Origin of the sequence: Pseudofrankia sp. EUN1h (assembly GCF_001854645.1) — a bacterium.
GTDB classification, from domain to species: Bacteria; Actinomycetota; Actinomycetes; order Frankiales; family Frankiaceae; genus Pseudofrankia; species Pseudofrankia saprophytica.
The window spans coordinates 115,343-159,425 of the sequence record NZ_MBLN01000073.1 but is presented as its reverse complement, the minus strand read 5'-3'; the positions used below and the strand labels follow the sequence as shown (position 1 = coordinate 159,425).

32 protein-coding genes, 2 pseudogenes and 1 riboswitch (1 of these 35 only partly in view) are annotated in these 44,083 nt (G+C 73.9%); of the genes and pseudogenes, 11 read left to right on the top strand and 23 right to left on the bottom strand.

What is annotated here, in order from left to right; all coding sequences use genetic code 11:
* A pseudogene (locus BCD49_RS45335) lies at window positions 1–167 on the bottom strand (serine/threonine protein phosphatase); the annotation flags it as partial.
* A 189-nt stretch (window positions 168–356) separates the two neighbouring features.
* Window positions 357–1,031 (bottom strand): TetR/AcrR family transcriptional regulator, encoded by a 675-nt coding sequence (locus BCD49_RS28945; RefSeq protein WP_007512660.1) that lies wholly within the window; start codon window positions 1,029–1,031, stop codon window positions 357–359.
* A 256-nt stretch (window positions 1,032–1,287) separates the two neighbouring features.
* On the opposite strand from BCD49_RS28945, the gene BCD49_RS28940 reads away from it, so the two are divergent.
* Entirely contained in the window at window positions 1,288–2,478 is a 1,191-nt protein-coding gene (locus BCD49_RS28940) for a cytochrome P450 (RefSeq protein ID WP_071042115.1), read from the top strand.
* Window positions 2,479–2,599: 121 nt separating this feature from the next.
* Here the strand turns inward: BCD49_RS28940 and BCD49_RS28935 are convergent, their stop codons facing one another.
* From BCD49_RS28935 to BCD49_RS28925, 3 genes are all read right to left on the bottom strand, one after another.
* On the bottom strand, window positions 2,600–3,187 hold the full coding sequence (locus BCD49_RS28935; RefSeq protein WP_007512657.1) for a ClpP family protease: 588 nt from the start codon (window positions 3,185–3,187) through the stop codon (window positions 2,600–2,602).
* The gene (locus BCD49_RS28930; protein WP_007512656.1) at window positions 3,184–3,837 is read right to left on the bottom strand and encodes a ClpP family protease; all 654 of its coding nucleotides are present in this window, start codon (window positions 3,835–3,837) and stop codon (window positions 3,184–3,186) included. The genes BCD49_RS28935 and BCD49_RS28930 overlap by 4 nt, the downstream gene beginning before the upstream one ends.
* Before the next feature lie 111 nt (window positions 3,838–3,948).
* Window positions 3,949–6,504 (bottom strand): WD40 repeat domain-containing serine/threonine protein kinase, encoded by a 2,556-nt coding sequence (locus tag BCD49_RS28925; protein WP_232793978.1) that lies wholly within the window; start codon window positions 6,502–6,504, stop codon window positions 3,949–3,951.
* On the opposite strand from BCD49_RS28925, the gene BCD49_RS28920 reads away from it, so the two are divergent.
* Together BCD49_RS28920 and BCD49_RS28915 are read left to right on the top strand one after the other, a co-directional pair.
* Window positions 6,494–6,865 carry a PPOX class F420-dependent oxidoreductase gene (locus BCD49_RS28920; RefSeq protein ID WP_232793979.1) on the top strand — a complete coding sequence of 124 codons (372 nt, stop codon included), beginning with the start codon at window positions 6,494–6,496 and terminating at the stop codon, window positions 6,863–6,865. The two genes, BCD49_RS28925 and BCD49_RS28920, sit on opposite strands and share 11 nt — an antisense overlap.
* A 159-nt stretch (window positions 6,866–7,024) precedes the next feature.
* The gene (locus BCD49_RS28915) at window positions 7,025–8,272 is read left to right on the top strand and encodes an NAD(P)/FAD-dependent oxidoreductase (RefSeq protein WP_007512653.1); all 1,248 of its coding nucleotides are present in this window, start codon (window positions 7,025–7,027) and stop codon (window positions 8,270–8,272) included.
* 45 nt (window positions 8,273–8,317) lie between these two features.
* Here the strand turns inward: BCD49_RS28915 and sigJ are convergent, their stop codons facing one another.
* From sigJ to BCD49_RS28900, 3 genes are all read right to left on the bottom strand, one after another.
* On the bottom strand, window positions 8,318–9,259 hold the full coding sequence (sigJ, locus tag BCD49_RS28910; protein WP_007512652.1) for an RNA polymerase sigma factor SigJ: 942 nt from the start codon (window positions 9,257–9,259) through the stop codon (window positions 8,318–8,320).
* 194 nt (window positions 9,260–9,453) lie between these two features.
* Entirely contained in the window at window positions 9,454–10,290 is an 837-nt protein-coding gene (locus tag BCD49_RS45330) for a serine/threonine protein kinase (RefSeq protein ID WP_232793980.1), read from the bottom strand.
* A 464-nt stretch (window positions 10,291–10,754) separates the two neighbouring features.
* Entirely contained in the window at window positions 10,755–11,456 is a 702-nt protein-coding gene (locus tag BCD49_RS28900) for an SDR family oxidoreductase (RefSeq protein WP_007512650.1), read from the bottom strand.
* A 244-nt stretch (window positions 11,457–11,700) separates the two neighbouring features.
* Here BCD49_RS28900 and BCD49_RS28895 point away from each other — a divergent pair, with 244 nt between their 5' ends.
* A complete protein-coding gene (locus BCD49_RS28895) occupies window positions 11,701–12,255 on the top strand; it encodes a TetR/AcrR family transcriptional regulator (RefSeq protein WP_007512649.1) in 555 nt (184 codons plus the stop codon).
* Window positions 12,256–12,327: 72 nt separating this feature from the next.
* On the opposite strand, the pseudogene BCD49_RS28890 reads toward BCD49_RS28895, so the two are convergent.
* Window positions 12,328–13,277: pseudogene (locus BCD49_RS28890) on the bottom strand (TIGR03557 family F420-dependent LLM class oxidoreductase).
* Between the two features lie 162 nt (window positions 13,278–13,439).
* Here BCD49_RS28890 and BCD49_RS28885 point away from each other — a divergent pair.
* Window positions 13,440–14,060 carry a hemerythrin domain-containing protein gene (locus BCD49_RS28885; RefSeq protein WP_007512647.1) on the top strand — a complete coding sequence of 207 codons (621 nt, stop codon included), beginning with the start codon at window positions 13,440–13,442 and terminating at the stop codon, window positions 14,058–14,060.
* Window positions 14,061–14,191: 131 nt separating this feature from the next.
* Here the strand turns inward: BCD49_RS28885 and BCD49_RS28880 are convergent, their stop codons facing one another.
* The 5 genes from BCD49_RS28880 to BCD49_RS28860 form a co-directional block, all read right to left on the bottom strand.
* The gene (locus BCD49_RS28880) at window positions 14,192–15,166 is read right to left on the bottom strand and encodes an SIS domain-containing protein (RefSeq protein WP_071042114.1); all 975 of its coding nucleotides are present in this window, start codon (window positions 15,164–15,166) and stop codon (window positions 14,192–14,194) included.
* Window positions 15,163–16,278, bottom strand: coding sequence for a phosphotransferase (locus BCD49_RS28875; RefSeq protein ID WP_007512643.1), 1,116 nt, complete (start codon window positions 16,276–16,278; stop codon window positions 15,163–15,165). The genes BCD49_RS28880 and BCD49_RS28875 overlap by 4 nt, the downstream gene beginning before the upstream one ends.
* Complete coding sequence (locus tag BCD49_RS28870; RefSeq protein WP_007512641.1) at window positions 16,271–17,572, bottom strand: nucleotide disphospho-sugar-binding domain-containing protein; 1,302 nt, start codon at window positions 17,570–17,572, stop codon at window positions 16,271–16,273. Before BCD49_RS28870 ends, BCD49_RS28875 begins: the two co-directional genes overlap by 8 nt.
* 302 nt (window positions 17,573–17,874) lie before the next feature.
* On the bottom strand, window positions 17,875–18,717 hold the full coding sequence (locus tag BCD49_RS28865; protein ID WP_035924541.1) for an Fpg/Nei family DNA glycosylase: 843 nt from the start codon (window positions 18,715–18,717) through the stop codon (window positions 17,875–17,877).
* Between the two features lie 84 nt (window positions 18,718–18,801).
* Window positions 18,802–20,181, bottom strand: coding sequence for a bifunctional DedA family/phosphatase PAP2 family protein (locus BCD49_RS28860; RefSeq protein ID WP_007512637.1), 1,380 nt, complete (start codon window positions 20,179–20,181; stop codon window positions 18,802–18,804).
* A 194-nt stretch (window positions 20,182–20,375) separates the two neighbouring features.
* On the opposite strand from BCD49_RS28860, the gene BCD49_RS28855 reads away from it, so the two are divergent.
* Together BCD49_RS28855 and BCD49_RS28850 are read left to right on the top strand one after the other, a co-directional pair.
* On the top strand, window positions 20,376–21,911 hold the full coding sequence (locus BCD49_RS28855) for an MFS transporter (protein ID WP_007512635.1): 1,536 nt from the start codon (window positions 20,376–20,378) through the stop codon (window positions 21,909–21,911).
* Between the two features lie 102 nt (window positions 21,912–22,013).
* Window positions 22,014–22,727, top strand: a complete 714-nt coding sequence (locus tag BCD49_RS28850; protein WP_007512632.1) for an HAD family hydrolase — start codon at window positions 22,014–22,016, stop codon at window positions 22,725–22,727.
* 6 nt (window positions 22,728–22,733) lie between these two features.
* Here BCD49_RS28850 and BCD49_RS28845 read toward each other — a convergent pair whose 3' ends face one another.
* Window positions 22,734–23,099 carry a roadblock/LC7 domain-containing protein gene (locus tag BCD49_RS28845; RefSeq protein ID WP_007512631.1) on the bottom strand — a complete coding sequence of 122 codons (366 nt, stop codon included), beginning with the start codon at window positions 23,097–23,099 and terminating at the stop codon, window positions 22,734–22,736.
* 243 nt (window positions 23,100–23,342) lie between these two features.
* A complete protein-coding gene (locus BCD49_RS28840) occupies window positions 23,343–23,708 on the bottom strand; it encodes a hypothetical protein (RefSeq protein ID WP_007512629.1) in 366 nt (121 codons plus the stop codon).
* Between the two features lie 190 nt (window positions 23,709–23,898).
* Here BCD49_RS28840 and BCD49_RS28835 point away from each other — a divergent pair, with 190 nt between their 5' ends.
* The 3 genes from BCD49_RS28835 (at window position 23,899) to BCD49_RS46215 (ending at window position 26,595) form a co-directional block, all read left to right on the top strand.
* A complete protein-coding gene (locus BCD49_RS28835; RefSeq protein ID WP_007512627.1) occupies window positions 23,899–24,786 on the top strand; it encodes a hypothetical protein in 888 nt (295 codons plus the stop codon).
* Window positions 24,787–25,048: 262 nt separating this feature from the next.
* The gene (locus tag BCD49_RS28830; RefSeq protein WP_007512625.1) at window positions 25,049–25,732 is read left to right on the top strand and encodes a hemerythrin domain-containing protein; all 684 of its coding nucleotides are present in this window, start codon (window positions 25,049–25,051) and stop codon (window positions 25,730–25,732) included.
* 287 nt (window positions 25,733–26,019) lie between these two features.
* Window positions 26,020–26,595 (top strand): helix-turn-helix domain-containing protein, encoded by a 576-nt coding sequence (locus BCD49_RS46215; protein ID WP_007512623.1) that lies wholly within the window; start codon window positions 26,020–26,022, stop codon window positions 26,593–26,595.
* A 16-nt stretch (window positions 26,596–26,611) separates the two neighbouring features.
* On the opposite strand, the gene BCD49_RS28820 is transcribed toward BCD49_RS46215, so the two are convergent.
* From BCD49_RS28820 to BCD49_RS28790, 7 genes are all read right to left on the bottom strand, one after another.
* The gene (locus BCD49_RS28820; protein WP_071042113.1) at window positions 26,612–30,523 is read right to left on the bottom strand and encodes a hypothetical protein; all 3,912 of its coding nucleotides are present in this window, start codon (window positions 30,521–30,523) and stop codon (window positions 26,612–26,614) included.
* Window positions 30,516–31,511 carry a DUF3293 domain-containing protein gene (locus BCD49_RS28815; protein WP_007512619.1) on the bottom strand — a complete coding sequence of 332 codons (996 nt, stop codon included), beginning with the start codon at window positions 31,509–31,511 and terminating at the stop codon, window positions 30,516–30,518. The genes BCD49_RS28820 and BCD49_RS28815 overlap by 8 nt, the downstream gene beginning before the upstream one ends.
* A gap of 56 nt (window positions 31,512–31,567) precedes the next feature.
* Window positions 31,568–31,679: riboswitch (SAM riboswitch) on the bottom strand.
* 279 nt (window positions 31,680–31,958) lie between these two features.
* Window positions 31,959–34,673 carry a PASTA domain-containing protein gene (locus tag BCD49_RS28810; RefSeq protein ID WP_083401757.1) on the bottom strand — a complete coding sequence of 905 codons (2,715 nt, stop codon included), beginning with the start codon at window positions 34,671–34,673 and terminating at the stop codon, window positions 31,959–31,961.
* Window positions 34,674–35,079: 406 nt separating this feature from the next.
* Window positions 35,080–35,475, bottom strand: a complete 396-nt coding sequence (locus tag BCD49_RS28805; protein ID WP_007512613.1) for a VOC family protein — start codon at window positions 35,473–35,475, stop codon at window positions 35,080–35,082.
* A gap of 40 nt (window positions 35,476–35,515) precedes the next feature.
* A complete protein-coding gene (locus BCD49_RS44350; RefSeq protein WP_157845197.1) occupies window positions 35,516–38,233 on the bottom strand; it encodes a transglutaminase-like domain-containing protein in 2,718 nt (905 codons plus the stop codon).
* A 164-nt stretch (window positions 38,234–38,397) separates the two neighbouring features.
* Window positions 38,398–40,086, bottom strand: a complete 1,689-nt coding sequence (locus BCD49_RS28795) for a DUF58 domain-containing protein (protein ID WP_007520401.1) — start codon at window positions 40,084–40,086, stop codon at window positions 38,398–38,400.
* 3 nt (window positions 40,087–40,089) lie between these two features.
* A complete protein-coding gene (locus BCD49_RS28790; RefSeq protein ID WP_007520403.1) occupies window positions 40,090–41,055 on the bottom strand; it encodes an AAA family ATPase in 966 nt (321 codons plus the stop codon).
* A gap of 539 nt (window positions 41,056–41,594) precedes the next feature.
* Here BCD49_RS28790 and BCD49_RS28785 point away from each other — a divergent pair.
* On the top strand, window positions 41,595–44,083 hold the 5' portion of the coding sequence (locus BCD49_RS28785; protein ID WP_071042111.1) for a hypothetical protein. Its footprint extends 670 nt past the window's final position; the window shows 2,489 of its 3,159 coding nt (coding positions 1–2,489); it begins with the start codon at window positions 41,595–41,597; the stop codon falls past the right edge of the window.

Below are 44,083 nucleotides of genomic sequence, written 5' to 3'. Positions count from 1 at the left end.
TCGGCGATGCTGCTGGCCCGTAGCAGCTGGACCGGGGCCGACGTCTCGTCGAGGAGCTCCTCGACGAGGAAGGCGTCACCGTCGTCATCCTCGACGAGCAGGACCGGCCAACTGGTCTCGTCTGGCTCGGCCGCGGCCTGTACCGGCAGCTCTGCCACGCTCTGCATGGCGGTTCGGGGATCCTTTCGGTCTCGGTGTTCCATCCGGATCTGTCCGGATACCGGAACGATCGGAGCTTTCGACCCAGTATTCCTACCGGCCCGGGCTGGTAGGCCAGCATGGCACGCGGCGGAGCTGGTGTGTTCGTGCCTTCGCAGAAGGGTACGTCCCTCGGCCGGTCCACCGGGCACGGACGATCACGAGTCGGTGTCGGGCCGCCGTGGGCTGTGTCCTTCTCGTACCGCGGTGGTTATGAGGCCGATGACCCAGGTGGCGGCGCGGGTCGCCTCGTCGGGATCAAGATTCCAGGTCGTGATCATACGTTCGAACGTCGACACGCTCCAGTAGGCGTCCAGTGCCGCGGCGGCCATCTCGCGCTCGCTGTCGGTCCAGTCGGCCGCCGCCTGGGTCAGCGCGGCCCGGAGCGCGTCGCGGCGGCGCTGGTCGAGCGCGGCGAACGTCGGGTCGTCGAGGGTCGGCCGGTCGATGGGAAACGTCGCCAGGTAGGTGAAGGTCTGCGCGATGGTCTGACCGAAGTTGTCGAGGCGGAGGTGCTCCAGCTCGACCCCGGCCTCCGTCTCGAGCCGGCGTAGGACGGTGTCGCGAAGGTTCCGCTCGGTCGCGAAATGCCGGTAGACCGTGCTTTCGTTCACGCCGGCCCGCTGGGCCACGGCTCGGATCGTGAGGCTTCGCCAGTCCCAGTTCGGCAGGTCGTGGACGATGTCGGTGGCCGCGGTGACGATCCGTTCCCGGGTCGCCGCGGCCTGCCTGGACCGTTGCGAGTTCTCGTAGGAGTGGGGCCGCGGCGAGTGGCCGCCGACGTCTCCAGGCCCGCCGGAGGCCTGACCGCCGCCGGAGCCGCCGACCACCACCGGATCTCCCGTCTGCGCACGTCGTGTGGCTCGAACCTAGTCGCCGCGCCACGGCGACCACCACGTCGACCCTGCCTCACCTCGCCACGCCGGCATCCGGCATTTCACCCGTAGCCCATCCCGTACCCCACCTCGCACCCCGCCTCGCCGTGGCGGCCGCCCTGGCCATCTCGTGCAAGACTTCTTGCACGAGATGGCTTACGCTGTGCCCGTCGTTGGCTGACAACCACCGGTTCAACCCTGTCTGGAGGCCGCTGTGACGGCTACGGAGCTCCCCGCGCGTCCGATGGACCCGACCCGCGACGACCGCAAGTCGGCAGCACTGGCGGCGCAGCGGGTGCACGCCGACGCCGGGGCGCGGGTCGTCGGCGACTTTCAGTTAGGCCGCGCGATCCTGCGCAGCGCGCGGATGCGCCAGGCGGGCGCGAGCTCCGACCAGATGAACCCGGATGACGAGTTCTGCCCGGTCTTCTTCCTCGACGGCGACACCCATCGCAGCCGGCGGACGGCGATCGCCCGCTTCTTCACCCCGAAGGCCATCAGCTCCCGCCACCGCCTGGTCATGGAGCGCACCACCGACGAGCTGCTCGCCCAGCTGCGGGCCGACGGAAGAGGGCGGCTCGACGAGCTCAGCTACAAGCTGGCCGTCGCCGTGGCCGCGGAGATCGTCGGCCTGACGGACAGCGACCAGGCCGGGATGGCCAAACGCATCCAGGCCACCTTGCTCGGCACCCGGCTGCGCGGCATGCACCCCGCCATCCGCTTCGGCGCCAAGGCGGTGACCGCCGTGCACGCGATGCGGTTCTTCGGCCGCGACGTGCGTCCCGCGATCAGGTCCCGCCGCGAGGAACGGCGCGAGGACGTCATCTCGCATCTGATCGACGAGGGCTATCCGGACAAGGCGATCCTCATCGAGTGCATGACCTACGCCGTCGCCGGCATGGTCACCACCCGTGAGTTCATCGTGATGGCCGCCTGGCACCTGTTCGACGACGACGCCCTGCGGGCCCGCTTCACCGCCGGCGACGAGGCCGACCAGATCGTGATCCTCGAGGAGATCCTCCGCCTCGAGCCCGTGGCCGCCATGCTGYACCGGCGCGCCACCGAGGACGCCGACCTCGGGCAGGACACCGTCCGGGCGGGAGACCTGCTCGCGGTCAACATCCGGGCCGCCAACGTCGACGAGGCGACCGTGGGCGCCTGCCCGCACGCGCTCGACCCCGACCGGGCCAGCCGGCAGAGGGGGGTCGGCTCCTACATGAGCTTCGGCGACGGCAGCCACCGGTGCCCCGGTGCCCAGGTCGCGATCGCCGAGACCCGGGTGTTCCTGGACGCGCTCCTGCGCCTGCCCGACGTCCGCCTCGAACGCACCCCGGACATGACCTGGTGCGACGGCCTCATGAGCTACGAACTGCGCGGCGCCGTCGTCACCTGCTCGCGGGCCTGACCGGCGGGACCCGCGTCGGCCGCGTCGGCCGGGCCGGCCGACGCGGCCGGGCCTGACGGGTGCGGGCCCGGCCGCGTCGGGACGTGGGGCCCGGCCCGCGGTCGTCTCGGGGTTCTGAGGCCTACCGTTGCTCGATCACCTGGTCGATGAGGCCGTACTCCTTGGCCGCGGTCGCGGTGAAGACCCGGTCGTGGTCCGTGTCGGCGCGCAGCGTCGCGGTGCTCTGCCCGGTGTGCCGGGCGAGGATGTGCTCGATGTCGGCCCGGACGCGGACGACCTCGTCGGCCTGGAGGATGAGGTCGGGGATCGCGCCGCGGCCCTGCGCCGCCGGTTGGTGCAGGATGACGCGCGCGTGCGGGAGCGCGGCGCGTTTGCCCTCGGCGCCCGCGGCCAGCAGGACGGCGCCGACCGCGACGGCCTGTCCCACGCAGGTCGTCGCCACCTTGGGCCGGATGAAGCGCAGGGTGTCGTAGATGCCGAGCATCGCGCTCGGGTCGCCGCCCTCGCAGTTGATGTAGAGCTGGATGTCCCGGTCGGGGGCGTCCGCCTCCAGGTAGAGCAGCTGCGCGACCAGCGCGTTCGCGACGCCGGAGTCGATGGCCGTCCCGAGGTAGATGATCCGCTCGGTGAGCAGGTGCGAGTAGACGTCCATGATCCGATCGCCGCGCGGGCTCTGCGCGATGACGTTCGGGATCGTGTAGGTGCTCATCGGGCGGCCCGGTCGGCGGCCCGGTCGGTGGTCCGGTCGGCGGACAGGCCGATCCCGAAGGGCCGGCGGCCGCGCGGCGCGACCTCGTCGAAGGCCTGCACGATCGCGTCGACGAAGCCGTAGTCGAGGGCCTCCTGGGCGGTGTACCAGCGGTCGTGCAGCGAGTCCTCGAAGATCCGGTCGATGTCCTGGCCGGTGTCCTCGGCGATGAGCCGAAGCACCGTGTCCCGGGTATGGCGCAGGTCGTTCGCCTGCAGCTCGATGTCGACCGCCGTGCCGGCGATCCCGGCCGAGCCCTGGTGCATCAGCACGCGGGCGTGCGGCATGGCGCGCCGCTTTCCCCTGGCGCCGGACGACAGCAGGAACTGGCCGGCGCTGTAGGCGATGCCGAGCGCCAGGGTGGACACGTCGCAGGGGATGAGCCGCATGACGTCGCGGATGGCCAGCATCGACGGCACCGACCCGCCGGGGGAGTGGATCCACAGCGCGATGTCGGCCGCGGCGTCCTCGGTCGCCAGCGCGATCAGCTGCGTGGCCAGCAGGGTGCCGTTGTCATCATCCAACGGCCCATCGAGCACGAGGACGCGTTGCGCGTAGAGGTCCTGTCGCATCCGGTCGTTAAACAGCGGGGGCTTCGCTTCACCACTCATGTCTCAACTCTGCGAGATCGTCGCGCCGATCAGCCCGCGGTCTGCCCGCGGCAGATTTGCTGACGGCAGACGACCCGTCGAGGCGCACGGCCAAGGTCCCGCGTTGAGCGCTCAGCGCAGACGCCACAGGCGGACGGTGGCGTCGTCCCCGGCGGTGGCCAGGATCGTCCCGTCCGGAGAGATGGCCACCGCCAGGACGTTGCCGGTGCCCGCCCGGATTGGCGCGCCCAGGGGCTTCGGGTCCCGGGCGTCCGTGACATCCCAGAGCCGGAGGTTGCCGTCCGGGCCGACCGTGGCGAGCACCGAGCCGTCTGGCGTGAAGGCGATGGACTTCACCTCCGAGTAGGCCCCTCGATCCGGGGCGTCGGACACCTGGTGCAGCAGGGGACGGCCGACTCGAAAGGGTCTGTCACGGTCGGTCACGTCCCAGAGGTACACGTTGCCTTCGAGGCCCCCGGTGGCGAGAAGAGACCCGTCGGGCGAGAAGACGACCGGAAGGGATCCGAGGTGTACCGCCGTCAGGGGCTTTCCCAGTTCCCTCGGCTGACTCCGGTCGGTGATATCCCACAGGTATACCAGCCTGGCGCCTCCGCCACCGGTCGCGAGTGTTTTCCCGTCTGGGGAGAAGGCGACCGAAAGAATGTTCGTCTGGATGGCCAGGTCTGGTCCTAGCTGTTTCGGTTCTGCTGGGTCCATGACGTTCCAGAGACTCGATCCTCCGTTGGTGTTTCCCTTGCCGCGTCCGCTGGCGAGCAGGGTGCCATCGGGGCTGAAGGCCAGAGAGATTGTCTGCTGGTCGCCGCTCGTTATCGGTGTTCCCAGGAACGCGGGACGGGCGGGATCGGTGACGTTCCAGAAGTGAACGCCGCGGTCGCGATAGTAAGAGTAGCCGTCGGGGTCGGGGTTGGGTTCGATGGTCGCGGTCGTGGCGGCAAGAGTCTTTCCGTCGGGCGACAGTGCCATGGATACAGAAGAGTCCGTGCTGTTCGTCAGGGGCCCACTGAGAAGCCGTGGCTTTCTCGGGTCGCCGATGTCCCAGATCCGGATGGCGCCGCCCGTGCTCGCGGTCGCGAGTTTCTTGCTGTCGGGAAAGAAAGCCACCGACCACACGAAGCCGGTGTGGCCGGTCAGGGGTCCTCCGAGCGGCTGCGGAGGCGTGACCGTAAGAATGCTGGCGGTTGTCTTCTTCTCGGGACCGTCCTTGCCGAGTGAATAGGTCACCACGACGGTGGTCGCGGCGGCAAGCGCCAGGGCGACAGCCGTGGCGATCCATCCGCGGGCCGTCAGCCCGCGTCGGCGGCCCCGGGTCGGGACGGTTGGCGCCGGGGCGGGTACCGGCGTCCGTGCGTCGCCGTTCGCGAGGCGGGTGAGTGCCGTGGCCGTCGGCGTGGAGTCGTCCACGTCGACAGCGCGCGTCGCCCCGAGCTCGTCGCGCGGCGGGCCCGGGCGCCTGTCGGTCGACGCGGAGTGGCGGGCGTCGCCACCTGCCGGAACGTTCCGTGGCTCCGTGGGCCCTGCCTCGACGAGAGCGAGGAGCAGGTCGCGGGCGGAGGGACGCTCGGCCGGGTCCTTGGCCATCGCGCGGGTGACCATCGGACGCAGCGACCCAGGGAGCGCGGTCAGATCCGGCGCGGCGGTGGCGACCCGCTGGAGGAGCACCGGGATCGACCCGTCCCCGAAAGGGCTGCGCCCGGTCGCGGCGAACAACACGACCGCGCCCCAGGCGTGGACGTCGGCCGGCTCCGCCACAGGCTCGCCCAGGGCCTGCTCGGGTGCCATGAACGCTGGCGTGCCTATCACGGACTGTGTGAACGCCGTCGTTGCGTCGAGCGCCCGGGCGATACCGAAGTCGATGACTCGGGCTCCGCTGGACGAAAGAATGATGTTGCCCGGCTTGAGGTCCCGGTGAACGACGCCCGCCGCATGGATCGCGGTCAGCGCGTTGGCGACGGCGACGGCGAGACGTTCAATGGCGGCCGGCCGCAGCGGGCCACGCTCCCGGACCGCCGCCGACAGCGTCGGTCCATCGACGTATTCGGTGACCAGGTAGGGACGGCGGCCGTCCGCGTTGACGTCGATCACCTCGGCGGTGCAGAACCGGGCGACCCGTTGAGCCGCGCGCGCCTCCCGCTCGAAACGAGCCCGGAACTCGTCGATGCGCGCCAGGTCCGCTCGGATCACCTTGATGGCGACCAGGGACTGCTCGCCAGACCAGTCGGTGCCGGACGGGTCAGCCGCGAGACGGCCGAGATAGACGCTGCCCATGCCGCCGTCGCCCAGTCKGCCGAGCAGAACGTACGGGCCGAGTGTGGTCGGGTCGTCCTCGTCCAGCGGCGACAGCCCAGGCACCGCAACCACGCCTTGCCTCCCCCGACTGACGATCCCCGACACGTCGCAACCCCCCAATGACCTGCGACGGATTCGGGGCGTCAGGACCGTACCGCAGTTGGAAGTTCCCCCACGGAAACTGTCCGGGGTAGCCCAGAGACCGGATCGCGGGGCACCGCGACCGGCGCGGTCGGCGCGGTCGGCGCGGTCGGCGAGTGGACGCAACGTGTCGACTGGATGCGCGCGCGGAGTTCTACACTCTGCGGGCATGGCGCTCAGTGACGAAAAGTACGTGGCGGTCACGACCTTTCGCAGGAACGGCTCCGGCGTGCCCACCACGACCTGGATCGTGCCGCTGGAGGATGGCCGKGTCGGCTTCTGGACGTCGTCCGCGTCTGGCAAGTACAAGCGGCTGCGCAACAGCCCAAGGGTGACCGTCCAGCCGTCGGACGCCCGTGGCCGCGTCAAGGCCGGTTCGCCCCTCGCGGCGGGGACGGCCCAGATAGCGGCGGCCGGTGCCGAATTCGACGAGATCCAGCGCAAGGTGCGGGCGAAGTACGGCGTCATGGTGGGGATCTCGAAGTTCTTCAACACGCTTGGCCACCTCGGCAAGGGGCCCTTCCCCTACGGCGACGTCGCGATCGCCATCACCCTTGGCGACGCGGAGCCCGGGGCGGGGATCACGTCCGGCGAGGCGTAGCCGTCAGAGGCGAGCCGTCAACGCGGCGACGGCCGAACCGCGGCCTGACGGTCGCCGTGACGGGGGTCACTGCCAGTCCGTTTCACGGCTCGGCGGTTCGTCTCGTCCTCGGGGTGAGTGGCGCCCGACAGGGGTGCCAACCACCACGAAGGACTCTCCATGTCTCAGTCACACGAGATGTCCCAGTCACCTGAGAACCGCACCGTGGGCGGCGAGCCGGGCGGAACCCGCATCCTGGTGCTGGGCGGCGGCTACGCCGGCGTGCTGGCCGCTGTGCGGGTGGCCCGGCGGACTCGACGCCGTGGCGGCCGGGTAACCCTGGTGAACCCGTCCGACCGGTTCGTAGAGCGGCTACGGCTGCACCAGTTGTCCACCGGCCAACAGCTCGCCGACCACCGGCTGCCGGATCTGCTCGCCGGTTCGGGCGTCGCGTTCGTCCAGGGCGTGGCCGTCGGGCTGGACCGGACCGCGCGCACCGTGGACGTCGACACCGAGGACGGCCGCCGGCAGCTTGGTTACGACATCCTCGTGTACGCGCTGGGAAGCGTCACCGACACCGGCGCCGTGCCGGGCGCGGCCGACCACGCCTACACACTGGCGGGCCCGGCGGCGGCCCGGCTGGCGGACCGGCTCACCGAGGTCGACGCGGCGGCCGGCCGGGTCGCCGTGGTCGGCGCCGGCCTCACCGGGGTCGAGGCGGCCACCGAGATCGCCGAGACGTTCCCCGGCCTGCGCGTCACCCTGCTCAGCAGAGACGAGCCCGGCCCGATGATGGGCGACGCCGCGCGGGCGTACCTGAACCGGGGGCTCGACCGGCTCGGCGTCGAGGTGCGTTCCGGAGTGGACGTCACGAAGGTCCTGCCCACGGGGATCGAGGTCGCTGGTGACCTGGAACCGGTGCCGGCGGACGCCGTGGTGTGGACCGTCGGCGTCCGGGCGCTGCCGCTGGCCGAGCAGGCCGGCCTCGCGGTCGACGGCCAGGGCAGGATCCTCGTCGACGAGACGCTGCGGTCCGAGTCGGATCCGGCGATCTACGCCGTCGGCGACGCGGCCGCGGTGCGCCAGCCCTGGGGAATGATCCACGGCACCTGCCAGAGCGGGATGCCGACGGGCGCGCGCGCCGCCGACAACATTGGGCGCCGGCTGCGGGGCCGCCGGCCGAAGCCGTTCCGGTTCGGCTACATCCACCAGCCGGTGAGCCTGGGCCGCCGGGACGCGGTCATCCAGTTCACCCACGCCGACGACAGCCCTGGCCGCTGGTACCTCAAGGGCCGCGCGGCCGTTCGGTACAAGGAGCTGGTCAGCGGCAGCCCGCCCGCGCTCTTCCGGCTCTCCCGCTGGCTCAACGTGCCGGTGCTGATGCTGGCGCCGGGCGGCGCCCCGCTGCGCCGCCGCCGCGCTCGATGAGGTCGGTCGATGAGGGCGGTCGGTGAGCAGCGCCGGTGGCGGTCGTCACCCCTGCCGCAGCCCGGTCAGCTTCTCCGGATTGCTGACCAGATGGATGGTCTTCACCAGACCATCCACGAGGTGCAGGGCGATGGCCGCCACCGGCGTCTGCCCGGACCGGACCACGATGCCGGGGCCGCCGTTGAGCGTCACGAGCTCGACGCTCGGCTCGGGCGGCATCCGGCCGGCGAAGGTGGCCAGCGCCCGAGCCACCAGCTCCAGGCCATGGATCGCCTTGCGCGGCGCCGGCGCGAGCCCGCCACCGTCGCTGACCAGCTCGACGTCGGGCGCCAGCACGGCCATGAGCGCCTGGAGGTCACCGCCGGTGGCCGCGTCCAGGAACCGCTCGGTCACGACCGTTCGGGTGGCTCGGTCGGCGTCGTAGCGGGTATGCCGAGCCTCGACGTGTTCGCGGGCGTGCCGCGCGGTCTGGCGGGCCGTCGCCTCGGTTCGGCCGACGATCTCGGCGATCTCGCCGTACGGGTAGCCGAACGCCTCCCGCAGGACGAAGACCGCCCGCTCGATCGGTGACAGCGCCTCCAACACGAGCAGCAGCGCGGTCGACACCGAGTCAGCCAGCGCGACGTCCTCGGCAACGTCCGGGCTGGTGAGCATCGGTTCGGGCAGCCACGGGCCGACGTAGGACTCGTGGCGTGCCTGGGCGCTGCGCAGCCTGTCGATCGCCAGCCGGGTCGCGATCCGCACCAGGTAGGCCTCGGGGTCCGCGACCTTCGCGACGTCGGTCATGCTCCACCGCAGCCAGGCGTCCTGCACCACGTCCTCGGCGTCGCCGGTCCGGCCGAGCACCCGGTACGCGACGGCAAGCAGACGGCCCCGGTGCCGCTCGAACAACCGGACCGGGTCCGGCCCCTCCGGCCCCTCCGGCCCCTCCGGCGACTCGGGCCCGGAGGTCTCGGCGGAGTCCGCGACGCCGGCGCTGTCGGCCATTCAGCCTCCTCGCCCGCTCGTCCTCCGGCTGGCCTCTCCAGTCTGCTTGAGCCGGTCTCGACAGACCAGGTTCCGTGCCCACGCTGACGAGATGYGGGAAGAGAACCGGGCGGCAGCTCGCCGCCATGGTGGGCGAACGGATCCCCATGATCGGGACGCGGGATCTCGGGCCGACCTGGCGGCCGGCGCTCGGGTCAGCCGCAGTGGGACCAGTCGCTGCTCCAGGAGACGCTGCCGAGGCTGCCGCCCCACTTCACGCAGATCGCCTTCGCGGACACCTTGGTCGGACCGGCGTAGTACTGGTAGGAACCCGAGTCGGTCACCTTCGACGAACCGTTCTGTGCCTGCACCCAGGCCGCCATCGACTGGGCCGCGCCGACGCCGGCGCCGGACTTCAGCGTGACCACGCAGTTGGTGCCACCGTTGTACATCAACACGATCTTCGCCGTCGTGGAGCCGCTGGTCAGGGTGTGGCTGTCGATCTCGGAGTAGCCGGAGCCGCACACTTGGGCGGCGGTGTAAGGGTTCTTCTTCGCGGTGCTGGATCCGGAGGCGGCCGGCGCGGTGGTGCGGGCCGCGGTGGTGCCGGCGCTGGAGCCGGTCGAGCCGGAACCGGTTCCGGTGCTCGTGCCCGACGTGGCTCCGGACGAGCCAGCACCCGAGCCTGACCCTGAACCCGACCCGGGTTTCGTGCCGACATCCGCGCTCGTACCTCCGGCTCCGGAGACCCCGCCTGTACCGGCGTCACCACCGGCGACGGGGTCCGCCGCCCCGATGCCCTGCCCGGCGGGCCCCCGCTCGCCCGCCCCCTGGGCGGCCCCGTCGTCGGCCGAGCGCGCGCGGTCGTCCGACTTCCCGGATTTCGGTATCGAGGACCCGTCGGGGCCGGTTGCCGCGCCGTCCTTGCCGCGACCGGGCTGGCCGCCGCCGGCCGGGCCGGCCTGTGCCTCGCGGCCCGAGCCCCAGGGCGCCCACGCCAGCACCGAGATCCCAACGATCAGCACCACCACGCAGGCGGCGCCGGCGAGCACGTTGCGGCGCAGGTTCCTGCCAGGCGCGCGGCGCCTCGACCTCGCGGGCCCCGTCGGCCCTGCCGTCTCCGCCGGCCGTACCGTCTCTGGCGGTCGTATCGGTTCGGGCGGGACAATCGACGCCGGCAGTGGCCCGGTCGGCGCGTCGTGAATCGGGTCCAGAACGCCGGCCGCTCCAGTGCCCGGATCCGTCACCGCCATTGCCACAGAAGCGGCTGGTCCCGTCACACCCGGATCTGCTGGGGCTGGCGCGGCGCCACCTGGGATGTCCGTCTCATCGCCTCCGCTCCGCGAGTGGGTGGAGGTGCGGGCTACCCGCGCCAAGGCTCAGCGCGCGGCCGGTCGACCACCACTTTTCCCACCTTATCTTCCGGTTACGGTCGATATACGACCATCCGGAGCTGGCACTCTCGCTCTTGGAGATCGGCCTACTACCGAAAGCCATGGACTCCGGGTGGGGATGTCTAGGCGGCCAGCTCTGGGTAGAGGGCGGCCAGGTCGCCGGCGAGGGCGGCCTTGACCTGGCGGGTGGTGTCGTCCGCGAGGACCTCGAACGCGCCCGCCTCGACGCCGTCGAGGGCCAGGTCGGCGACCTCGCGCGGGTCGGCCTTCGAGGCGGTGACGGCGGCCGCCATGTCGGTGTCGATGTATCCGACGTGCAGGCTGGTCACGCCGACACCGCGCGGGTGCAGCTCGAGGCGCAGCGAGTTCGTCAGCGACCACAGCGCCGCCTTGGACGCCGCGTACGAGCCGCCGAGCGCGAACCAGGACAGGACCGAGGCGACGTTGAGGATGTGGCCGCCCCCGTTCGCCTCGATGGCGGGCGCGAACGCCTGGGTCATCCGCAGCGGCCCGTAGAAGTTGGTCTCGAACTCCCGCCGGATGGCGTCGACGTCACCGTCGAAGAAGGGCGCGGCCACGTAGCCGGCCGCGTTGTTGATCAGGATCGTCACGTCGCCCGCGGCCTCGGCGACGGCCGCCACCGCCGCCGGGTCGGTGACCTCGAGTGCCAGCGGGACGGCACCGGGGTGGGTGACATCGCGGGGGTTTCGGGCGGTGGCGTAGATCTTCTTCGCGCCGCGGGCATAGGCGGCGTCGACGAACGCCCGCCCGAGCCCGCGGCTGCCCCCGGTGACCAGCACGACGGCACCCTCGATAGCGGTCATGGCCCGCTCCCTCGCCTCGATGGAAACCGATCGGTTTCCGACTCCTCGGTCACCGTAAACCGATCGGTTTCCATCGGCAAGCCCGACGTTCTACCCTGGGGTGGTGAGCAGCACCACGTCCTCCGAGCCTCGTCCGCCCGCCGTGGGGGCCGCGCCACCCGCGCCACCCGCGCCACCCGCGACGGCCGCGTCGCAACCGGCCCCCCTGGCGCAACCGTCGCAACCGTCGCGACCGGCGTCACTGGTGCCAGCGACCCGGGAGCGGCTACTGGACGCGGCGGCGGAGCTGTTCTACCGGGAGGGCGTGGGGGTGGGCGTCGAGGTGCTGTGCCGGGCGGCCGGCGTCTCCAAGCGGTCGATGTACCAGCTCTTCGACAGCAAGGACGCGATGATCGCCGCGAGTCTCGACCGGTGGGCGCGGACGCTGCGAGCGCAGATGTTCCCGGTCGCCGATGACGCCCACCCACCGCGGGAACGGATCCTGGGAGTCTTCGCGTGGCTCGAGGCCGCCAGCGCCGATCCCGACTTCCGCGGCTGCCCGCTCGTCGGTACCGCGGTCGAGGTCAAGAACCCCGAGCACCCGGCCGCCACCGTCGCCCGCCGGCACAARCAGGCGCTCACGGACTTCTTCGCGGCCGAGGCGCGTCGCGCGGGCGCTCCTGATCCGGTGCTCCTGGCCGAGCGGCTCACCATGATCTACGACGGTGCCAGCGCCCGCGCCGTGGTCCGGGCACAGCCCATCGGCGACCTCGCGGTCACGACCGCGGCGCTCCTGCTCGAGAACGCCGGCATCCACTGACCGGCATCCAGCACGAGGAGGGAGGAGCGGAGGGAGGAGGGCAGGCGTCCTTGGAGGACGGGGCGGGTGTCCTCAGCGGAGCAGCGGCATGACCTCCTCGGCCAGGAAGCGGATCCCGCCCTCCTGGTCGGGCCCTATCTGCGAGATGTAGACCTCGTCGAACCCGGCCTCGATGTACGGGCGATCACCTCCGCCGCGCGCTTGGGGTCCGGTCCGCAGGCGACGGCCTGCGCGGTCTCCTCGGGGCTCGTGCGTGAGCCGAGCGCCTCGTATCCMTTCCACGTCGGCACGTCCTGCGAGAGCTGGCCGCCGCTGCCCTCGTGACCCCACAGCCGGTGGGCGGTGTCGGCGGCCTTCTCCTCCGTCGGCGCCCAGCAGATCTTCAGCCCGGCCTGGGTGCCGCCCGTCCCACCGTCGCGGCGGTAGGTCTTCAGTCCATCCGTGTCCGGCCGGGTGGTGATCCAACCGTCGCCCACCTGGGCGGCCAGCCGGGTGGCCTTCGGCCCGAACCCGCTGATGTAGATCGGCGGTGGCTCGTCCGGCCGGCTCCAGACCTTCGCGTCGTGGACGGTGAAGTGCCGGCCCTGATGGGTCACGGTCTGGCCGGTCCACAGTTGGCGGATGAGCTCCAGCGCCTCCTGGAGACGCTCGTGGCGGACGCTGACCGGCGGCCAGGCCTCGCCCAGGATGTGTTCGTTGAGGGCCTCGCCCGACCCGACGCCGAAGGTGAACCGGCCGGGGGCGAGCGAGGCGACGGTGGCTGTCGCCTGAGCCAGGATCGCCGGGTGGATCCGGAACGTCGGGCAGGTCACGGCGGTCGTCAGGCGCAGGTTCGTCGTGGCGGCGAGCGCGCCGAGCACCGTCCAGACGAACGGGCTCTCACCCTGGCTCGACTGCCACGGGTGGTAGTGGTCCGAGACCCACACCCGGTCGAAGCCCGCCTGCTCGGCGGCCTGCCCCACCTGCACGGTCCGGGGCGCGCTCAACTCCTCGCTCGACAGGAAGTAGCCCAACTCTGTCACGGGCGCCGCGTACCCGTCGTCGAGGACACAACACCCGTCAGTCACCGGTCGGGCCGAACGGTCCCGGCTCGTCCGATTGCCGGCGGGGAGGCGGGGCAGGCCAGCGGGGGACAGGTGCGGCCCGCTGCCAGCGGGCCCGTCGACCCGACGGAGGTGACGAACATGGCTGCTGCGGCCGCGGAGCGCGAGCGTCAGGAAGCCGCCCGGCTCCCGGAGGGCGACGTGGTGCGCACGCTCCTCGAACAGCACGCCAGGATCCGGGACCTGTTCGTCGACGTGCGGAACGCGCGCGACGAGCACCGGCGCCAGGCCTTCGACGAACTGCGGGCGCTGCTCGCGGTACATGAGACGGCCGAGGAGCTGGTGTTTCGTCCCATCAGCAGGCGGGTCCTCGGCGAGCCGGTCGCGGACGCCCGCGACAAGGAGGAGGTCGAGGCCACGCGCATCCTGCGCGACCTGGAGAAGACGGACATCTTCTCCAAGGGGTTCGACGAGCGTCTGGGCAGGCTCGAACGTGCCGTCAGCGAGCACGCCGAGCGCGAGGAGGTCGAGGAGTTCCCGGCCGTGCGCGCGGGATGCGACGCCGCGAAGCTGCACGCGATGGGCAACACCCTGCGCGCCGTGGAGCGCTTCGCCCCGACCCACCCGCACCCTGGCACCGCCGGTTCGACGCTGCGGCAGTGGACCGTCGGCCCGTTCGCCTCGGTCGTCGACCGGGTGAAGGACACCATCCAGAAGGCGGGCCACTCCGGTCACGGCGGGGCGAGCGGCGCACCGGTCTGACGCGTGGTCGGCCGGCACGTCCGTAGCGTCGCCGGCACGTCGGTAGCGTCGCCGTCGTGGCGGAGACGGAGCTGGCGCGACTGCTCGCGTCGGCGGTCTCGGGCCGGCCCGGTCTCAGGGGTGGCTTGGTCTCAGAGCCGCCGACGCCAGGCCTCGGCGGCGACGAGCTCGGCGACGAGGGTCTCGGTGAGCAGGCGGACGTCGTCGATGTCGTCGTGGCGGTAACGCAGGGTGTACGCGGCACCGGCGGTGTCGGCGCCGACGGCCACCACGGTGCTGGCGCGTTCGGCCGTCCAGCGCAGCAGCTCCGGCTCCCAGCGGGATCCGGCGAGCAGCAGCAGGCGGTAGTCGGTGGTCTTCGTGAGGTAGACGTCGACGTGGCTCCAGTCGCCGGTCTCGCAGCCGACCGCGGGCAGGCGCGGCCCCTCGCGCAGCATGAGCGCCGACTGCTGCGCGGACGAGAGCCGGCGCGCCGGCGCCACGACGTGCGTGCCGTCCGGACCGAGCAGCAGCTCGCTCACCCGGGGCAGCCAGGCGTCGCGGCGGGCGAGCAGGTCCTCGGTGGCCTCGGCCGCGCGGGTGACGGTCGCCGGGTCGAGCCCGGCACCGGGCAGGCTCAGCAGGACGGCCAGGGTGTGCTGGAAGGAGCGGCAGGCGACGCCGCCGCGCTCGTCGCCCGCGAGCATCGGCACCGTGACGTCGCACAGCGACGCGAGCTCGCCGTCGGCCCGGTTGGTCAGCGCCACGAAGGTCGCCGGCGTTTCCTGAGTGCGGGCGCCCTGGGATCGGGCGAACTGAGCCCGGCTGGTCCGGACCGCGTCGAGCGTCTCCGCCGAGCCGCCCGACGCCGAGACGGCCACCACCAGCGCGCCCGGCGGAACCCGCGGGAGCAGGTCGGTGCTCGCCAGCTCGGYGACCGCCGGGCGGCCCCCGGCCCGCAGCCGCGCGGCCGCGACCCCGTTCGCGTAGTGCGAGGAGCCCATCCCGAACAGCAGGATCGGCCGGTCCGTATCTGTCGCGGCCCAGGAACCGGTGACCGCAGCGGCGAGCGCGCGCAGCCGGGCTGGCTTGTCCTCGAGATCGGCGAGGAAGAGGTCGGCGTTCACGCCGCCTCGCCCCGGCCGAAGCGGCGCCGCAGCGCGCCCTCGGGCACGTACCGCCAGTGCGGCAGGTGGGACTCGGCGTACGCGAGCTCGCGGCACAGCTGCTGGGCGCCGTAGGCCGCCAGCAGCGACTCGTCGAGCAGCTCGCCGCGGCCGGCCGCCCCGAGCCCGGCGCGGTACGCGTCGAGGAACTCGGCCTGGACGGTGGCGGTCCACGCGGCCGCGGCGTCGTCGCGCACCTCGGGAGCGTAGCGGCGGACCACGTGCCCGACGTTCTCCAGCGACATCAGCATGCCCGCGACGTCGAGCGCGGCCGGCTGCCGGGCGGTCCGTTGCGACGGGGTCAGGGTGGGGTTGCCGTCGAAGTCGATGACGAACAGCCCTGCACCCGCCGGCCCGCGCAGCAGCTGGCCGACGTGGAAGTCGCCGTGGACGGCGACGAGCGGCGTCCCGGCCGCGTCGCCGAGCGGGGCCAGTGCCTCGGCCATCGCCGCGCGGTGGGTGTCCAGCAGCGGCGAGCTCACGCGGGCCAGCAGTCGCAGGGCGTCGGCAAGCGTGTCGGCCGCCGCCGTCGCCGAGGCGCGTTCGGCGGGGGAGTCGGCCAGCACCAGATGCATCGCCGCCGTGAGGCCGCCGAGCTCGGCCGCGAACGGGCGGGTCGGTTGGTCGGTGACGCCGAGGGCGGCGCGGGCCTCCTCGACGCACCAGGTCCAGCCGTCCTGCGCGCCGGGCACGACGTCGACGGCGGTCGCGACCGGCACCCAGTGGCCCTCGGGCGTGCGCCACTCGAGGAGGCCCCACAGTGCCGGCATCCGGTCGAAGCCGGCGGCGGCGAGCCGGCGCAGCCGGTCGGGATGGGGGCCGACCAGCGGTTCGGTCGTCCACTTGACCACCGCGGCCTCGCCGACCACCCAGGACTCGTTGGTCTGGTCGACCGCGATCCGCCGCTCACCCGCCGCGACGGGTCCGCGCACGCCCCGGGTCAGCCGGAATCCGTCCGGCGGATCGGCGGGCGCGGCCAACAGCTCCAGCAGCGCGACTCCCGCGCCGGGGCCGGCTGGCCTCGACCGCCAGACCCCGTCCACCTCCTCGACGAGGACTGGGAGATCAGGCACGGGCGTGGGCGAGCCCGACCCGCTCGATGAGGTCGGCGCCCTTGCGCAGGCCGTCCCGCCCCCGGATCGCCTCGCCGGCCGCGGCCGCCCGCGCGCGCAGCTCGGTGTCGGCGAACAGCTTCTCGACCGCGGCCAGCAGCTCGCCGTCGGCGAATCCGTAGGTCGACAGGCGGAGGCCGTAGCCCCGCTCGTGGACGCGCTGGGCGTTGTCGTACTGGTCCCAGAACAGCGGCAGCAGGATCATCGGCTTGCCGAAGTGCATGCACTCGGTCGTCGTGTTGTTGCCGCCGTGCGTGATGACCAGGTCGACCTGGGGGATGATCTTCGTCTGGGGCAGCATCGCCGCGCCCACCATGTTCGGCGCGAGCGTAAGCTCCTCGGCCCGCGGTCCCAGGCTGACGATCACCTTGTGCCGGGTCGTGCCCAGCACGTCGATGAGCCGCTGCATCAGGCCGGTGTCGGCGCTGCCGAGCGAGCCCAGCGAGAGGTAGACGAGCGCCGCGTCGGCGTCGCGGGCGGCGAACCCGGCCGGCAGCTCGTACTGGTCGTCGGTCTCCCGGACGCTGGAGTCCAGCCGGTGCCAGGTCTCGTCGAGCGGCCGGGCATCCGTGTAGTCGAGCTCCTCCGGGTACACGTACAGGTTCGCGTGCGCCGAGGTGTGGATGAAGTCGCCGGGGGGCAGCGGGGCAGCGCCCTGGGCCCGCACCCACGCGTCGAAGTCGGCCCGCATTTCCCGGTGCGTCCGGTCGAACTCGGCGAGGTACTCCGCCCACCCCGACCGGTCGTTCTCGGGATATCCCGAGAAGAGCGGCGCCACGCCCGGGCCGCGGACCTCGAGCGGGTTGCAGGAGACGACGCGGACGAACGCGCCGGCCGCGGTGGTCAACGCCGGGAAGGCGACGACGTTGTCCTCGACCAGCACGTCCGGCCGGTGCTCGGCGATGATCGCCGCCAGCTGTGCCTTGCAGTACCTGGCCCCGTCGATGAGCGCCTGGTAGGTGGGCTGGATGAAGGTGGCCAGCTGCTCGATCGTCGGCCGGCGGAACTCGGGCGCGGTCTCGTTGATGAAGTCGATCCAGAACTGCCCGGCCGCGGCGTCCGTCGCGTCCGGGTCCGGCGGCGCGAGGTCGACGAGCGCCTCGACGAACCCGAACGGCGCGAGCCGGCCCTCCCAGGACCGCTCGGCGGCGAACACGACCGTGTGCCCGCGCTCCAGCAGCACCTTTCCCAGCCCGACGCACTGGTTGGTCGGCCCGTACGCCGACTCGGGCATGAACAACACCGTGAGGGTCACCGTGGCTCCCACCGCGATCTGAGCCGGCCAGGGCCGGCCCGCGCCTGTCAACCGGGGCGACGACGCTGTCGCGAGGTATCCGGACAACCCAACCACGCCATCCCATCCAGACCGTGCCAGGGCCGCCCACAAGGCCGTGACCACGCCGGCCTGGCAATCAAACGGCCTGGTGACCAACACGCACAGATCAGCCACAGAAGCGACGGCGCCTCTAGCGCAGTGCCAACCCGGTCACGTCCTTGACCCAGCACCGCGCCAGCCACCGCTATACGCCTGTATCCGGCACCACGCTGGGAGGACGCTTAGCGTCCGATGGCAAGCGGCGCGTTCAGCGCCCGCGGCCGCTGGCAGGTGGGGCACCAGAAGAGGTTGCGGGCGGCGAGCCGCGCGGTCATGACCTCGGTGGAGCAGACGAGGCAGGGCTGGCCGACGCGGCGGTAGACGTAGACCTCGCCGCCGTGGTCGTCGACGCGGGGCGGCCGGCCCATCGCCTCGGGGGTGTGCTCGGGGCGCACCGTGTCGATCTGGCCGGTCCGGACGCCGTCGGCCATGAGCGCGACCAGGTCGGCCCAGATGGCGTCCCACTCGTCGTGGGCCAGTTCCCTGCCGGGCAGCCACGGGTCGACGCGGGCCCGGAAGAGCACCTCGGCCCGGTAGATGTTGCCCGGCCCGGCGACCACGGTCTGGTCCATGAGCAGGACGGCCATCGACGTGCGGCTGCCGCTGATCCTGCGCCAGGCGGTCTCCGGGTCGGCGTCGGCGCGCAGCGGGTCGGGCCCGAGCCGGTCGTGCAGCGCCTTCACGCCGCCCGGCTCCAGCAGCTCGCACGCGTTCGGGCCGCGCAGGTCGGCGTAGCCAGCGGTGGAGGCGAGCCGCAGCCGGACGGCTCCGGTCGGTACCGGGGCCGGCGGCGGGCCGACGGCGTACTTGCCGTAGATGCCCAGGTGCACGTGCAGGACCTGGTCGTCGTCGAACCGCAGCAACAGGTGCTTGCCGTGCGCCTCGGCGTCGTCGAGGACCCGCCCGTCGACCCGGCCGGCCCCGTCGGCGAACCGCCCCTGCGGGCTCGTCGCCGCGACCGGCCGGCCGCGGAACATGTCCCGGTGGACCGCGGCGAGCCTGTGGGTGGTGTGACCTTCCGGCATGGCCGGCCGAGCATACCGATCCGCTGGCGAACCGGCCCGAGCGGCGGCGGCCGGCGTCACTGGGACCTCGCTACTCGAACCTCGCTACTCGGGCGCCGCTGTCGTGGTGGGCGCGTCGGGGTCGGCCGGTTCGAGGTCGGCGGGTTCTGAGCCGGCCGGTTCTGGGCCGATCGGTTCGGGCGGCTTCGGCGACCATCGCCGGTAGACGCACACGAGGCTCGCGGCCAGCGCCAGCCAGGCGACCCCGAAGGACCAGCCGCCGGCGACGTCGCTGGGCCAGTGGACGCCCAGGTAGACGCGGGACAGCCCGACCGCGACGGCGAGCACCGTCGCCAGGGCGCCGACGGCCACGGCGGCCACCCGGCCGCGGGACAGGATCCGCAGCAGGAGGACGGCCGCCAGGCCGTAGCCGATCGTCGCCATCGCGGTGTGGCCGGACGGGAAGGCGTAACCACCAGGCTGGACGAGCCACAGCGCCCGCGGCGGCCGTGGGCGGGCGATCGCCTGGTTGATCGCCACCCGCACCGCCTGGCCCGCCCAGAGCACCGCGATCGCGCCGACGGGCAGCACCCACTGCCGGGTCCGCCACCACAGGGCCATACCGAGCGCGCCCACCACCGCGTAGACGAAGGGCCCGACGCCCAGGTTGGTGACGGTGCGTGCGACCGGCGTCAGCCAGCCGGTGCGCTCGTCGACGACGTCCCGCAGCAGACGGGGATCCGCGCCGATCGCGCCGTGGCTGTTCGTCACGTCCTCGACGAGGACACCGAAGATCGATCCGCTGGCGACGAGGACCAGCAGGGAGACGGCGAGTGCGCGGCCGGGCCGCGGCACCCAGCCGAGGTGGCGGTCCGCCCAGCCGCGCAGCCGCTCGGACCGGCGAGCGGCTCGGTAGAGCAGGGCGAGGACGATCACGGCGAGCAGGCCGAAGGAGATCAGGCTGAGCTGGTGCTCCGCCGCCTGGTAGCTCGCGCCGGCCGCGTAGCCGATCAGCGTCGCCATGGTCACCCAGGCCAGGCCGCCGACGACGTTGAACGGCAGGAACGTGCGGTAGGGCAGCTGGCTGGTGCCGGCCATGCCCGGCACCAGCGCGCGCAGCGCGGCGGTGAACCTGCCGATCAGCACYGCCCAGCCGCCGCGCCGGCGCAGCAGGGCGCGGGCCCGGTCGACGTGGTCGGGCTTGACCAGCCGGTGCGGGAGCCGCTTCAACAATCGGTCGCCGTAGCGCCGGCCGACCTCGTAGCCGACGCTGTCGCCGATGACCGCGCCCGCGGTGGCGACGACGATGACCGCCCACAGCGGCAGGCGGTGGGAGTGGGCCAGCACCCCGGCGACGATCACGGCGACCTCGCCGGGGACGATCACCCCGAGGAACAGCGAGGCCTCCGCCGCCGGCAGCGCGAACGCCAGCGTCAGCACCAGCCACGGTGGCAGGTTGATCAGCCCGTCGATGGCGTGGCTCACTCGCTGACCACCTCCTCCTTTCTTCCCTCCGTCGGGTTGACGCGGCGTCGCGTGCTGATGTCACCCCGGCCACATAACCGGAAGAAGCTCTTCCGTTTGTGTTACCGTGAAGGGAGCGATCTCCGGTGCTACCGGTCGGTGACTGGTGGGTCGGACAAACTCCTCCTTCCCGCATCCAGACTCCGGGACCACATATGACCGAGCTGTCGACGCAGTCCCCGCAGACCGAGGTCCAGCCGCCGGCCGAGATCCAGCCGCGGACCGAGGTCCAGTCGACGCCCCGACCGGTTCGACAGGGTCGCCCCGCCGCCACGATGATCGCGGTGGGTGACCACGTGCAGGCTGACCGTGCCACGCTGGTCCTGGTAGTCGTCGGCATTGGTGCGCTCATGGTGTCGCTGTCGCAGTCGATGCTGATCCCCGTGCTCTCGACGCTGCCCACCGAGCTGCACACCAGCGCCAGCACGGTGGAATGGCTGCTGACCTCGACCCTCCTGGTGGCCGCGGTGGCGGTGCCGGTGATGGGCCGGCTCGCCGACATGTTCGGCAAGCGCCTGTTGCTGCTGGTCGCGCTGGGCGCGCTGGTCGTCGGCTCGCTGATCGACGCCGTCACGGACAACATCCCGCTGCTGATCGTGGGCCGCTGCTTCCAGGGCGCCTCGGTCGCCGCCGTCCCGCTCGGGATCAGCCTGCTCGCCGTGCTGCTGCCACGGGAGCGGGTGGCGACGGGAATCGCCACGATCAGCGCGATGATGGGCGTCGGCGCGGCGGTCGCCCTGCCGCTCTCCGGCCTGATCGCCCAGCACCTCGGCTACCACGCCCTGTTCTGGCTCATCGGCGGCGGCGGCGTCCTCACCTTCGCCGGCGTGCTCGGCTTCGTGCCGGAGGCGGCGCAGCGCAGCGGCGGCCGCATCGACCTCGTCGGCACCCTGCTGCTCGCCGCGGGGCTGATGGCGATCATGCTGCCGCTCGCCGAGACCGCCAACTGGGGCTGGGGCTCGCCCCGGGTGATCGGCCTGCTCGCGGCCGGCGCCGTGCTGCTGGTGGTGCTCGGCTGGGCGGAGCACCGGATCCGCCAGCCGCTCGTCGACATGAACTCGCTGCGTCGTCGGCCGCTGATCCTGACGAACCTCGCCTCGCTGCTGTTCGGCTTCGCGCTGTTCGCCTCCCTGCTCGGCACCGCGTCCTACGTCCAGGCGCCGGCGGAAAGTGGCTACGGCTTCGGCTCGTCGATGCTCGTCGGCGGCCTGTGCGTGCTGCCGAGCGGCATCGGCATGCTGCTGCTCGCACCGGTCTCGGCGCGGATGGTCGCCTGGCGGGGGGCCGGGCAGACGCTGGCCGCCGGCGCCGTGATCGTCGCGGCCGGGTGGATCGTGCGGATCCTCGCCACCGGCGCGCTGTGGGAGATCATCGTCGGCACGACCATCGTCGGGATCGGGACCGGCGTCGGCTACGCCGCCATGCCCTCGCTCATCAACGCGTTCACGCCCCCGTCGGAGATCGCGGCGGCGAACGGCCTGAACTCCCTGTTCCGGGCGATCGGCAGCTCGCTGGCCAGCGCGATCGGTGGCAGCGTGCTGGCCGCCGAGACGGTGAGCCTGGGCGCGAGCACGCTGCCCTCGCTCACCGGCTACCGGGTGCTGTTCGGCATCTGCGCCGCCGCGGGCGTCCTGGCCGCGGTCGCCGCGCTCGCGGTCCCGAACCGCCGCGTCGAGCGCGTCGAGGCCTGAGAGTCGAGGCCTGAGGTCGGGGCGGCGCCCTCGGCGGGGCCGCCGGGCGGTAATGGGCGAAATCCGGTCGACGAGGGCGCCCGGGTCTGTTCAGATCGGGACGTGGAATCAGGGACGACGACGGCTGGCGCGCGGTTCACACTGGTTTTCGACGCGGATGACACGCTGTGGGAGAACAACCTGCACTTCGAGCGGGTGATCGACGACTATCTGGACTGGCTGGCCCATCCGACGCTGGAGCGGGCCGCGCTGCGCGCKATGCTCAACGACGTCGAGCGGGCGAACGCGGCGGCGCACGGCTACGGGAGCAAGGTCTTCCTGCGCAGCCTGCATGACCTGTTCGAGCGCCTGCGGGAGCGCCCGGTGGACTCCAGGGAACGCCTCGAGATCGCCGAGCTGGCGGCCGCGCTCCTGGACCATCGCGTCGAGCTGATGCCCGAGGTCGCCCAGACGCTACGTGAGCTTGGCGATCGACACGAGCTCGCGCTGCTCACCAAGGGCTCGCCGGAGGAACAGCAGGCCAAGATCGACGCCTCGGGCCTCGCGTCGTGTTTCGGGGTCGGCACCTACATCGTGGCCGAGAAGAACCTCGAGGCCTACGAGCTGCTGGCGCGCGAGCTGGCCCTGGACCCCGCGGCGACGTGGATGATCGGGAACTCGCCGAAGTCGGACATCCTGCCGGCCCGCGCCGCCGGGTGGGGAGCCGTCTTCATCCCGAACACGAACACCTGGGCGCTGGAACACGCGGAACTCGACTCCGCCGACCCGGGCGTGCTCCAGCTCCGGACGTTCGGCGAGCTGCTGCGCCACTTCTGAGCGGTCTCACGCGGCCAGCAGCTCGCCGAGCCGGTTGACGGCGGGCCGTGAGTGCAGGTGCAGCCGGTTCATGTCCAGCCCCTCGTCGCCCAGGACCACGAGCAGGTTGGTCTCGCGGACGGCATAGACCACGATGTGGCCACCCTCGCAGCGGGTGATCACCTCGCGCAGCTCGCCCATGCCGACCTCCGCGCCGGTGCTCTTGCCCAGGCCGAGGGCGACGGCGGCCATGGCGGCCAGTACCTCCGGACGCACGTCGCTCGCGTCGTGGGCGATCAGCAGGCCGTCTACCGACGCGACCGCGCTGTTCGTCACCCCGGTGACGTGCTCACGTAGCGTCGTGAGCTCCGCCAGAATGGTCTCGGTATTCATTCGACGTACTCATCGCATTCCTAGTAGGGCCGCCCGGCGAGCGCCAGGTAATCGCTCGCCAAAGGCTAGGCCGACGCCGAGGGTGTTTTGGCGCGGCTCGCCGTGCCCCTCTCGCGCCGCGCTGGCCGCGATATTCGGGCAGACAGGTGAACCGAATCACCGACGGCTGGTGGAAACTTCCGGTCAAGCGACGGGAAGTGGTGCCGCGGCCTCGCGGGCCGGCGGGCCCTTACCTGACGGCCGTCAGACGCTCAGCTCACGTTCGATCGACCGGAGGTTGTGGCGGGCGAGCGCGAGGTTCGAGCGGGAGCGGTCCAGCGCCAGGTAGAGGAACAACCGGTTCTCCCCGCGGCTGAGGAGGCGGATGAGGTGGTACTGCCGGTCTAGGGTGATCAGGATGTCCTCGATCGCCTCGCGTATACCCAGGGCCTCCAGGGTCCTGGCCTTGGCGCGGACCACGTCGGTGTTGCCCGCAGCGGCGATCTCGAGGTTCAGCGTGCGCCCGCCGCCCGCCGCGCCGAGCATCATCCCGCTCTCGTAGTCGACCAGGGCCGCTCCGAGTGCCCCGTCGATCGCCATCGCTTCCTTGAGGGCGGTCTCGATGTCCATTTCGCTACCTTCCGTCCCAGCGCAAGCCCGTGGTTGTGGTTAAATAGGGGCTGCTCTGAGGCAATTTTCCGGCGCTTGTGTGCTCGTTGGGTCAGTCGATAGCACTTGGTTACTGGTGACCATATCCTTTGCTTCGTCAACCTTGTTGTCGACCGACACGTTTGGGCAGGTGACATGACGGGGCTACTTCGTGACGGATAGTCGGCTGTTCCTCACCACTTTGTCTCGCCTCGGCGACGAAGAGTTCACGGGAACGCTTCGGGCCGAGGGCATCCGGGTCGGCGGCACGATCGTTCTTGATTCGGGTCTGGTCATCGCGGCCGAAACCGCCGCCGCGCCCGGCCTGGAACCGCTGCTGCTCCGCTCGGGTCGGATCTCCGGCGAGGACTGGACGGAGACCTTCGCCCAGGCCGCACCAGAGGGGCGCCTGCGCGCCGCGCTGGTGGAGCGTGGCCTGCTGGGAAGCGCCTCCGTGCAGGTGCTGACGCAGACCGCCGCCATGGACGCCGTGTTCGCGCTCGCGCTCGCCGAGGTCCACACCTGTCTGCCGGATCCGGCCGGGCCCAGCATGCCGCCACTCGTGCCCATCGTGCCCGGGATGGACGTCGGCCGAGTGGTGCGCGAGACGCGCCGCCGGCTGGACGTCGCGGCCGGCTGGCGCGAGCTGGGTCTGGACCCGTGGGTACGGCCGCACCCCACGGCCTCGGACCCGCCGATCGACGAGGGCCGGGCGGAGATCCTCACCCGTGTCAACGGCCGCCGGACGTGCCGGGACATCGCCTTCCTGCTCGGCCGAGGCCTGTACGCCGTCATGTCTGATCTCGGGCTGCTGCTCCAGGACGGCCAGATCGCCCTGCGACCGCCCGGGCCCGCCGCCGTCGCCAGCCCGCCTGGCCCAGCTCGGCCGGGCCGCGTGCCACCCCCGACCGCCGCGAGACGCTCGACCGCCGAGGACCGCCCTGGACTACCCCTCGAGTCCGCCGAATCCCTCGAGTCCGCCGAACCCACGGACGCCGTGGACGCGGGCGCGCCCCGGCGTCGTCTCCTGCCCCGGTGGAACGCGCGCGGCCTCCCGTAGCCACGGCGCCGTGGGGGAGCGTGACGGACGGTATCGGTCGTGGTCGTCGCCGCGTGATACTCGCTGGTCCCGCGTTCGAGGAGCCAGCTACCAGGGCAGGTGGTGCTAGCACGTCAATGGGCGCCTGAGCGTCGTCCGGCGGGCGACAGGCCGGCCGCGGCGGTGCCGCGCCCAGGTGATGCTCCGTCCGCTCCCGAACCGACCCGCCTCCCGCGGGCCGACACCTCGGGTGACGGAGTCGAACCACAGGAGGAGCGCCCCCATGTCCACGTCCGACCACCTGCAGTCCATCCGCCTGCTGCATGACGCGATGCGGGTCGAGTACGGCAGGCTCGCCGCCGTCGCCCCGCGGCCGCGCGACGCCGAGCATGCCGCGCTCATCGAGGACCAGATCGCCCTGACGCTGCGGACGCTGCACCACCACCACACGGCCGAGGACAGGCACTTCTGGCCGGTACTGCGCACTCGGGAGCCGGGCGCCGTCGCCGGGCTCGACCGGCTGGAGGCCCAGCACGCCGAGATCGACCCGCTGGTCACCATCGCCGGCGACACCACCATCCCGCTCGCCGAGCGCGCGGGCGCGCTCGCCGAGCTCCAGGTGCTGATCAACGCGCATCTCGACGAGGAGGAGGCGGTCGCCTTCCCGCTCATCCTCGAGCACCTCACGCTGGCCGAGTTCGAGGAGATCGACAAGGACGTCCAGGGGAGCTTCAACCGTCGCGACATCCCGGTCATCTACGGGTGGCTCGCGAGCGTGGCCGACGCCCCGACGCGTGCCGCCGTGCTGGCCACGGTTCCGTTCGTGCCACGGCTGCTGTTCAAGCTCATCTGGGCGCCTGCCTACCAGCGTCGGTCCAACCGCCTCTACGCCGGAGCCGCGGCCGCGACCGCGACCGCGACCGCCGACGGGTCTCGCGAGCGGGCGGCCACGAGCCGGATCGCGTGACCTGCCCGAAGCCCGAGGAGACCCCGCCTGGCCGCGTGGTGGACGAGCACGCCGACATTGTTCGTCGTCATTAACGACGACCCGCCTCTTTCGTACGTTTCTCCCCTCATGTCGGGAGACCGGCCGTCACGACAATGAAGGCATAGCTATCCACGCGTCGACGGCGCGCCGACCCCGGTCCACCGCGAGGCCTGGGGTTTCCGACCAGGGCGTCTCGGTGGTAACACCGTGGTCCCGCGTGTTCCCGATTGATCGGTTCGGGCGGTCCGGGCGGTATTGTTTGCTGTATGACAAAGAGCGGGGAACGTCACCTTCGCGCGGTCCACGAGGACTGGCGCTCCGTCGCCACCGCGCTGGGGGCGCGAATGTCGACCCGGCGGGTCAGCCAGCAGGAACTGGCACTCGCGGCCGGAGTGTCGGTCGCGACGCTGCGGGTGCTCCAGCGCGGCAACAGCGGCCGGCGCGTACAGAACTCGACGTTGTCCGCGGTCTCGCGGGCGCTCGGGTGGCCCGACGATCACCTTGTCCGCATACTGCTCGGCGATCAGTACCCGGGACCGGCCACCAGCGAGGGGACCCACCCCGGTGATCCGTCGGCGCCACCCGGCCCGGCGGCCCCGACCGCCGGGCCGGCCGATGAGACGTACGCGGATCGCCCGGCGGGCGAGCCTCCCTCGAGCGTTCCCGAAACCGGCCCCGCCGCGGCGGAACCATCGGTCGGCGAACGCACGACTCCCCGGGTCGTGGTGACCCGGCAGCCGGCCGGCACCGCCCCGGCCGACCTTCCCGAACAGATCCTGCTGACCCTGCGCCGCATCGAGCGGCGGGTCGAGGACATAGCCCGGCACCTCGTGCGGGCCTGAGATCGGCCGGCCCGAGCTATCGGGCCGGCCGAGCCAGCGGGGTGGTGAGTAGGCGGGCGGCGGCGTGGGCCTGAGTGATGGCGATGCGCCAGGCGGCGCCGACGACCGAGCCGACCGACTCCGGCGACGGCCACAGCAGGCAGGCGGGCGGAAGGCAGATCCGGTAGGTGAGCGTTCCCGTCTTCTCGTGCGCGATCCAGGCGCCGCAGGTCGCCATCGGGGGGAGGCCACCCACCGCGGTGAGCTCGGCGTCGCCCGCCTGCCGCTCGGCGGCGTCCGGGTCGCCGAGGCCACCGGGACGGCCGGACTGGGCCAGCCGGGCCAGGCCAGCGGTCGACGTGACGCCGGGGTCGAGGTGGACGTCGAGAACCATCACGCCCGAGCCGTAGAACGGGTGGTCGCTGGGGTAGGGCGGGGCGAGGCGGGCGACGGCGCCGCGCGCCCGCCGTCCAAGCCCCAGCTCCCCGGCGAGCGCCAGCCCGACGTCGGTCTCGGTCTCCGTCTCGGAGCCGAACCCGAGGCTCGCGTCGGGACCTGTGCCCGACCCGCCCTCCTGGATCGACCAGGTCGAGGGGTCGGCGTCACCGCCCGGTCCGGAAAGCTGCCGCGCCCCGGGGGCGCTGGGCTCCGTCAGCACGTTCGGTTCGGCGAGCACGAGAAAACCGGCGCCCTCCCCGTCGTCCGCGATCAGGCCGTCGAACAGCAGCCGGTCGAGGGCGTCGCGGACGTGACCGTCCCCGAACGCGTTCCCCAGATGGCCGGGCACCGTCAGCGGCGGGGCGCCCGACGGGCTCAGCTCGAAGGCGACGGTCAGGTCGGGCAGCCAGGTCCGGCTGCCGGACGTCAGCGCGGTGAGCAGCAGCGCCAGCGACCCGCGCAGGTCATCGAGCCCGGCGTCGATCCGGGTGAGCATCCGAGGCCGGTCCGGCGCGCTGGTCGGCTGCGCGAGCCGCGGCCAGCTCATCAGCTCCTCGTGCACCGGTGGCGTGTACGGCCGCGCCAGCTCGACGATGACCACCTCCCCCGCCTCCTCGCCCGCTTCGGCGGAGGCGGAGACGGAGATGCCGCCTGAGGACAGAGCCCCCTCGGCCGGCAGAGCCCCTTCGGTAGGCAGAGCGCCTTCGGCCGACAGATCGCCTTCCGAAGACGGAGCGCCTTCAGAGAACGGAGCGCCCTCCGAGGACGGAGCGCCTTCCGAGGACAGCGCCCCTCGCGTGGACGGATCGGCGGCGCGGTCGGCGACGCGGGCCGTGAGCGTGAGCCCGGACGGGTAGTCGAGCACGGCGCGAAACGCGCCGAACAGCGACGGCAGCCCGGCGGCCAGCTCGACCGCGGATCGCCCGTCCGTCAACGGCGCCACGGGCGAGTCGGCGAGGCCGACGAAGACGATCCACTGCTGGAGACGCAGCAGCTTCCCCAGCGCCGCGGCCAGCTCGTCGGGATGCTCGCCGAGCAGCGTCTCCGGGAAGAACCAGGTGGTCAGGCACGGGGTGTCGGCCGCGTCCAGGCCCCAGCCACCGACCACGGTGAGATCGTCGACCGCCGCCTCGGTGAGCAGGGACCGGTTGCGGTCGTTGCACCAGGCGGCCCGGTCGTCGACGTCGCCGGGCAGATAGTCGAGGTAGGTCCGCGCCCGCACCCCGGGCCCGAGCTCGGGGTGCTCGGTCACGAGCAGCTCGCCGCGGCCGCGCGCCGCGGGGCCGGACGGGTCGAACGTGCGGGTCCACCACTCGACGGTGAGCGCGCGGCCGGGCTGGTGGCTGATGACGCGGTGCGGCGGAGCCATCAGCCCCGTCAGCGCGACCGGAAGCACCAGCGGGCGTACCTGGGCGGCCGGGATGGTCTCGCGGGCCCGGTCCCGGATGTCGGGCAGCACGTCGAACAGCACGTCGCGGCTGGGGCGGGGACCACTCGTCGGGTGCGCCGAGGCGGCCGCGACGGTGCCGTGCCCCGGGCCGCCGAGCCGGGTGAGCTCGACGGCCGCCTCGGCGGCGCGGACCAGTTGGTCGATCGCCACGAGCCGCGCCCAGATCCGGTCGGGCGTCCAGGCCATCGGCCCGACGTGGATCCTGGCGACGGCCTCGACGATGCCGGTCGCCGGGTCGAGTACCAGCGCCGAGCGGCCGTCCTCGGCGTTGCGGCGGGCGAGCAGCCGCAGCAGGTCGGGGGTCGCCCGCACGCCGCTGGCCACCTCGGTCGAGATGCGCAGCGAGCCGGCGCGCCGGCCGTCGGGCACGGGCCGCGGCGTCACCCGGACGCGTTGGCGCCCGCGGTGCGGCCACCAGTCGAAACCGGCGTCGTCCAGCACCGACCATTCGATGTCCGGGCCGACCAGCCCGGAGTAGAGCGTGTCCAGCACGAGCGCCGGCTCGTCGCCGCCGACGATGCTCGCCGCGAACGCGAGCCCGGCCGGCTGCCGGGAGGCCGGGCCGACCGGGCGACGGTCGAACCGGACGAGCTCCTCGTCCGGGAGAAGCAGCCGGCGGGCGAGCAGCGAGGCGCCGGCGGCGGCCAGCAGGATCTCGCGCAGCAGCCCCTGGGCGGTCAGCTGGTCGGCGGCCGCGAGCGCGTTCGGCAGGAAGAGCTGCCAGGTGGGCTGGTCACCCTGCATGGCCCAGGCGCCGATGCCGTGCGCACCGCCCGGGTCGACCACGTCCTGGCGGTTGAGCGCGGCCAGCAGCCCCGTGAGGTCGTCGCCAGGGCGCAGGTGCACCGGTGTCCGCATGCTGATGACGAGGCCCTCGCCGGCCAGGGGATGCGGATCCTGCCGGCTGGCCCGCACGACGCTCGTCAGCGAGCCCGCCGTCTCCCGCGTGGTCACGACCTCCACGGGACGGTCGTCCGGGGCCTGGAACGGCCCCCAGCCGAACGGCACCTCGCAGCGGAAGCCGCGCCCGTCACCCGAGCCCCAGACCGGGCCGCCGTCCATCTCCTGGTCGTAGYGCAGCTCGTCGAAGGCGGTCAGCAGCCCGCGCCACAGCGCGGTGCTGTCGGCGTCGGCTTCGGCGTCGGCGGGCGGCACGTCGTGGTACTGGGCGATCGGGTGCCGGCCCGGGCGGGCCTGGCCTTCCGCGTCGCGATACACGAACGGGACTCCCGCGACCTCGTCGTGCAGCCCGGCGTCGAGGGCACCGACCGCGGTCGCGATCTGGTCGCTGACCGCGGCGACGGCGAGCTCGGCGAGCGCGGACCCGCCCTCCTCGCCGAGGACGTCGTCCGAGTCGGTGTCGTCGCCTTCTTCCTCATCCTCGTCGGGCTGTTCGCGCCGTCCGACGACGAACGAGCAGGACAGGTAGAGCACGTTGGCCTTGCTGCCCTCGTCGGCGCCGAGGTCAAGCTCGCCGGCGGCGGCGGGCGGCTCGTCGCCGGGGACCTCGGCCTCCCCGAGCGCGGGGGGCTGATCGTCGGCCGCCTCCGAGGCCTCGTCCGAGCCGGCCGTGCCTACCGGCCACGCCGACTGCATCGACTGCGCCGGCTGCACCGGGCTCGGGTCGGGCGGCGGCTCCTGCTCGGCCGGTTCGTCACGGCCGAACACGGCCTGGAGCGGGATGCCGCCCTGGCCGTCGTCCTCGTCGTCGTCCAGGTCGTCGTCCGGCTCGTCCCGGTAGGGGATGGCGGGCCAGGGGCCGACCAGCCAGCGGTTGAGCATGCTCTCGTTGTTGCGTCGCCCGCACAGCGCGACCGCCCGCGCGAGATCGTCGACGGTCGCGACCGGCGTCGTGACCCGCAGCACGGCGACCGACGAGGCGCCCCCAGGCACGGGGAGCAGCTCGAGCAGGGTGCCGAGCTCGCTGTGGCGCCAGACCAGTCCCRTTCCGTCCGGGCCCTGGCCGATCCATTCGTGCTCGGCGTCCAGCTGGTTCAGGACGTGCTCGCGCAGCCGCGCGGCGAGGGGGAGCCCGGTGTTGAACGCCACCGGCTCACTCATTGCCACCCCCGTGCTCCCGCGGGGTGGTCGAGGCGTCTCCCTTCGCCGCGTTCGCGGGCCTCGGCGAGGTGGGCTCGTCCACCGGCGAGGTGGGTGCCGCGTCCGAGGGGGATCCCACGTTCGGCTGGGAGCCGGCGCCCGACGGCGCCGCCGAGCCCGCCGAGGGCGCGGTTGGCTGGCCCGGCACGGTCGGTTCGGTCACCGTCGACGGCGCGTCGCCGGCCTGGTCCCTGGCCCTGGCGATCGCCGCGGCCTCGGCGGCCTCAGCCTCGGCGGCGAGGATGGTCTCCAGTGCCGCGTCCGCCCCAGTCGTCGCGGCGCCGGCCGCCGGCCGGGAGGCCAGCGGGTCCGGCAGCGGTGTCGCGACGCGGGAGACGCGCCAGCCGAGCTCTCGCGGCGTGACCAGCTCGTCGCAGGGGACGAGCGACCAGGCCGCCGGCGTCCATTCGAAGATCGCGTCCTGCTCGAACTCGGCGCCGAGTTCCTGCGCCCGGGCCCTGGTGAGGCCGGCGACGGCGATGCCGAGCTCGGCGTGCTTCTCGCCGCGGACCGCCGGCCACGAGGGCAGCCCGGTCGCGGCGACCCTGCCGGCGAGCGCGCGCTGACGGCTGGCGTTCTCGTGCGGGCGCAGCGGCCGGGAGCGCGGGTTGAACGCGGTGAGGACGTGGACCCGCTCGACATCGGAGAACGGGAAGTCCCCGTCGGTGGTGCCGCGTGCGGCCGGGGCCACCACCACGGTCGCGCCGCCGACGCCGATGCGGACCGGGCTCGGCCGGTAGCCGGCGAGCCGCCGCTCCGCGTCCGCCGCGGCGCGCAGCCGGCCGAAGGCGTCGTCCAGGCGCGCGACCTCCGGCCGTCGCCAGTCCGGGTCGTGAGCCAGCAGGTCGTGGCGGCGGTCGAGGTACGAGCGGGAGGCGGCCGCCGCCGTGGCTTCGGGCTGAGCGCCGAGGAGCGCCAACAGCTCTGCACGGCCGCGATTCGGACGCATCGACACGTATACCTCCGGGGGCCTCGGTGGACCCCCGTGCCCATGTCGGCTCGGGAGATCCGCGTTATCGCCGCCGGCTGCCGCCGAAGACGATCAGGTCGTTCCCTGGGGCACCTTGCGCGAAGGTTGCCGGACGACGAGCCAGGTCTTGACGCCATCCTCTTGACCGCGCCCTAGATTAGGACCTCCGTATACGTATCGCAAGGTTTGTGCCACCCGTGCTGGATCCACTGAATGCATGGTGATGGTACCGACGTGGTCCGACAGATTTTCCCCGCTCCCAAGAACTCCGGGCGCGTCTCCGAACGGCGGGAACCATCGGCCGTACATGCCGGACATGTGCATGATCCGGCCGGCCCGGGGAAACCCATGGCCCGGGTGCTGGTCCGGCTCGGTGCCGTCGCGGCCTGGCCTGGCTGGACGTGACCGAGACGAGACCAGGCCCGGTCAGGGCGTGGCTGCCGACGGGGTGACGGTCGGCGTGGCGGTGCCGGTCGGGCCGGTCGGCGGGCCGGAGGAGCTGGGCGCGTCCGGGGCCCTGGCGATGGTCAGCGTGACGCTCGAGCCGCGTCGTACGGAGCCCGACTCCGGCGACTGCGCGAGCACCGTGCCGACCGCCTGATCGCTCACCTGCCGGACCACGGTCACGCCGAGCCCGTACGAGTTGAGCGTCTTCTCGGCCTGTGCGCGCTGGGTCCCCACCGTATACGGAACCGTGACCTGCGTGCTGACGACCGTGATCGTCACCTTGCTGTGCAGCGCGACCTGGCTGCCCGGCACCGGGTCCACCGTCTCCACCAGGCCAGCGCCGACACCCGCCGGCCCGGTGTCGTACCTGACTGTGACGACGAGCCCGGCGCCTTCCAACGCCGCGCGCGCGTCCGCCTCCGGCTGATTGACGACGTCGGTCACGGTGGTGTGCCCCGGGCCACTCGACACGGTCAGCGTCACGGTCGCGTTCTTGGCCGTCGACCCGCCCGCGGGTGGGTCGGTGGCGGTCACCGTGCCGGCGGTGGCGGAACTCGCCACGTAGGCGAGCGCGATGTCGGTGAAGCCGGCGGCCCGCACGGCCGTCTGCGCCTCGTCGGTCGGCTTCCCGATGACGTCCGGCATCTTCGCCAGCGACCGGGTGCCGACGGGCACGATGACCGTGATCGTGACCTTCGAGCCGGCCGCCAGCTGGCTGCCCGCGTCCGGGTTCACGGCGGCGACCCGTCCGGGGCCGAGGAAGGACCGCGCCGTGCTCGTCCGCACCACGACGGTGAGGCCGGCGTCCTGCAGGGTGCCCCTCGCCGCGGCCTCGGTGAGCCCGACGACCTCCGGCACCTTGATGGACTCCAGGCCGGCCGACACGACCAGTGTGATCGTCTCCGTCGCCTCCAGCCGGCTGTCGCCACCCGGCCGGACCTGCAGCACCGTGCCCTTGGTCTTGATGTTCGGTGTCATCTCGCGGCGCAGATGGCTGAACCCCGCCGCGCGCAGCCGCTTCTCCGCGTCGGCCGCCGTGAGACCCACCAGGTCGCCGGGCACGGTGAGCTCGGAGGCGGCGGCGAGGACACCCGACTGACCCCCGCCGGGTGGCCGGTCCAACGCGGCGTTGGCCGCGACGCCCACGGCCACCAGGGCGACCAGGACGCTGAAGGCGCTGATGATCGTCGTCCAGGGCAGCCGCACGGGCAGGGCGAGCCGGGCGAGCCGCGCGTGCCGGCGGCGCGGGAGGGCTTCGCGGCGATACTGGCGATCGGCCGTGGTCGTGGGCGCCTCGAGGTACTCCTCGAGCTGCGCGCCGCCCCCGCGGCCCGCCAGCGTGAGCGTCTCGGCGGTCCGCTCCTTCGGCTGGCCTCCCCGCAGCACGACCGTGTCCATGGGCGCGGGCCCGTCGCCGTTCGAGCCGGTGTCGACGGCGGCGAGGTGGGCGGGTGTCCCCGCGTCCGCCCCGGGGGCGTCGCCATCGCTGGCGGCGGCGGCGATGTCCGCCGGGATCGGGCCGGACCCGACCGTCGGGTTGTCGTCGCCCGTGGCGGTCGTCGGCGCGGCGACGCCGGTGAGGTCCGGATCCTGGGCGGCCTGGGCGTCCGGTGCCTCCGACGCTGTCGAGAAGTCCGGTTTCGCCTGGGCCGGGATCGGTGGCGCCAGCGCGTTCGCCTGGTCGGTCGCCCCGGTGGCCGGGTAGGCGGCGCCGACGACCGGCACGATCCCGCGCGTCGAGCTGAGCGTCTGCAGCCGGCTGACGATCTCGCCGGCGGTCGGGCGCTCCGCGGGGTCGCGGCGCATCGCGTCGCGCACGACGTCGGCGAGCGACGCGTCGACGCCGTCGAGGTCGGGGTCGTTGTTGACGATGCGGAACAGCACCGCCGGCACGGCGCCGCCCCCGAAGGGCCGCCGCCCGGTGGCGGCGAAGATCATCAGGCCGCCCCAGGCGAAGACGTCCGCCGCGGCGGTCACCCGCTCGCCGCGCGCCTGTTCCGGAGCCATGAACGCGGGGGTGCCGACCACCAGGTCCCTGGTCACGGTCACGCTGTCCGGCGTCCAGGCCACACCGAAGTCGATCACGCGTGGGCCGAACTGGGAGAGCAGCACGTTGGACGGCTTGAGGTCGCGGTGCACCAGGCCGGCGGCGTGGATGACGATCAGGGCGCTGCCCACGCTGACCGCGAGCCGTTCGACGTCGGCGGATCCGAGCGGGCCGTGGGAGGCGACCGTCTCGGCCAGTGACGGGCCGTCGACGAACTCGGTGACCAGGTAGGGAGCCCCGTCCGGGGGGTCGACCGCGTCGAGCACCTCGGCGGTGCAGTACCGGGCGACCCGCTGGGCGACCTCGGCCTCCCGCCGGAAGCGGGCCCGGTACTCGGGATCGTCGGCGAGCTCCGCCCGGACGACCTTGACCRCCACTCGCCGGCCTGCCGGCGAACGTCCCAGGAAGACGGTGCCCATGCCGCCCTCGCCGAGGCGGGTCAGCAGCTCGTAGCCGCCGAGCTCGCGCGGGTCCGACGGGCGCAGCGGACTGCCGGGCAGCGGCGGTGTCCGCGTGGCCGAGCGCGGCGGGTCGGGCGACTCGAGGCCCGGATCCGCGGCGCCGTCGTGGGGGAGCGCCGGCTCGTCGCCCGCGGACAGGCCTGGCCTGAGCGCGGGCGAGCCGGCCCCGCCTCCGCGTGAGTCCACGTCGCCCCCGGGATGCACCTTGAATGTGGTCGGACGGCAGCGCGTCCCTCCATCAGGACGCACAGCGCGACAGTCTGGTTGTCTTCTGTCGTATACCCGACAGGTCCGACAGCGTTTGCGACCGACTCGCCGGGAGGCGATCGGCCAGCCACGCTGGGTGTTCGCTCAGCAGGCGCCGCGGCCGCGGCGCGCCGGCCACCGCGGCGCGGCCCCCTCCGTCCTGGCACTGACGGATGAGAAGGCCCATGGGTGGGTGACGCGACGGACGGGCAGAGGCGCCGGCGAGCGAGGTCCCGAGAGATATGACGCCATTGTCGCGCTTCGATGCGGGCCGGCGCCGGGGGCTGGCGAGCGTTGGCCATCCGGCGTTTCAGCGGCGAGCGCGCGATCCACCGGCGGGGCCGGCCTAGGCAGGGCCGATGAGGTCCCAGCGGTTGCCGGCGATGTCGAGGAAGACGACCACCTTGCCGTAGGGCTCGGTGCGCGGCTCCGTCACGAAGGTGACGCTCGCGGCGACCAGCCGCCGGTAGGTGGCCCCGAAGTCGTCGACGTTCAGGAAGAATCCGACCCGGCCGGCGACCTGGTCGCCGATGGCCGCCGCCTGGCGCTCGCCGTCGGCGCGGGCGAGCAGGATGCCCGTCTCGGCGCCGGGCGGCCGGACCACGACCCAGCGCTTCGGGCGCGCCGTGTGCGTGGTCACCGCCGGCGAGTCCTCGACCAGCTCGAAGCCGAGAACGTCGGTGAAGAACGCGATCGCGGGGTCGTAATCCTCGACGATCAATGCCACCAGTCCGAGTCGCACGCGACGAACCTATCGGCCCGCAACCCGGCCAGCCCTGGCGCTATCGACCGAGAACGCGCCGGGGTGCCAGGCGGGTGGCCAGGCGGCGACGAGGGGACGCCGCTCGCCGGGCGGCCCGCTCGACGGTGGTCGCCAGGCGCCGTGCCTCGTCGGCCGCGCGGGCGCCCCAGGGGCCTTCCCAGCCGGCCGCCGCGTTTCCGGCGGCGCCGGGCGCGCCGGCCCCGGGCGCGCCGGCCGGCTCGGGCGGCTCGGCGGGCAGCCGCCGCGGCCGGACGCTCGCGCCGTTCGTCGAGGCGATGCCCGCGCCGGAGTCCGGGCCGAACAGCGCGAGCGTCGCCAGGTTCGCGAGGCCGCGCAGGGAGCTCAGGCCGGACCCCCGCCCCGTGCCGTGCTCTCCCGCGCCACCGACCGCGCTCGCGCCGAGCTGGACGACCTCGGTCGGGCTCGCCGAGTCGGGCACCGGCACACCCGCCGAGGCGAGCGCGTCGAGGGCATGCGTCCAGGCGAGGACCACCCGTTCGCGCGGCCGGCGGCGGGCGGACAGCCGGCGCCGGCGGCGCGCCGCCGGCCGGGCGAACGCGACCAGCAGATAGCCGGCCAGGAGCGCGGCCGCGGTGAGCCCGGCCGTCGCCAGCGGCCCGCGGATGTCGGCGGCTCGGCCGGGCGACGGCGCGACCGTGACGGCCGGTCGCGCCACGGTCGCCGGAGCGGTCAGCGGCCCGCGCACCGCCGCGTCCACCGCCGCGGCCTGCGTCGCTGACTCGCCCTGGCCGGAGCCCGCGAGCGCGGCGCCCCGGGAGTCGGTCGCCGCCGGCGTGGGGAAGAAGGGCAGCCAGCCCGCGCGGTCGAAGCGAACCTCCGCCCAGGCGAGCGCGTGGCGCCCGGTCACGGTGACAGTCGCGGACCCGGCCGGCGCGTCGGGAGCGAAGCCGACGACCACCCGGCTCGGCAGGCCGAGGATGCGGGCGGCCAGGACGAACGTGGTCGCGAACTGCTCGGACGTGCCGCGCCGGGTGTCGGCGACGAAGTGCTCGACGTGGGCGAGTGAGTGGCCCGGCGGCACCTGGGGGTCGAACTGGAAGTTGGTCGCGAGGTAGTGCTGTAGCAGCGCGGCCTGCTGGAACGGGCCGTTGCCCTGGCCGGCCGCGACCTTCGCCAGCGCGCGCAGCACCGGCGGGACGTCGGCCGGCAGGGCGAGGTACTCGGCGTCCGCGGCGGCGGTCGCCGTCGTCGCGGTGGTCAGCGCGGCGAGCTCGCCCAAGGGGTGGGTCGGCCGCGGCGCGGACACGACGGTGAACCGCTCACCCGTGGCGAGCGGCGCCGTCCGCAGCAACAGGCCGTCGGCCAGATCGACGGCGAAGCCGCCGCCGCCCGCGCCCGCCGCACCCGCCGCCGTACCCCTCGCGCCCGCGGTGGCGGCGGGTGGACCGGTGGGCGCGGCGAGCTCGACCGGCCGGTCGAGCGCCGGCAGGAGCTGGCCGGTCAGGCCGGTGACCGTCAGCTGCTGGACGACCCGCGCGCCGCCGTCTTCGGCTCCGGCGTCGGCTCCCGCGCTGGTGGGCACCACCTGGCCAGCCCGGGTGTAGCGGGCGGGCGACGTCCAGGTGGCGCCGTCGAAGCCGGACAGCACGGCCAGCCGCAGCGGGACCGGCCCGGCGCCCTGGCCCGTCAGCCGGACGGTGAACAGGGCCTCGTCGGGGTGGGTGCTCCAGCCCGCGAGCGCGGACAGCGGGTTCAGCCCGTCGACCGGCGTGGCCGGTGTGGACCGGTACGCCCGCGGGTCGACCGGTGCGCCCGCGCCCAGAGCCGCCGGCAGCTCGCCCCCCGCCGCGAGCCCCGCGGCCACGACCACCGCCAGCGCCGCCGTCGCCCGCGCCGCCCCCGGCAGGCGCGACGGCCGGTCCGGGCCGACCGTGATCCGCGGCGGTGGCCCAGCCGTCGGCCGGCGGACCAGCGCGAACAGCCCAGCGAGCACCGTCAGAGCCGCCGCGGGCACCAGGTTCGACCCGGCCGCCGGGAGCGAGGCGGCGGTCCCGGCGAGCAGCCCGAGCAGAGCGGGCAGGGCGGGCAGCAACCTGGCCCTGGTACGCACGGCCAGCTCGGCGCCCACGGCGGCGGCGAGCCAGACGACCAGGACCGGGACGACGAGCAGGTCCGGCTCGGCCGGGGACGGCACCGCGACGTCGAGCAGCCGCGCCGGCCCGCCCACCACGCCGTCGCGGACCGTCGCGAGCCGGTCGAGCGGCCCTCCGGAGGCGATCATCGTGCCGGCGGTGGCGACGAACCCGGCCGTCCACAGCAGCGCCGAGAGCGCGAACGGCGCGGGCCGGCCCCGCCGCCAGGACACCGCCCCGACCAGCACGACCGGCCCGGCGGCCGCCGCCGGGATGGCCAGTCGCAGGTCGACGGGGGAGAACAGCCGCAGGAAACCCCAGCCGTCGACCGCCGCGAGCCCGGCGACGAGTACCAGAGCGAGGACGCGTCGCGGCCACCGCTGCGCCGGCCCGTCCGGGCGGTCCCGTTCCAGGCCGAACACGACGAGAGACCGGCGCGGTCCCGCCCGGCCGGCGGCTCGCCGGTCAGACCCACCGGGCGCGGCCCGCCGCTCCCGCCCGCCGCCCCTGGCGTCAGCGGCGTCAGGGGTGTTGGAGGTATCCGGGCCGCCGCCTCCGCCGCGACCGCTGGGGTCGGTGTCACCGTGGCCCGCACCGGTCCGCGACCCGGGGACGGGCACGGGCACGGGCACGGGTGCCGCCATCGTCGGCGCCTCCGACAGCCTGGCCATGGGTACCGTCGGCGCGGTCGGTGAGTCGATCTTCCCTCGTGGCCGCGGCCTGCCAGCGGATCCCGCGGGTCCGGGAGAGGACTCGCGCCGCTCGCGGCGGCGCAGGTTCTCCAACAGGTCTGGACCGTCCTGCCCCTTCACGCGCCCCCGCCACCGAAGTAGCCCGCGCGCGTGTTCGACCGCACTCCGGCCGCGGCCCGTCCCCGGCCGCCCACCGGCCAGGCCTCGGGCAGCCGGGAGGCATCCGGGATGTCGAGGACCCGCAGCCGGCCCGCCACACTGGTGCCCACGTCGCTCGGCCGGCCGATCAGGTCGAACCGGCCGAGCAGGGCCGCGGCGTCCAGGTCCGCCGCCCTGCGCAGCCGGGGCCGCTCGGCCGGCGTACGCCGCGAGCGCGCCCTGGCGGCCGCCAGGCTGCGCGCGCCGACCCGGATCACCACCACCTGTCCGAACCGGTGGACGACGGGGGCGACGGCGCGCAGCTGGCCGCCGTCGAAGCCGCCGGTCACCACGACCAGCGTCCCGACGCCGCCGCGGCGCACCGTGCTGAGCACCTCGAGCGTGCCCGCCGGTTCGAGCGCGATCTCGGCGAGCTCGTCGAGCAGCGCCTCGGTCTCGGGCACCCGGCCCCGGCCGGCGCGGCGTACCCCGCCGGTGGTGAGCAGGACGACGCCGAGCGACTCCCGCGCGCAGCCGAGCACGACCGAGGCGGCGACGTCGACGGCCTCCTCGAAGGTCTCCGCGCCGACCTCACCGGGCGGGTAGGCGTCCGCACGGGTGTCCAGCACGACGGTCGAGGCGGGCTCGCTCGGCTCGACGTGCTGGCGGACCATCAGCACGCCCGTGCGGGCGCTGGACGGCCAGTGGACGAACCGCAGATCCTCGCCGCTGACGTACTCCCGGAGCCCGTGGAAGATGACACCGCCGGCGGCGCCGTCGGCGGTCCGGCCGTCCGGGTCCCGCGCGGGCGCGGCCGGTGGCGCGCCGAGCGGGCGGGCTCGCGGCCGTACCCGCAGCACGCCGGCGGCGGACAGCCGTGCCGTCGAGCTCACCAGCCCGAACGGGTCCGCGCGGCGCACCAGGACCGGCCCGAGCGAGATCACGCCGCGCCGCCGCGTGTCGAGCGCGATGTCGAACGCCCGGGTTCCCGCGCCGGGCACCCGGCGGACGTCGACGACGATCTTCCCGATCGGGTGGGCGGCCGTGCCGCCGCCCACCCGACCCTCCAGGCGGCCGGCGAAGCCGTCGCCCGGGCTCATGCCGGCGCCCGCGCCGTGGCTCCAGGGGATGTCCAGGCGCACAGGCGGCGAGGGACGCCGGGAGGGGTTGTGGATCTCGATGGCCAGTGCCGCCGGCTCGCCCCGGGCGACACCGCTCGGGTCCACCCGCAGCGTCGCCCGCAGCCGCGGCCTGCGGGCCACCGACAGCGCCGCGACCAGCAGCGCGCAGACCGCCGCCGCGGCCAGCGCCACGAGCTCCGGGTAGCGCAGCACGGCCGCCCCGGCCGCCAGGACGACCGCGACGCCGAGCAGCCCGAGACCCAGGGGGGTGACGCGGGTGACGACGACCGGCTCGCTCGCCGGTGCCGGCATGACGGCGGCGGGTGCCGATGGGACGGCGTCCGCCGCCGTGGGCATGGACCGCGCGCCGCGGGGCGTCGAGGTGTCCTCCTCGCCCGCGTCCGCGAGGCCCGCGTCGATGTCCTCGTCCGTGCCCGGGTAAGCGGGTGGGCTCGGGTCCCGGTCAGAGTCCTGGTCAGAGGCCGGGTCGGTCAGGTCCACCAGGTGGAGGCCCGACGAACCTGGACCCGGCGGGTAGGCGCCCATCGGCTACACGCCCACGAGGCGGCGCGGCGACGGAACCGCCCGCACGACCTCGTCGACCACGTCCTCGGCGGTCACCCGCTTCAGCTCGGTCTCCGGGCTGAGCACCAGGCGGTGGGCCAGCACCGGCTTCGCCAGCGTCTTCACGTCGTCCGGGGTGGCGAACTCGCGGCCGCCGGCGGCGGCCCGCACCTGCACCGCGCGCAGCAGCGCGATGCTGCCGCGCGGGCTCGCGCCCAGGCGCAGCACGTCCGGGATGCGCCTGGTCGCGGCGACGATGTCCACGATGTAGCGGCGCAGCGCCGGCGCGACGTGCACCGACAGGGTGCGCTCGGTGTGGGCGACGACGTCCTCGGCGCGCATGACCGGCGCCAGGTCCTCGACGCGGCGGCCCACCTGGTGGCCCTCGAGGATCTCGAGCTCCGCGTCGGTCCCGGGGTAACCGAGCCGCAGCCGCATCAGGAAACGGTCGACCTGTGCCTCCGGCAGCGCGTAGGTGCCGTCCATGTCGACCGGGTTCTGCGTCGCGACGACCATGAACGGCAGCGGCACCTGGTAGCGGGTGCCGTCGACGGTGACGAACCCCTCCTCCATCACCTCGAGCAGCGCGGACTGGGTCTTCGGCGAGGCCCTGTTGATCTCGTCGCCGATGACGAGGTTCGCGAACACCGGGCCCGGCCGGAAGCCGAACTCGCCGAGGCGCTGGTTGTAGACCGTGGTGCCGGTGATGTCGGAAGGCAGCAGGTCGGGGGTGAACTGGATCCGGTGGGAGCTGGCGTTCACCGACGCCGCGAGGCTGCGGGCGAGCGTCGTCTTGCCGAGCCCCGGGACGTCCTCGATCAGCAGGTGGCCTTCCGCGAACAGGCAGATCACCGCGAGCTCGATCGCCTCCCGCTTGCCGCGGATCACGCGCTCGACGTTCGTGACCACATCGGCGAACGCGGCCGCGAACGTGTCCAGCTCGTCGCTCACCGTCCGTCGCCTCCCTCGGGACCGGCGATCGTCACAGCCACTCCTTCCTGATGGGCACCGAGTTCTTGATGGGCACCGAGTTCGTGATGGCTTGGAGGCCCCGGCGAAGGTGCCGGCGATCATGGGTCGCCGGACGCGCGCGGACCAGCCGGCGTGCGGGCACGGCCTGGGGGCCTGCCTGGCCGACCGGGCCTCGCGAGCTGACCGGGTGTTCTCGCGTGCTGGAGGTTCTGGAGCGACCAGACCCAGCCGCGGTGAGGGCGGGCCGCGCCGTCCGAGGGGGACGATCCGGCGCGACCCGCCCGCGGGCGGCGGGGGGAGCCACCCGGAACCGCATTCGGTGTGCGCGCCCGTGTCCCCACGGTCCGAAGCGGTTCGCTCACATACGACGGCGAGCCTGTCGAGTTCGTTGCGTTGGCTCGCCCAGGAGTTGTGGATCTCGTGGTTGTGGATGATTTCAGGACGAAGTAGGGGTAACCCCGCGCATACGGAGAAGATCGGGGCGCAACCCACCGGTACATCCCGACGTCAGACGTGCCGTGACGCGCACAGGCCCTCACGGACCGCCGACCTCCCGGATCGGCCTGGGCGGCGCCCTGCCGCCAGGCCCGACCGGGCAGGGCGACCCCGGCAGCCCGGCGGACCGCCCCGCCTCCGGCCCGCCAGGCCCGCCAGGCGGGCCTGGCGGGCCCGATGAGCCCGCCGAGCCGGCCGGGCCGGGTGAGCCGGGGCGCGTCCCAGCGAGGCCGGGACGTGCCCGGCAGGTCACCTCGGTCGTCGCGGCGCTCGCGCTGGCCACCGTCGTCGCGGCCACCGTCCTCGGGCGCGGCTCCCGGCCGGTGACGCTCGACCTGAGTGACGGCGGGGGCTGGCTGGTCAGCGAGCAGTTCGGCCTGCTGTTCCATGTCAACGGCCCGTCCGGGGTCGCGGACGCGGCCGTCGCCCTTCCCGGCACGGCCGGGCACCAGCTGGCCGTGCTCACCGACTTCGCCACACCGACGGCGACCCGCTCCGCCGAGGCGTCTCGTTCCGCCGCGGCCGCGGCGGAGGCGGCGGCCGCGAACCCGGAGGCGCCGGCGACCCCGGCCGTGCCCGGGGCGACCGGGCCGGGGTCGACCGGCCCGGCCGGCCCGGCCGGTGCCATCGGTGGCTCGGCTGGCGCGAACGACCCGGCCGCAGGCCTGGGGGCCGTGCCGCCGGGCGCGGCGGTCATCGTCGTCGACGCCGCGGCGGGGACCGTGCTGCGGATCGACCCGGCGCTGCTGGAGATCGTCGCCACCGTGGCGTACCCGCGGGGCACGACGGTCAGCGCCGCGGGCGGCGACGCCTACGCCATCGACGCGGCCGGCGGGCTCGTGACCCGCCTCGACCCGCGCACGCTGGCCGAGCTGGGCTCGCCGGTCACCTTCCCGCCGGGCCTCGGCGCGGTCGCCCAGACCATGGACGGGACCCTCTGGGTGCCGGTGCCCAGCGCCGGCACGGTCGTCCCGGTCCGCGCGGGGGCGCCGGGAACACCGGTACCCGTGGCGACGGCCGGCGACCGGATCGACGCGGCGGTGGTCGGCGGATCGCCGGTCATCGTCGACCGCACGGCGGGCACGGTCTCCCGGCTGACGGCCGACGGCGTCGAGGCGCCGCTGCGGTTGCCGGTCGACAGCGGCGCGGCCGGTGCCGACAGCGGGCGTCAGGTGCTGGTGCCGGCGCGGACCGAGGGCCACGTCCTAGCGCTGGCCGAGCCGGCCACGGGACGGCTGGTGCTCGTCGACCTGGACGCGGGCCGGGTGAGCGCGACGGACCTGCCGGCCATCGGCGGAGCCGGCATCGACCTGGCCGCGCTCGCCAGGGCCGGCGGTGCCGCCGCCGGCATCGCGGGTGGCGCGGATGGCGGGTCGGGCGCGGATGGCGGGTCGGGCGCGGATGGCGGGTCGGGCACCGGAGCGACGGGGTCGGGCACCGGGGCGACCGCCGGCGGTCGCCAGCTGGGCGCGCCGGTCTGGCACGACGGCCAGGTCTACGTGCCGGACTCGGACGCTGGCGTGGTCTGGGCCTACGACCCCGCGACCGGGCGCTTCGCCCCGCCGGTGCAGGTCGCGCCGGCGGGCGGCCAGGCCCGGATCACCGCGGGCGTCCAGAACGGCCAGCTCTGGATCAACGACGAGGCCGGCCCCAACGTCGTCCTCGTCGACGGCGCCACACCGCGGACCATCCTGAAGTTCGGGACGGCGTTGCCCGGCGGCGAGCACACCGCCACGCCGAAGCCACTGCCGCCGGGCCGGACGCCCGGCGGCCTGCCGTCCCAGCCGGCCGGCGGCGCGGGGCCGGGTGACGGGCGGGGGCAGGTCTGGCCGGGTCGAGGAGCCCCCGGCGGCGACGGCTGGGGAGGCGACCTCGGCGGCGGCCGTGGTGGTGGCAACGGCAATGGCGGGAACGGCAACGGCGGGAACGATGGGAACGGCCGGGGTGGCGGCCAGCCCGGCGGCCCTGGCGGCGGCCGGCCTAGCGGTACGGGCAGGCCCGACCCCAGCCAGCCGCCGACCTCGCGGGGGCCGACGGACCCGCGGCCGACGCCGAGCCGCACCGCCGCGCCACCCCAGCCGGAGCCCACCGCGACCCAGCCACCCGAGCAGACCGCGGGCCCCGCCCAGCCAGGACCCGGCGACACCGCCGCGGCGGAAGACCACCGGACCGACCAGGGTGACGCCGGCCAGGCGGGCCCCCGGCCGGGCACCGGCGCGCAGCCCGCCCCGCCGGACGCCGACGACGGTGGGGGCGGCCGTGGCGGCGCCGGGACCGGCACCCCGGCGGCCGGTCCGCCGACGGCCCGTCCCTCCACCGCCCCGGCGCCGCCGCGGACCACCGCCGCGGCCACGCCGGCCGGCTCACCGGGACGGACCACCGCGCCGGCACGGCCGACCACGGCGCCCGGGCACGCCCCGACGCCGCCGGGCGCGGGCTCACCGCTGCCGCCGGGTTTCTGGCTGTTGACGGACTCGGGGTCGGTGATCGCCCGTGGCACGGCGGGAGCGGT

What these genes read in the sequence shown, in the direction of transcription:
- BCD49_RS28935 (WP_007512657.1), bottom strand. Translation starts at nt 3,187, where the DNA reads ATGAGCACCTACACGATCCCGAACGTCATCGCGCAGAGCCCGCGCGGC.
- BCD49_RS28930 (WP_007512656.1), bottom strand. Translation starts at nt 3,837, where the DNA reads ATGAGTGGTGAAGCGAAGCCCCCGCTGTTTAACGACCGGATGCGACAG.
- BCD49_RS28915 (WP_007512653.1), top strand. Translation starts at nt 7,025, where the DNA reads ATGTCTCAGTCACACGAGATGTCCCAGTCACCTGAGAACCGCACCGTG.
- sigJ (WP_007512652.1), bottom strand. Translation starts at nt 9,259, where the DNA reads ATGGCCGACAGCGCCGGCGTCGCGGACTCCGCCGAGACCTCCGGGCCC.
- BCD49_RS28900 (WP_007512650.1), bottom strand. Translation starts at nt 11,456, where the DNA reads ATGACCGCTATCGAGGGTGCCGTCGTGCTGGTCACCGGGGGCAGCCGC.
- BCD49_RS28885 (WP_007512647.1), top strand. Translation starts at nt 13,440, where the DNA reads ATGGCTGCTGCGGCCGCGGAGCGCGAGCGTCAGGAAGCCGCCCGGCTC.
- BCD49_RS28865 (WP_035924541.1), bottom strand. Translation starts at nt 18,717, where the DNA reads ATGCCGGAAGGTCACACCACCCACAGGCTCGCCGCGGTCCACCGGGAC.
- BCD49_RS28855 (WP_007512635.1), top strand. Translation starts at nt 20,376, where the DNA reads ATGACCGAGCTGTCGACGCAGTCCCCGCAGACCGAGGTCCAGCCGCCG.
- BCD49_RS28845 (WP_007512631.1), bottom strand. Translation starts at nt 23,099, where the DNA reads ATGAATACCGAGACCATTCTGGCGGAGCTCACGACGCTACGTGAGCAC.
- BCD49_RS28840 (WP_007512629.1), bottom strand. Translation starts at nt 23,708, where the DNA reads ATGGACATCGAGACCGCCCTCAAGGAAGCGATGGCGATCGACGGGGCA.
- BCD49_RS28830 (WP_007512625.1), top strand. Translation starts at nt 25,049, where the DNA reads ATGTCCACGTCCGACCACCTGCAGTCCATCCGCCTGCTGCATGACGCG.
- BCD49_RS46215 (WP_007512623.1), top strand. Translation starts at nt 26,020, where the DNA reads ATGACAAAGAGCGGGGAACGTCACCTTCGCGCGGTCCACGAGGACTGG.
- BCD49_RS28815 (WP_007512619.1), bottom strand. Translation starts at nt 31,511, where the DNA reads ATGCGTCCGAATCGCGGCCGTGCAGAGCTGTTGGCGCTCCTCGGCGCT.
- BCD49_RS44350 (WP_157845197.1), bottom strand. Translation starts at nt 38,233, where the DNA reads ATGGCGGCACCCGTGCCCGTGCCCGTGCCCGTCCCCGGGTCGCGGACC.
- BCD49_RS28795 (WP_007520401.1), bottom strand. Translation starts at nt 40,086, where the DNA reads ATGGGCGCCTACCCGCCGGGTCCAGGTTCGTCGGGCCTCCACCTGGTG.